The 57671-nt window shown below is 69.7% G+C and carries 42 protein-coding genes and 2 rRNA genes (1 of these 44 cut by a window edge); 19 read left to right on the forward strand and 25 right to left on the reverse strand.

Annotated features, from left to right (window positions below):
• The 5 genes from OG878_RS11645 to thyX all read right to left on the reverse strand — a co-directional run.
• Positions 1-2268 (reverse strand): 23S ribosomal RNA (locus tag OG878_RS11645) (it extends 854 nt beyond the left edge of the window).
• 303 nt (positions 2269-2571) lie between these two features.
• A 16S ribosomal RNA gene (locus OG878_RS11650) occupies positions 2572-4097 on the reverse strand.
• Together the 16S and 23S rRNA genes form the textbook arrangement of a ribosomal RNA operon.
• A 617-nt stretch (positions 4098-4714) precedes the next feature.
• Entirely contained in the window at positions 4715-6400 is a 1686-nt protein-coding gene (locus OG878_RS11655) for a ribonuclease J (protein ID WP_328886719.1), read from the reverse strand.
• Between the two features lie 129 nt (positions 6401-6529).
• The gene (gene dapA, locus OG878_RS11660; protein ID WP_328886720.1) at positions 6530-7429 is read right to left on the reverse strand and encodes a 4-hydroxy-tetrahydrodipicolinate synthase; all 900 of its coding nucleotides are present in this window, start codon (positions 7427-7429) and stop codon (positions 6530-6532) included.
• A gap of 152 nt (positions 7430-7581) precedes the next feature.
• Complete coding sequence (gene thyX, locus OG878_RS11665; protein WP_328886721.1) at positions 7582-8319, reverse strand: FAD-dependent thymidylate synthase; 738 nt, start codon at positions 8317-8319, stop codon at positions 7582-7584.
• A gap of 185 nt (positions 8320-8504) precedes the next feature.
• Here thyX and OG878_RS11670 point away from each other — a divergent pair, with 185 nt between their 5' ends.
• Both OG878_RS11670 and OG878_RS11675 read left to right on the forward strand, forming a co-directional pair.
• A complete protein-coding gene (locus OG878_RS11670; RefSeq protein WP_328886722.1) occupies positions 8505-8744 on the forward strand; it encodes a hypothetical protein in 240 nt (79 codons plus the stop codon).
• Positions 8745-8837: 93 nt separating this feature from the next.
• Positions 8838-9389 (forward strand): hypothetical protein, encoded by a 552-nt coding sequence (locus OG878_RS11675; protein WP_328886723.1) that lies wholly within the window; start codon positions 8838-8840, stop codon positions 9387-9389.
• A gap of 224 nt (positions 9390-9613) precedes the next feature.
• Here OG878_RS11675 and OG878_RS11680 read toward each other — a convergent pair whose 3' ends face one another.
• The 6 genes from OG878_RS11680 to eccD all read right to left on the reverse strand — a co-directional run bounded on the left by OG878_RS11680 (position 9614) and on the right by eccD (position 16799).
• Positions 9614-10108, reverse strand: a complete 495-nt coding sequence (locus OG878_RS11680; protein WP_328886724.1) for a tetratricopeptide repeat protein — start codon at positions 10106-10108, stop codon at positions 9614-9616.
• A gap of 14 nt (positions 10109-10122) precedes the next feature.
• The gene (gene dapB, locus OG878_RS11685; RefSeq protein WP_328886725.1) at positions 10123-10875 is read right to left on the reverse strand and encodes a 4-hydroxy-tetrahydrodipicolinate reductase; all 753 of its coding nucleotides are present in this window, start codon (positions 10873-10875) and stop codon (positions 10123-10125) included.
• 23 nt (positions 10876-10898) lie between these two features.
• A complete protein-coding gene (locus OG878_RS11690) occupies positions 10899-12278 on the reverse strand; it encodes a M16 family metallopeptidase (protein WP_328886726.1) in 1380 nt (459 codons plus the stop codon).
• Positions 12275-14488 (reverse strand): polyribonucleotide nucleotidyltransferase, encoded by a 2214-nt coding sequence (locus OG878_RS11695; RefSeq protein WP_328886727.1) that lies wholly within the window; start codon positions 14486-14488, stop codon positions 12275-12277. The genes OG878_RS11690 and OG878_RS11695 overlap by 4 nt, the downstream gene beginning before the upstream one ends.
• A 335-nt stretch (positions 14489-14823) precedes the next feature.
• On the reverse strand, positions 14824-15114 hold the full coding sequence (gene rpsO / locus OG878_RS11700; RefSeq protein WP_275537409.1) for a 30S ribosomal protein S15: 291 nt from the start codon (positions 15112-15114) through the stop codon (positions 14824-14826).
• A 203-nt stretch (positions 15115-15317) separates the two neighbouring features.
• Positions 15318-16799 carry a type VII secretion integral membrane protein EccD gene (gene eccD / locus OG878_RS11705; RefSeq protein WP_328886728.1) on the reverse strand — a complete coding sequence of 494 codons (1482 nt, stop codon included), beginning with the start codon at positions 16797-16799 and terminating at the stop codon, positions 15318-15320.
• 187 nt (positions 16800-16986) lie between these two features.
• Between eccD and eccCa the strand changes: the two genes are divergently transcribed.
• The gene (gene eccCa / locus OG878_RS11710; RefSeq protein WP_328886729.1) at positions 16987-20946 is read left to right on the forward strand and encodes a type VII secretion protein EccCa; all 3960 of its coding nucleotides are present in this window, start codon (positions 16987-16989) and stop codon (positions 20944-20946) included.
• Between the two features lie 96 nt (positions 20947-21042).
• On the forward strand, positions 21043-21276 hold the full coding sequence (locus tag OG878_RS11715; RefSeq protein ID WP_328886730.1) for a DUF397 domain-containing protein: 234 nt from the start codon (positions 21043-21045) through the stop codon (positions 21274-21276).
• 263 nt (positions 21277-21539) lie between these two features.
• Here OG878_RS11715 and OG878_RS11720 read toward each other — a convergent pair whose 3' ends face one another.
• The 4 genes from OG878_RS11720 to eccB all read right to left on the reverse strand — a co-directional run bounded on the left by OG878_RS11720 (position 21540) and on the right by eccB (position 25335).
• Positions 21540-21848 carry a WXG100 family type VII secretion target gene (locus OG878_RS11720; RefSeq protein ID WP_328886731.1) on the reverse strand — a complete coding sequence of 103 codons (309 nt, stop codon included), beginning with the start codon at positions 21846-21848 and terminating at the stop codon, positions 21540-21542.
• Between the two features lie 52 nt (positions 21849-21900).
• Entirely contained in the window at positions 21901-22251 is a 351-nt protein-coding gene (locus tag OG878_RS11725; protein WP_328886732.1) for a WXG100 family type VII secretion target, read from the reverse strand.
• A 260-nt stretch (positions 22252-22511) separates the two neighbouring features.
• Positions 22512-23738, reverse strand: coding sequence for a type VII secretion-associated serine protease mycosin (gene mycP, locus OG878_RS11730; RefSeq protein WP_328886733.1), 1227 nt, complete (start codon positions 23736-23738; stop codon positions 22512-22514).
• A gap of 46 nt (positions 23739-23784) precedes the next feature.
• Positions 23785-25335 carry a type VII secretion protein EccB gene (eccB, locus tag OG878_RS11735; RefSeq protein WP_328886734.1) on the reverse strand — a complete coding sequence of 517 codons (1551 nt, stop codon included), beginning with the start codon at positions 25333-25335 and terminating at the stop codon, positions 23785-23787.
• A gap of 226 nt (positions 25336-25561) precedes the next feature.
• On the opposite strand from eccB, the gene eccE reads away from it, so the two are divergent.
• The 8 genes from eccE (at position 25562) to OG878_RS11775 (ending at position 36838) form a co-directional block, all read left to right on the forward strand.
• Positions 25562-26923 carry a type VII secretion protein EccE gene (eccE, locus tag OG878_RS11740; RefSeq protein WP_328891211.1) on the forward strand — a complete coding sequence of 454 codons (1362 nt, stop codon included), beginning with the start codon at positions 25562-25564 and terminating at the stop codon, positions 26921-26923.
• Complete coding sequence (locus OG878_RS11745; protein ID WP_328886735.1) at positions 26923-27645, forward strand: hypothetical protein; 723 nt, start codon at positions 26923-26925, stop codon at positions 27643-27645. The genes eccE and OG878_RS11745 overlap by 1 nt, the downstream gene beginning before the upstream one ends.
• Before the next feature lie 334 nt (positions 27646-27979).
• Complete coding sequence (locus OG878_RS11750) at positions 27980-30640, forward strand: SCO5717 family growth-regulating ATPase (protein WP_328886736.1); 2661 nt, start codon at positions 27980-27982, stop codon at positions 30638-30640.
• A gap of 195 nt (positions 30641-30835) precedes the next feature.
• Complete coding sequence (locus tag OG878_RS11755; protein ID WP_328886737.1) at positions 30836-32713, forward strand: ABC transporter substrate-binding protein; 1878 nt, start codon at positions 30836-30838, stop codon at positions 32711-32713.
• A gap of 99 nt (positions 32714-32812) precedes the next feature.
• Positions 32813-33895 carry an ABC transporter permease gene (locus OG878_RS11760; RefSeq protein ID WP_328886738.1) on the forward strand — a complete coding sequence of 361 codons (1083 nt, stop codon included), beginning with the start codon at positions 32813-32815 and terminating at the stop codon, positions 33893-33895.
• The gene (locus tag OG878_RS11765; protein WP_328886739.1) at positions 33892-34821 is read left to right on the forward strand and encodes an ABC transporter permease; all 930 of its coding nucleotides are present in this window, start codon (positions 33892-33894) and stop codon (positions 34819-34821) included. The genes OG878_RS11760 and OG878_RS11765 overlap by 4 nt, the downstream gene beginning before the upstream one ends.
• Positions 34818-35846, forward strand: coding sequence for an ABC transporter ATP-binding protein (locus OG878_RS11770; RefSeq protein WP_328886740.1), 1029 nt, complete (start codon positions 34818-34820; stop codon positions 35844-35846). Before OG878_RS11765 ends, OG878_RS11770 begins: the two co-directional genes overlap by 4 nt.
• Positions 35843-36838: an ABC transporter ATP-binding protein gene (locus OG878_RS11775; protein ID WP_328886741.1), complete on the forward strand. Its 996-nt coding sequence runs from the start codon at positions 35843-35845 to the stop codon at positions 36836-36838. Before OG878_RS11770 ends, OG878_RS11775 begins: the two co-directional genes overlap by 4 nt.
• Positions 36839-36896: 58 nt before the next feature.
• Here OG878_RS11775 and OG878_RS11780 read toward each other — a convergent pair whose 3' ends face one another.
• A complete protein-coding gene (locus tag OG878_RS11780) occupies positions 36897-37553 on the reverse strand; it encodes a MarR family winged helix-turn-helix transcriptional regulator (protein ID WP_328886742.1) in 657 nt (218 codons plus the stop codon).
• A 169-nt stretch (positions 37554-37722) separates the two neighbouring features.
• Here OG878_RS11780 and OG878_RS11785 point away from each other — a divergent pair, with 169 nt between their 5' ends.
• The 4 genes from OG878_RS11785 to OG878_RS11800 all read left to right on the forward strand — a co-directional run bounded on the left by OG878_RS11785 (position 37723) and on the right by OG878_RS11800 (position 42910).
• Positions 37723-38544 (forward strand): FAD binding domain-containing protein, encoded by an 822-nt coding sequence (locus OG878_RS11785; protein WP_328886743.1) that lies wholly within the window; start codon positions 37723-37725, stop codon positions 38542-38544.
• Entirely contained in the window at positions 38541-39059 is a 519-nt protein-coding gene (locus OG878_RS11790) for a (2Fe-2S)-binding protein (protein ID WP_328886744.1), read from the forward strand. Before OG878_RS11785 ends, OG878_RS11790 begins: the two co-directional genes overlap by 4 nt.
• Entirely contained in the window at positions 39056-41356 is a 2301-nt protein-coding gene (locus tag OG878_RS11795) for a xanthine dehydrogenase family protein molybdopterin-binding subunit (protein ID WP_328886745.1), read from the forward strand. Before OG878_RS11790 ends, OG878_RS11795 begins: the two co-directional genes overlap by 4 nt.
• A gap of 189 nt (positions 41357-41545) precedes the next feature.
• Positions 41546-42910, forward strand: a complete 1365-nt coding sequence (locus OG878_RS11800; protein ID WP_328886746.1) for an MFS transporter — start codon at positions 41546-41548, stop codon at positions 42908-42910.
• Positions 42911-42982: 72 nt separating this feature from the next.
• On the opposite strand, the gene OG878_RS11805 is transcribed toward OG878_RS11800, so the two are convergent.
• The 9 genes from OG878_RS11805 to rimP form a co-directional block, all read right to left on the reverse strand.
• The gene (locus OG878_RS11805; RefSeq protein ID WP_328886747.1) at positions 42983-43936 is read right to left on the reverse strand and encodes a bifunctional riboflavin kinase/FAD synthetase; all 954 of its coding nucleotides are present in this window, start codon (positions 43934-43936) and stop codon (positions 42983-42985) included.
• Between the two features lie 43 nt (positions 43937-43979).
• Positions 43980-48017 carry a serine protease gene (locus tag OG878_RS11810; protein ID WP_328886748.1) on the reverse strand — a complete coding sequence of 1346 codons (4038 nt, stop codon included), beginning with the start codon at positions 48015-48017 and terminating at the stop codon, positions 43980-43982.
• Between the two features lie 215 nt (positions 48018-48232).
• A complete protein-coding gene (truB, locus tag OG878_RS11815) occupies positions 48233-49132 on the reverse strand; it encodes a tRNA pseudouridine(55) synthase TruB (RefSeq protein WP_328886749.1) in 900 nt (299 codons plus the stop codon).
• Positions 49129-49602, reverse strand: coding sequence for a 30S ribosome-binding factor RbfA (gene rbfA / locus OG878_RS11820; RefSeq protein ID WP_328886750.1), 474 nt, complete (start codon positions 49600-49602; stop codon positions 49129-49131). Before rbfA ends, truB begins: the two co-directional genes overlap by 4 nt.
• A 100-nt stretch (positions 49603-49702) precedes the next feature.
• On the reverse strand, positions 49703-49996 hold the full coding sequence (locus OG878_RS11825) for a DUF503 domain-containing protein (protein WP_328886751.1): 294 nt from the start codon (positions 49994-49996) through the stop codon (positions 49703-49705).
• A 137-nt stretch (positions 49997-50133) separates the two neighbouring features.
• A complete protein-coding gene (gene infB, locus OG878_RS11830; RefSeq protein WP_328886752.1) occupies positions 50134-53238 on the reverse strand; it encodes a translation initiation factor IF-2 in 3105 nt (1034 codons plus the stop codon).
• Positions 53239-53388: 150 nt separating this feature from the next.
• On the reverse strand, positions 53389-53667 hold the full coding sequence (locus tag OG878_RS11835) for a YlxR family protein (protein WP_328886753.1): 279 nt from the start codon (positions 53665-53667) through the stop codon (positions 53389-53391).
• 231 nt (positions 53668-53898) lie between these two features.
• A complete protein-coding gene (gene nusA / locus OG878_RS11840; protein ID WP_328886754.1) occupies positions 53899-54939 on the reverse strand; it encodes a transcription termination factor NusA in 1041 nt (346 codons plus the stop codon).
• 2 nt (positions 54940-54941) lie between these two features.
• The gene (gene rimP / locus OG878_RS11845; protein ID WP_328886755.1) at positions 54942-55439 is read right to left on the reverse strand and encodes a ribosome maturation factor RimP; all 498 of its coding nucleotides are present in this window, start codon (positions 55437-55439) and stop codon (positions 54942-54944) included.
• Positions 55440-55616: 177 nt separating this feature from the next.
• On the opposite strand from rimP, the gene OG878_RS11850 reads away from it, so the two are divergent.
• Genes OG878_RS11850 through OG878_RS11860 form a run of 3 tightly spaced genes read left to right on the forward strand, consistent with a single transcriptional unit; the run spans position 55617 to position 57576 of the window.
• Complete coding sequence (locus OG878_RS11850) at positions 55617-56135, forward strand: hypothetical protein (protein WP_328886756.1); 519 nt, start codon at positions 55617-55619, stop codon at positions 56133-56135.
• Complete coding sequence (locus OG878_RS11855; RefSeq protein WP_328886757.1) at positions 56132-56641, forward strand: ferritin-like domain-containing protein; 510 nt, start codon at positions 56132-56134, stop codon at positions 56639-56641. Before OG878_RS11850 ends, OG878_RS11855 begins: the two co-directional genes overlap by 4 nt.
• Before the next feature lie 29 nt (positions 56642-56670).
• Complete coding sequence (locus OG878_RS11860) at positions 56671-57576, forward strand: aminoglycoside phosphotransferase family protein (protein WP_328886758.1); 906 nt, start codon at positions 56671-56673, stop codon at positions 57574-57576.
• Positions 57577-57671 lie beyond the last annotated feature (95 nt).

Below are 57671 nucleotides of genomic sequence, written 5' to 3' on the forward strand. Positions count from 1 at the left end.
CGCGAAACGAGCATCTTTACTCGTAGTGCAATTTCACCGGGCCTATGGTTGAGACAGTCGAGAAGTCGTTACGCCATTCGTGCAGGTCGGAACTTACCCGACAAGGAATTTCGCTACCTTAGGATGGTTATAGTTACCACCGCCGTTTACTGGCGCTTAAGTTCTCAGCTTCGCCGACCCGAAAGTCAGCTAACCGGTCCCCTTAACGTTCCAGCACCGGGCAGGCGTCAGTCCGTATACATCGCCTTACGGCTTCGCACGGACCTGTGTTTTTAGTAAACAGTCGCTTCTCGCTGGTCTCTGCGGCCACCCCCAGCTCATGGAGTAAATCCAATCACCAGTGATGGCCCCCCTTCTCCCGAAGTTACGGGGGCATTTTGCCGAGTTCCTTAACCATAGTTCACCCGAACGCCTCGGTATTCTCTACCTGACCACCTGAGTCGGTTTAGGGTACGGGCCGCCATGAAACTCGCTAGAGGCTTTTCTCGACAGCATAGGATCATCCACTTCGCCACAATCGGCTCGGCATCAGGTCTCAGACTCATGTGTGACGGATTTACCTACCACACGCCCTACACCCTTACCCCGGGACTACCACCGCCCGGGCTGGACTACCTTCCTGCGTCACCCCATCGCTTACCTACTACCACCTTGGTTCAGCGGCTCCACCACTTTCCTTTCCCCGAAGGGTCCGGAACGGCTTCACGGCCTTAGCATTAATGGGCTCAGTATTGGGCGTTTCAAAGCGGGTACCGGAATATCAACCGGTTGTCCATCGACTACGCCTGTCGGCCTCGCCTTAGGTCCCGACTTACCCTGGGCAGATCAGCTTGACCCAGGAACCCTTAGTCAATCGGCGCACACGTTTCTCACGTGTGTATCGCTACTCATGCCTGCATTCTCACTCGTGAACCGTCCACAACTCGCTTCCGCGGCTGCTTCACCCGGCACACGACGCTCCCCTACCCATCCGTACTCCCGTTGGGGATATATGTACGAATGACACGACTTCGGCGGTACGCTTGAGCCCCGCTACATTGTCGGCGCGGAATCACTTGACCAGTGAGCTATTACGCACTCTTTCAAGGGTGGCTGCTTCTAAGCCAACCTCCTGGTTGTCTCTGCGACTCCACATCCTTTCCCACTTAGCGTACGCTTAGGGGCCTTAGTCGATGCTCTGGGCTGTTTCCCTCTCGACCATGGAGCTTATCCCCCACAGTCTCACTGCCGTGCTCTCACTTACCGGCATTCGGAGTTTGGCTAAGGTCAGTAACCCGGTAGGGCCCATCGCCTATCCAGTGCTCTACCTCCGGCAAGAAACACACGACGCTGCACCTAAATGCATTTCGGGGAGAACCAGCTATCACGGAGTTTGATTGGCCTTTCACCCCTAACCACAGGTCATCCCCCAGGTTTTCAACCCTGGTGGGTTCGGTCCTCCACGAAGTCTTACCTCCGCTTCAACCTGCCCATGGCTAGATCACTCCGCTTCGGGTCTTGAGCGTGCTACTAAAACGCCCTATTCGGACTCGCTTTCGCTACGGCTTCCCCACACGGGTTAACCTCGCAACACACCGCAAACTCGCAGGCTCATTCTTCAAAAGGCACGCAGTCACGACCCACATCCGAAGATGTGAGCGACGCTCCCACGGCTTGTAGGCACACGGTTTCAGGTACTATTTCACTCCGCTCCCGCGGTACTTTTCACCATTCCCTCACGGTACTATCCGCTATCGGTCACCAGGGAATATTTAGGCTTAGCGGGTGGTCCCGCCAGATTCACACGGGATTTCTCGGGCCCCGTGCTACTTGGGTGTCTCTCAAACGAGCCGTCAATGTTTCAGCTACGGGGGTCTTACCCTCTACGCCGGACCTTTCGCATGTCCTTCGCCTACATCAACGGTTTCTGACTCGTCTCACGGCCGGCAGACCGCAAAAGAGAGATCCCACAACCCCGCATGCGCAACCCCTGCCGGGTATCACACGCATACGGTTTGGCCTCATCCAGTTTCGCTCGCCACTACTCCCGGAATCACGGTTGTTTTCTCTTCCTGAGGGTACTGAGATGTTTCACTTCCCCTCGTTCCCTCCACACTGCCTATGTGTTCAGCAGCGGGTGACAGCCCATGACGACTGCCGGGTTTCCCCATTCGGACACCCCCGGATCAAAGCTCGGTTGACAGCTCCCCGGGGCCTATCGTGGCCTCCCACGTCCTTCATCGGTTCCTGGTGCCAAGGCATCCACCGTGCGCCCTTAAAAACTTGGCCACAGATGCTCGCGTCCACTGTGCAGTTCTCAAACAACGACCAGCCACCCATCACCCCACCCTTACAGGTGAGTTCACTGGGGCCGGCAACCGAAGGAACAGACTCAAACGAGCCCGTACCCTCAGATACCCAACAACGTGCCCGACACGACCCCTCACGATTCACGTTCCACGCCGAAGCAGTACTAGTGATCCCGAAGAACCGTGCCGAATAGTCAACGTTCCACCCATGAGCAACCACCGTCGAACATTTGCCGACGTAGTGGCCTCTGACCAAGCAAGCTTGGTAAGAAGTGCTCCTTAGAAAGGAGGTGATCCAGCCGCACCTTCCGGTACGGCTACCTTGTTACGACTTCGTCCCAATCGCCAGTCCCACCTTCGACAGCTCCCTCCCACAAGGGGTTGGGCCACCGGCTTCGGGTGTTACCGACTTTCGTGACGTGACGGGCGGTGTGTACAAGGCCCGGGAACGTATTCACCGCAGCAATGCTGATCTGCGATTACTAGCAACTCCGACTTCATGGGGTCGAGTTGCAGACCCCAATCCGAACTGAGACCGGCTTTTTGAGATTCGCTCCGCCTCGCGGCATCGCAGCTCATTGTACCGGCCATTGTAGCACGTGTGCAGCCCAAGACATAAGGGGCATGATGACTTGACGTCGTCCCCACCTTCCTCCGAGTTGACCCCGGCAGTCTCCTGTGAGTCCCCATCACCCCGAAGGGCATGCTGGCAACACAGAACAAGGGTTGCGCTCGTTGCGGGACTTAACCCAACATCTCACGACACGAGCTGACGACAGCCATGCACCACCTGTATACCGACCACAAGGGGGGCACCATCTCTGATGCTTTCCGGTATATGTCAAGCCTTGGTAAGGTTCTTCGCGTTGCGTCGAATTAAGCCACATGCTCCGCTGCTTGTGCGGGCCCCCGTCAATTCCTTTGAGTTTTAGCCTTGCGGCCGTACTCCCCAGGCGGGGAACTTAATGCGTTAGCTGCGGCACCGACGACGTGGAATGTCGCCAACACCTAGTTCCCAACGTTTACGGCGTGGACTACCAGGGTATCTAATCCTGTTCGCTCCCCACGCTTTCGCTCCTCAGCGTCAGTAATGGCCCAGAGATCCGCCTTCGCCACCGGTGTTCCTCCTGATATCTGCGCATTTCACCGCTACACCAGGAATTCCGATCTCCCCTACCACACTCTAGCCTGCCCGTATCGACTGCAGACCCGGGGTTAAGCCCCGGGCTTTCACAACCGACGCAACAAGCCGCCTACGAGCTCTTTACGCCCAATAATTCCGGACAACGCTTGCGCCCTACGTATTACCGCGGCTGCTGGCACGTAGTTAGCCGGCGCTTCTTCTGCAGGTACCGTCACTCTCGCTTCTTCCCTGCTGAAAGAGGTTTACAACCCGAAGGCCGTCATCCCTCACGCGGCGTCGCTGCATCAGGCTTTCGCCCATTGTGCAATATTCCCCACTGCTGCCTCCCGTAGGAGTCTGGGCCGTGTCTCAGTCCCAGTGTGGCCGGTCGCCCTCTCAGGCCGGCTACCCGTCGTCGCCTTGGTAGGCCATCACCCCACCAACAAGCTGATAGGCCGCGGGCTCATCCTTCACCGCCGGAGCTTTCAACCCCGTCCCATGCGGGACAGAGTGTTATCCGGTATTAGACCCCGTTTCCAGGGCTTGTCCCAGAGTGAAGGGCAGATTGCCCACGTGTTACTCACCCGTTCGCCACTAATCCACCCCGAAAGGCTTCATCGTTCGACTTGCATGTGTTAAGCACGCCGCCAGCGTTCGTCCTGAGCCAGGATCAAACTCTCCGTGAATGTTTTCCCGTAATCGGGACGACACACACGAGAGCGGAACAACCGGTCGGAATAAGACCGGTCGTTCACAGCGTCCTCGCTGTGTAAATTGCCCACCGGAACCACAAGGGCCCGGCAGGACTTTCAAAGGAACCACCAACCTGCCGAAACAGGCCGGGGTATCAACATATCTGGCGTTGACTTTTGGCACGCTGTTGAGTTCTCAAGGAACGGACGCTTCCTTCGTACTCACCCTCGCGGGCTTTCCTCCGGGCTTTTCCCTTCGGTCTTGCGTTTCCGACTCTATCAGACTCTTTCGTGTCCGATTCCCAGTCAGCGGGTTTCGCTTTCCAGGTTTCCGCTTTCGCGTTTCCCTTTCCGGCGGTTCCAACGTTACCAGACTCTTTTTCGCTTCCGTTTCCGGTTCGAATTTGATTCCGGCGGCCTTTGGAGTGGCCTTGCCTTTCGACGGACCGACTTTATCAGAAGTTCTGAGTCGGAATTTCCGTCCTGTACGGGGTGGCCTCGGCGCACACGTGTGCGCGGCGCTTCCCGGTCAGGCGGAGAGCTAAACGTACTGGAGCGGGGCGCCCCGATGCAAATCGAGGGCCCCGCTCCGGAGTTCACACCTGTCGGGGTCAGACCTCGACGACGACGGGAAGGATCATCGGACGCCGACGGTAGGTGTCGGAGACCCACTTGCCCACCGAGCGGCGGACCAGCTGCTGGAGCTGATGGGGCTCCACCACGCCGTCCTGTGCCGACTTGTTGAGCGCCTCCTCGATCTTCGGCACGACGGCGGTGAACGCCGCGTCGTCGATACCGGAGCCGCGGGCCTGGATGTAGGGACCACCCGTGATCTTGCCCGTGGAGCTGTCGACCACGATGAAGACCGAGATGATGCCCTCGTCACCGAGGATGCGACGGTCCTTGAGCGAGGTCTCGGTGACGTCTCCGACCGAGAGGCCGTCGACGTACACATAACCGGCCTGGACCTTGCCGACGATCTTGGCCTTGCCGTCGACGAGGTCGACGACGACGCCGTCCTCGGCGATGACGATGTGGTCCTTGGGTACACCCGTGAGCGCGCCCAGTTCGGCGTTGGCCCGGAGGTGGCGCCATTCGCCGTGGACCGGCATCAGGTTCTTCGGCTTGCAGATGTTGTAGAAGTACAGCAGCTCGCCGGCCGAGGCGTGGCCCGAGACGTGGACCTTGGCGTTGCCCTTGTGGACGACGTTGGCGCCCCAGCGGGTCAGGCCGTTGATCACGCGGTAGACCGCGTTCTCGTTGCCCGGGATCAGGGACGACGCGAGGATCACCGTGTCGCCCTGGACGATCCGGATCTGGTGGTCGCGGTTGGCCATGCGGGACAGTGCGGCCATCGGCTCGCCCTGGGAACCCGTGCACACCAGCACGACCTCGTCGTCCGGCAGGTCGTCGAGCGTCTTGACGTCGACGACCAGGCCCGCGGGAACCTTCAGATAGCCCAGGTCACGGGCGATGCCCATGTTGCGGACCATCGAGCGGCCGACGAAGGCGACGCGGCGGCCGTACTCGTGTGCCGCGTCGAGGATCTGCTGGATGCGGTGCACGTGGCTGGCGAAGCTCGCCACGATGATCCGCTTCTGGGCGTTCGCGAAGACCGTGCGCAGGACGTTGGAGATGTCCCGCTCGGGCGGCACGAAGCCGGGAACCTCGGCGTTCGTCGAGTCGGAGAGGAGAAGGTCGATGCCTTCCTCGCTCAACCGGGCGAACGCGTGCAGGTCGGTGAGACGGCCGTCCAGCGGAAGCTGGTCCATCTTGAAGTCACCGGTCGCGACGGCCATGCCCGCGGGTGTGCGGATGGCGACCGCGAGAGCGTCCGGGATGGAGTGGTTGACCGCGATGAATTCGCAGTCGAAGATGCCGATGCGCTCGCGCTGGCCCTCGGCGACTTCGAGCGTGTACGGACGGATGCGGTGCTCCTGGAGCTTCGCCTCGATGAGCGCGAGGGTCAGCTTGGAACCGATCAGCGGGATGTCCGGCTTCAGCCGCAGCAGGTACGGGACACCACCGATGTGGTCCTCGTGGCCGTGCGTCAGGACGATGCCCTCGACGTCGTCGAGACGGTCCCGGATCGTGGTGAAGTCCGGCAGGATCAGGTCGATGCCGGGCTGCTCCTCCTCGGGGAAGAGCACACCGCAGTCGACGATGAGCAGGCGGCCGCCATACTCGAAAACCGTCATGTTGCGGCCGATTTCACCGAGGCCACCGAGCGGGGTGACCCGGAGGCCGCCCTTCGGGAGCTTCGGCGGGGTGCCGAGTTCGGGGTGCGGATGACTCAAAAGACTCTCCTTACCACGCGCGCCACGTACCGCTGAGGCACGTGGCGCGCATGTCATTCGTGCACTTGCTGTTGTCTGTGTTCTCGCTGTTGCGAGCGTTCTTCGCGTATTCAGTTGTGAAGTCTGTGGTTACAGCTGTACCCCACCGGCGGCGAGATCGATCTTGAGCTGAGCCGTTTCCTGCGCGGTGAGTTCCACCAGAGGAAGGCGCAGCGGGCCCGCGGGCAGACCCTGGAGGGCCAGCGCCGCCTTGGTGGTGATCACGCCCTGGGTACGGAACATGCCGGTGAAGACCGGCAGGAGCTTCTGGTGGATCTCCGTGGCCTTCTGGACGTCGCCGCCGAGGTACGCCTCGATGAGGGCGCGCAGGTCGGGGGTGACGACATGGCCGACGACGGAGACGAAGCCGATGGCGCCGACCGAGAGCAGCGGCAGGTTGAGCATGTCGTCGCCGGAGTACCAGGCGAGACCGGACTGGGCGATGGCCCAGCTGGCGCGGCCCAGGTCGCCCTTGGCGTCCTTGTTGGCGACGATGCGCGGGTGCTCGGCGAGCCGGACCAGCGTCTCCGTGTCGATCGGCACGCCGCTGCGGCCGGGGATGTCGTAGAGCATGACCGGCAGACCGGTGGCGTCCGCGACGGCCGAGAAGTGGCGGAAGAGGCCCTCCTGCGGCGGCTTGTTGTAGTACGGCGTCACCGCGAGGAGGCCGTGGGCGCCGGCGCGCTCGGCAGCGCGGGCCAGTTCGGTGCTGTGGCGGGTGTCGTTGGTGCCGATGCCGGCGACGACATGGGCCCGGTCCCCTACCGCTTCCAGGACAGCCCGTACGACCTGGTCTTTCTCCGCGTCGCTGGTGGTCGGGGACTCGCCGGTGGTGCCGTTGACGATCAGGCCGTCATTGCCTGAGTCCACCAGATGGGAGGCGAGCCGCTGGGCACCATCGAGGTCGAGCGCACCGTCCGCCGTGAAGGGCGTGACCATGGCGGTGAGGACCCGCCCGAAGGGGATCTGCGGAGTGGAGATCGGAGCCATGGGTAACACGCTACTCGTTGCTCAGCGCGGGGTGCCCCCTCGGGGGGACAAGGGAGAGGAACCCGGCACTGCCTGCTCGGGGGTTCAAGCAGTGCCGGGTCCGTTTGATCAGCCTAGATGAACTTCACGAAACGTCGCAATACGGACACCGCTTACGGGGCTACGCGTCCATTCTTGTTGAAGGCTGCATGGGTGAGCGGCATGAGGCTCGCCCAGTGCTGCTCCATCTGTTCACCCACCATTTCGATCTCGCGCTGCGGGAAGGACGGCACCTTCGCCAGTTCGTGCTGGGTGCGCAGTCCGAGGAAGTGCATCATCGAGCGAGCGTTGCACGTGGCGTACATCGACGAGAACAGGCCGACCGGGAGCACCGCGCGGGCGACCTCGCGGGCGACTCCGGCGGCGAGCATCTCCTGGTACGCCTCGTACGCCTGGCGGTACGAGTCCTCCATCACACGGCCCGTGAGCTCCTGCTGGGCCTGGGTGCCCTCGACGAACTCGTACTTGCCGGGGCGACCCTGCTGGACGAGCTTGCGGGCCTCTCCGGGTACGTAGAAGACCGGCTCCAGCTCCCTGTAGCGGCCCGATTCCTCGTTGTACGACCAGCCGACGCGGTGGCGCATGAACTCGCGGAACACGAAGATCGGGGCGCTGATGAAGAACGTCATCGAGTTGTGCTCGAACGGGGATCCGTGACGGTCCCGCATCAGGAAGTTGATGAGCCCCTTGGAACGCTCCGGGTCCTTCGTGACCTCCTCCAGGGACTGCTCTCCGGCCGTGGAGACACGGGCGGCGAAGAGGACGTCGGAGTCGGCCGCGGAGTGCTTCACCAGCTCGACGGTCACATCGCTGCGGAAGCTCGGCTTTGCGGGTTCGGGGGTCTCGGTCACCGGCGGGGTCCTTCCAATTGCGTCGCTCGGGCGGCGCCCACTCTACGGGCCGCCACCGACAACGAGCCGCGGAAGGCCCGTCCGGGGATTTCTTCGGTCAATTCGGCGATTCGGGGCACCGAACGGGTCCGACGTGCGTCTGACTCCATGCAGCACCCGTAACAGAGTTCTAGGAGATCTTCCTCATGTTCCGCCGGCGTGAAGCCGTCCCGTTCTCCTTCGTGGCCGAGGCCGACCGATTCCGCAGTAACGTCACGCCGCCACCGCGGGAGCGCGCCACCGTCTCCCAGCTGGCCGCACGTTCCCTGGTGGGGCTGACGGTGGTCGCCGGTCTCGCCGGATCGCTGATCCTCGGCCTTCCCGCCCTAGCCCCGGACAGATCCCCTGCACACAGCCAGCAGACCGAGGCCGCGCACGCCCGCTGACTCGTACGGACCCCTGGGGTGGTAGCGACCGTGGCGTGCTCGGTAGCCTCACCGGGCACAGCAATCGAGCGTGCTTGTGAGTGAGGATCAGTCGTGCCCCTGCCCTTTCTGACGGCCGACCGCGCGTTTGACGCGAGCGCTGCGGACATCGCGCTGCCGTTCGACGACCACGACCGCTGGCGGCGCCCCTACCGCCCCGGGCCGTGGCGGGTCGCAGCGGCGGCCACCTTGTTGCTGCTCGCCTCGTTCGTGCTGATCGCCGGCATGATCATCGCGTTTGCCGGCGCGCTGTCCGGCGCCACCGCGTGTCTTGTGCTGGCCCTCGTGGTGATCGCCTGCGCGATGCGGTTGTTGCGGATGGGTGCCTGGGTCAGCCGGCACGGGGTTCGGCGGGTGGGGTTCTTCGTGACGAAGACCGTGCCGTGGAACCGGGTCGCCGCGGTCCGCACGGTGCAGCAGCCGGTGAAGTGGCTCGGGTTCCCGCGCACGGTGCAGGGCCAGGCCCTGATCGTCGTACGTCAGGGTGGCGAGGCCGTACCGCCGCTGCTCACCGACAGCAACGCGGACTTTCTGGGGCGCCGCGAGGCGTTCGACCGGGCCGCCGACACGGTGGAGGCCTGGGGGGACGAGTACCGGCGCCACTGAGGGCTGTCCGGTACACCCTGGCGGGCGCACGACGACAGCTGCGGCACCTCGCAACGTCGCCGGAACGCCCGAATACGCCCCGCACGAGGACGCCCCTCCGCCTTGCGATGCACCACATCCGACGCCGCGCACTGATCCACCAGGGATGACAGGACAGCCCTCAGGGCCGCCCGCGTCCGACGGCCGTGCCGGGCTCGGCCGCCTGACGGGATCGAACGAGGCCGTCAGTCGCCGGACGGGCTCGAGGTGACGGACGGGTCCGCGGGGACGGACCGGGCTGATCCGCTCCTGTGCAGGGCGATGGCGCGCTGCATGGCCTTGCGGGCGCGCGGGGTGTCCCGGGCGTCCTGGTAGGCGACGGCGAGCCGGAACCAGCAGCGCCAGTCGTCCGGCGAGTCCTCGGTCTCCTCGCGGCGCCGTGCGAAGACGGCGTCGGCGGAGTCGCGGTCGATACGGCCGGACGGTGTACGGACCAGCTCGTCGACCGGCAGCCCGCCCTCGGCGTCCAGCTCTGCGGCGAGGGCGTTGGCCCTGTGGACGAACTGGGTGTTCTTCCAGAGGAACCAGATACCGATCACCGGCAGGATCAGCACCGCGATCCCGAAGGTGACGGTGAGCAGCGTGCCGTGCTCGATGAGCAGCAGGCCACGGCTGCCGACCAGGACGAAGTAGAAGACCAGGACGGCGGCGGTGACAAGGTAAGTGATCTTTGCGCGCATGGCGGTGGGCTCAGTCAGTTCAGGTCGAGGAAGTGTTCCAGGCCGAAGGTGAGGCCCGGCGTGGTCACTACGCGGCGAGTGCCGAGCAGGATGCCCGGCATGAAGCTGCTGTGGTGCAGGGAGTCGTGGCGGATGGTGAGGGTCTCGCCCTCGCCGCCGAGCAGTACTTCCTGGTGGGCGAGGAGGCCACGGAGCCTGATCGCGTGCACCGGGACCCCGTCGACGTTCGCGCCGCGGGCGCCGTCGAGCGCCGTGGCCGTGGCGTCCGGCTGCGGGGCGCAGCCGGCCTTCTTGCGGGCCTCGGCGATCAGCTGGGCGGTGCGGGTGGCGGTGCCGGAGGGGGCGTCGACCTTGTTGGGGTGGTGCAGTTCGACGACCTCGACGGACTCGAAGTAGCGGGCGGCCTGCGCCGCGAACTTCATGGTGAGGACGGCGCCGATGGAGAAGTTCGGCGCGATGAGCACACCGGTCTCCGGGGAGCCGGAGAGCCAGGAGTTCAGCTGCGCGAGCCGTTCGTCGGTCCAGCCGGTGGTGCCGACGACCGCATTGATTCCGTGCCGGATACAGAAGTCGAGGTTCCCCATCACCGACGCGGGTGTGGTGAGCTCGACCGCCACCTGGGCGCCGGTCTCCGCGAGCGTCTCCAGCTTGTCGCCACGGCCGAGTGCGGCCACCAGTTCCATGTCGTCGGCGGCCTCGACGGCTCGTACCGCCTCGGCTCCGATACGGCCCTTGGCGCCGAGAACGGCCACGCGCAGCTTGCTCATTGCTCTGCTTCCTTACGGGTGGATTAGGAGACCGCTTCGTCGAGGCGGCCGGCCTGCTTGTCCGTGAGCGGGCCGATGACGGAGAGCGAGGGGCGCTGTCCGAGGACCTCGCCGGCCACCGCCCGGACGTCATCGGGGGTGACCTGCGCCATCCGGGCCAGCATGTCGTCGACCGACATCTGCTCACCCCAGCACAGCTCGCTCTTGCCGATGCGGTTCATCAGGGCGCCGGTGTCCTCCAGGCCGAGGACGGTGGAGCCGGAGAGCTGGCCGATGGCGCGGCCGATCTCCTCGTCGCTCAGTCCGTCGGACGCTACCCGGTCGAGCTCGTCGCGGCAGATCTTCAGGACGTCGTGCACCTGGCTGGGCCGGCAGCCCGCGTACACACCGAAAAGTCCGCAGTCGGCGAAGCCCGAGGTGTACGAGTAGACGCTGTAGGCCAGGCCGCGCTTCTCCCGTACCTCCTGGAAGAGGCGGGAGCTCATGCCGCCGCCGAGGGCGGTGTTGAGCACACCCAGCGCCCAGCGGCGGTCGTCGGTGCGGGCGAGGCCCGGTACGCCGAGGACGACGTGAGCCTGCTCGGTCCTGCGGTTCAGCACCTCGACCCGGCCCGCGGTACGCAGGGTGCGGGAGCCTTCGCGCGGTGCGACCGGGACGGCGTCCGTGCGGGACAGGGCGCCCGCGCGCTCGAAGGCCTTGCGGACCTGTCGTACGACCGTGGCGTGGTCGACGTTGCCGGCGGCGGCGACGACCAGGTGGGTGGGGTCGTAGTGCTTCTTGTAGAAGCGGGCGATCTGGCCGCGGTTCAACGCGTTGATCGTGTCGACGGTGCCGAGGACCGGACGGCCGAGGGGCGTGTCGCCGAGCATCGTGTGCGCGAACAGGTCGTGCACGCAGTCACCCGGGTCGTCCTCGGTCATCGCGATCTCTTCGAGGATGACGCCGCGCTCGGCGTCGACGTCCTCGGCGGCGATCAGCGAGCCGGTCAGCATGTCGCAGACGACGTCGATGGCCAGTGGCAGGTCGGTGTCGAGGACCCGCGCGTAGTAGCAGGTGTACTCCTTCGCCGTGAAGGCGTTCATCTCGCCGCCGACCGCGTCGATCGCGGACGAGATGTCGAGGGCGCTGCGCTTGGCCGTGCCCTTGAACAGGAGGTGTTCGAGGTAGTGCGTCGCGCCGTTCAGGCTGGGCGTCTCGTCGCGTGATCCGACGTTGGCCCAGATCCCGAAGGTGGCGGAGCGTACGGAGGGCAGCGTCTCGGTGACGATCCGGAGGCCGCCGGGGAGAACGGTGCGGCGGACGGTGCCGATGCCGTTCGTGCCCTTGAGAAGCGTTTGGGTACGGGCGACGGCCCGCGCCTCCGAGGAGGTGCGGGCCGTCGCCACGGAACTACGGGACGTCACTTGGCGGCGTCGTCCTTCTTCTCGTCCTCTTCGCCCTCGATCACGGGAATGAGGGAGAGCTTGCCGCGGGAGTCGATCTCGGCGATCTCGACCTGGACCTTGGAGCCGACCGCGAGCACGTCCTCGACGTTCTCCACGCGCTTGCCACCGGCGAGCTTGCGGATCTGCGAGATGTGCAGCAAGCCGTCCTTGCCCGGCATGAGGGAGACGAACGCACCGAAGGTGGTGGTCTTGACGACCGTACCCAGGTAGCGCTCGCCGACCTCCGGCATGGTCGGGTTGGCGATCGCGTTGATCGTGGCGCGGGCGGCCTCGGCCTGCGAGCCCTGCTGGGCACCGATGTAGATGGTGCCGTCGTCCTCGATCGTGATGTCGGCGCCGGTGTCCTCCTGGATCTGGTTGATCATCTTGCCCTTGGGGCCGATGACCTCACCGATCTTGTCCACCGGGATCTTGACGGTGATGATCCGCGGGGCGTTCGGGGACATCTCGTCCGGGACGTCGATGGCCTCGTTCATCACATCGAGGATGTGGAGGCGGGCGTCGCGGGCCTGCTTCAGCGCGGCGGCCAGAACCGATGCGGGGATGCCGTCGAGCTTGGTGTCGAGCTGGAGCGCGGTGACGAACTGCTTCGTACCGGCGACCTTGAAGTCCATGTCACCGAACGCGTCCTCGGCACCGAGGATGTCGGTCAGGGCGACGTAGTGGGTCTTGCCGTCGATCTCCTGGGAGATCAGGCCCATGGCGATACCGGCGACGGCGGCCTTGAGCGGCACACCGGCGTTCAGCAGCGACATGGTGGAGGCGCAGACCGAGCCCATGGACGTCGAGCCGTTGGAGCCCAGCGCCTCGGAGACCTGGCGGATCGCGTAGGGGAACTCCTCGCGCGACGGCAGCACCGGCACGATGGCGCGCTCGGCGAGCGCGCCGTGGCCGATCTCGCGGCGCTTGGGCGAGCCCACGCGGCCGGTCTCACCGACGGAGTACGGCGGGAAGTTGTAGTTGTGCATGTAGCGCTTGCGGGTCACCGGGGAGAGGGTGTCCAGCTGCTGCTCCATGCGGAGCATGTTGAGGGTGGTGACGCCCAGGATCTGGGTCTCGCCGCGCTCGAACAGCGCCGAGCCGTGCACACGCGGGATGGCCTCGACCTCGGCGGCGAGCGTACGGATGTCCGTGACGCCACGGCCGTCGATGCGGACCTTGTCCTTGATGACGCGCTCGCGGACCAGCTTCTTGGTCAGCGCGCGGTAGGCACCGGAGATCTCCTTCTCGCGGCCCTCGAACTGCGGGAGCAGCTTCTCGCCGGCGATCTCCTTGATGCGGTCCAGCTCGGCCTCGCGCTCCTGCTTGCCGGCGATGGTGAGCGCCTTGGCGAGCTCGGTGCTGACGGCGGCGGTGAGCGCCTCCAGGACGTCGTCCTGGTAGTCGAGGAAGACCGGGAACTCGCCGGTGGGCTTGGCAGCCTTGGCGGCGAGGTCCGACTGGGCCTTGCAGAGAGCCTTGATGAACGGCTTCGCGGCCTCGAGACCGGCGGCGACGACCTCTTCGGTCGGGGCCTCCGCGCCGTCCTTGACGAGCTGGATGGTCTTCTCGGTGGCCTCGGCCTCGACCATCATGATCGCGACGTCGCCGTCCTCCAGGACGCGACCGGCGACGACCATGTCGAAGACGGCGTCCTCGAGCTCGGTGTGCGTCGGGAAGGCGACCCACTGGCCCTTGATCAGGGCGACACGGGTCCCACCGATCGGGCCGGAGAAGGGCAGGCCGGCCAGCTGCGTGGAGCAGGAGGCGGCGTTGATCGCGATCACGTCGTAGAGGTGATCGGGGTTGAGCGCCATGATCGTCTCGACGATCTGGATCTCGTTGCGCAGGCCCTTCTTGAAGGAGGGGCGCAGCGGCCGGTCGATCAGACGGCAGGTGAGGATGGCATCCTCGGAGGGGCGGCCCTCGCGGCGGAAGAAGGAGCCGGGGATCTTGCCCGCGGCGTACTGCCGCTCCTCGACGTCGACCGTCAGAGGGAAGAAGTCGAGCTGGTCCTTCGGCTTCTTGGAAGCCGTGGTGGCCGACAGCACCATGGTGTCGTCGTCCAGGTACGCAACGGCGGAGCCGGCGGCCTGCTTGGCCAGGCGGCCCGTCTCGAAGCGGATGGTGCGGGTGCCGAAGGTTCCGTTGTCGATAACGGCCTCGGCGTAGTGGGTCTCGTTCTCCACTAGCGTTTTCTCCGATACATATCGTCTTCTCGCCCCCACGCCCGTGTGGCGGGGGACGGTGCGGAGAAGCGCTCCATCGGCGGGCCGGTCTTCGATCGAAGCACCCGGGATTGCTGCGTCCGGGGGCCACTACCGAGGACCGGCGGCGGGGAGCCTGCTTCTTCCGCTCGTCTGCGGGACGTTCCGGGACCAGGTTACTGAGATTCGGCTCAGCTTGGCATTCCGGTCGACCGGGCGAGCCGGTCACGTCCCGTGCATGCTGTTGCGCGTACACCTGTACGTACAACAAAGGGAGCGGCTCCCTCAGTCGTGGGAACCGCTCCCTTCACGGCGTCTTACTTGGCGCCGCCGGCCGCACCGCGGCGGATGCCGAGGCGGTCGACCAGGGCACGGAAGCGCTGGATGTCCTTCTTGGCCAGGTACTGCAGGAGGCGGCGACGCTGGCCGACCAGGATCAGCAGACCACGGCGGGAGTGGTGGTCGTGCTTGTGCGTCTTGAGGTGCTCCGTCAGGTCCGAGATGCGACGGGAGAGCATGGCCACCTGGACCTCGGGGGAACCGGTGTCACCCTCCTTGGTGGCGAACTCGGACATGATCTGCTTCTTCGTAGCGGCGTCGAGCGGCACGCGGTACTCCTCTTTGATGGTTCGATGCGTCCACGAGCGCCCCTGGTCTTGGTCTCAGGGGGTCTTCCGTTACTCGCGGGCGAAGGTCCGATGAGCGCAGCCCTCAGGATGATCCGGGGGCGCGTACACAAACGGCCGTCACACAGCGTACCAGGCGTTGCGGGGCGGGTTGCGCGGTGGGGCTGCCCTCCTGCGGGTACGGCTCAGCCGGTCAGGGATCTGGCCCTGGTGAAGACGTCCAGCACTGCCAGGCAGAGCGGGACCAGGGAAAGGAGGACGGCACTCTCCGCGAGGTCGAGGAGGCGGCCCCAGAACGGGGAGAGGCCCTTGCGGGGAATGATCAGGGCGATCGCCGTCAGCAGCGCGGCGCCCGCGGCCACGGCCGCGGAGAGCCAGACCGTGCGGATGTCCAGGGGGCCGCTGTCTCCGTACCGGGCCAGCTCGCCCACCAGGTCCGTCGGCGGGTGCAGGGAGAGGCCGAGGACCAGCAGAGCGATCGCGCCGATACCCGACACCAGGACGCAGGTCACCTGCGAGGTGTAGCGGAAGAGACGGGCGCGCAGCAGCATCGCGAGGCCGGCGGCGAGGGCGAGGAGCCGGCCCCAGACGTTGTCGGAGAAACCGAGGACGGCCGCGGAGCCGACGACGACGGCGGCGCAGCCCGCGACCAGGCCGAGCAGCATCTCGTGACCGCGGCGGGCCTGGGCGGCGATGCGGTCGGCGTCGACGGGGGCGCCTTCGGCCTCGGGGGTGGTGTCCGGGTCCGCGGAGCCGTCGTCGTAGCCGCCGGGGGCGGTGCGCGGTGATGCGTAACCGATGGGCAGCCGGGCGAAGCGGGCGGAGAGGCCGGGCAGGAACGCGACGAGTCCGAGGGCGGCCGGGGCGCAGACCGCGGCGGTCCCGGTGGCGGAGGCCTCGGTGAGGATCGCGGCGAAGGTGGCGAGGGTGCCGACGGTGGCGACGAAGGTCGCCGCGACGAACGGGGCGTCGCCGCTGGGGGTCAGGGCGACCAGGACGACGGACGCGACGAGGACGGCCACGCAGCCGAGCAGGAACTGCAGCCGGCCGGGGCCGTGACCGGCGTCGGGGCCGATGACGCCGGACCCCGCGATGAGTACCAGGGGCAGTGCGCCGAGACCGAGGGCGACGGCGGTGGCCCGGTCCGCGTAGACCCGGGCGCGTACCCCCGCGAACGCCGTGAGCAGCAGTCCGGCGGAGCCCGCGATGATGCCGGGCAGGCTGTGCATGTCGTGCCGGACGGGGTCGGCGAACCAGAGGACGAAGCCCATCAGCACGAGGAGCAGCACCCCGCCCAGCAGGCCTGCGCCACGCAGCAGTTCGTCGCTCCACAGGTGGCGGTCGCGCGTGACGGCCGAGGCGACGGCGTCCGACACGTCGTCGAATACGGCGGGCGGCAGCGACTGGGCGAACGGGCGCAGGCTGAGCAGTTCGCCGTCGAGCACCTGCTGGGCGGCGAGCGTGCGGGCGCCGTCGAGGACTGTGCCGTCGCGGCGTACGAGGTGGTAGCCGGTGGGGGTGCCGACCGCCTGGGTCTGGCCCGTGAGACGGAGGATCTCCGGATAGATGTCCGCGACCGCGATGTCCTCCGGCAGGGCGACGTCGATACGGCTGTCGGGCGCCACGACGGTGACGCGGCAGAAGCCCGTCGCTGCAGTCGTACTCACGTGTCTGGTCCCCCTGATTCGCGGTTGCGCACGGTGCGCGCGTCACCCTATCGGGAGGAACAACGGCCATCTGCACGTAGGATCACCGTCGCGCGGAGTGACATCCGCGCACAAAGGCAGCCACGGGGGGCTCCGGTACGGGTGCAACCGGCCTTCCGCCCGTCCGCACCGAGGGATTGATGTTCCGGTGAGCCAGATCGTCGTGAAACGACCTCCGCGTTCCCTGCCGCCCGAAGTGCCCGCGGACGCGTTGACGTTGGAGGCCCCTCCCGAACTGCCGCGCGGGCAGCAGGAGGGCATGCTGATGCAGATCCTCCCCGTGCTCGGCATGGGGTCGTCGGTGGTCTTCTTCTTCTCGCCGCAGGCCCCTCCGTTCATGCGCATCATGGGCGTTCTGATGCTGGTCTCGACCGTGGGCATGGTGGTCGCCCAGCTGGTCCGACACCGTCGCGGTACGCAGGGGCAAATGGCGGATGTGCGGCGGGACTACCTCAAATACCTGGCGCAGACGCGGCGTACCGTGCGCCGGACGGCGCGCGCCCAGCGGGACGTTCAGCTGTATCTGCAGCCCGCTCCCGAGCAGTTGTGGTCGCTGGTCGCCGAAGGCAGCCGGCTCTGGGAACGGCGGGTCGGGGACGAGGACTTCGGGCAGGTCCGGGTCGGGCTCGGGGCGCAGCAGCTGTCGACTCCGCTGGTCGCTCCGGACACCGCTCCGGTGGATGAGCTGGAGCCGATGTGCGCGGGGGCGATGCAGCAGTTCCTCGCGGTGCACGGGTCGTTGGACGGGCTGCCGATGGCCGTGTCGATGCGGGCGTTCTATCACGTGACGGTCTCCGGCCGTCCGGAGTCGGCGCAGGCGGCTGCGCGGGCGCTGGTCGCGCAGCTGGTGACGCTGCACTCGCCCGAGGATCTGGTGGTCGCCGTGGTGGCGGCGCCGGTTGCAGTGGCGCGCTGGGAGTGGACGAAGTGGCTTCCGCATGTGCAGGTGCCGGGGCAGGTCGACGGGGCGGGCACGAAGCGGCTGTTCGGCGACGATCTGGGTGAGCTGGAGCAGCTGCTGACGAGCCGGCTGGAGGGGCGGCCGCGGTTCGGGCGGGAGAGCCGGCCTTTGCTGGACCAGCCGCACATCGTGGTGGTTCTGGACGGCGGGATGGTGCCACCGGACTCGCTGTTCGCAGCGGCCGAGGGGCTGCAGGGGGTGACGATCGTCGAGGTCGTGCCCGGTGAGCTGGACGAGCCGCGCGGCGGTCTGTCCGTGGTGGTGCGGCCGGGGGTGCTGCGGCTGGAGTCGGGGGCCGGGCTGGCGTACGAGGGCGTGCCGGACGGGTTGTCGCTGCCTGCGGCCGAGGCACTGGCCCGGCAGCTCGCGCCGCTGCGCATGGGCGGGGGCGATGACGACGAACCGCTGCTCGCCAATCTGGACTTCACGGATCTGCTGAACCTCGGCGATGCCGGTGCGGTCGATGTGGCGCGCACCTGGCGGCCGCGGTCGGTCTCCGAGCGGCTGCGGGTGCCGATCGGGGTCGGCGAGGACGGTCAGCCGGTGATGCTGGACCTGAAGGAGGCCGCTCAGGAGGGCATGGGCCCGCACGGGCTGTGTGTCGGTGCGACGGGTTCCGGCAAGTCGGAGCTGCTGCGGACGCTGGTGCTGGGGCTCGCGGTCACGCATTCGTCGGAGACGCTCAACTTCGTACTGGCCGACTTCAAGGGCGGTGCGACGTTCGCCGGGATGTCGCACATGCCGCATGTGGCGGCGGTCATCACCAATCTGGCGGACGACCTGACACTGGTGGACCGCATGGGCGACGCGATCCGCGGTGAGCTGCAGCGCCGGCAGGAGCTGCTGCGGTCGGCCGGCAACTACGCCAACATCCATGACTACGAGAAGGCGCGGGCGGCGGGCGCGGCCCTGGAGCCGCTGGCCTCACTGGTCCTGGTCATCGACGAGTTCTCCGAGCTGCTGACCGCGAAGCCCGACTTCATCGACATGTTCATCCAGATCGGCCGCATCGGACGGTCGCTGGGGGTGCATCTGCTGCTCGCATCGCAGCGCCTGGAGGAGGGCAAGCTGCGCGGCCTCGACACCTACCTCTCGTACCGGATCGGTCTGCGGACCTTCTCGGCCGCCGAGTCGCGTACGGCGCTGGGGGTGCCCGACGCGTACCACCTGCCGTCGGTGCCGGGTTCCGGCTATCTCAAGTTCGGTACGGACGAGATGACCCGGTTCAAGGCGGCGTACGTCTCGGGGACGTACCGCACGGGCGGTCCCGATCTGTCGGTGGGGGCGCTGCCCGTCGAGCGGCGGCCCGCGGTGTTCAGCGCGCTGCCGGTGCCGGTGGTGTACGCGGCGCCGAACCCGGCGCACGTGGTCTCCGCGCGGGCGGGCGCGGAGGACGACGCACTCGCCGACACGGTGCTCGATGTGATCGTGCGGCGCCTCGAGGGGCAGGGGGTGCCCGCCCATCAGGTGTGGCTGCCGCCGCTGGACCGGGCCCCGGCACTGGACCAGTTGCTGCCGGGACTCGCGCCGACCGCGGACCGCGGGTTCACGGCGACGGAGTACACACGTCCGGGCGGGCTGACCGTTCCGCTCGGCCTCATCGACAAGCCGTTCGAGCAGCGGCGTGAGGTGCTGTACCGGGACTTCTCCGGTGCGGCGGGCCACATGATGGTGGTCGGTGGTCCGCAGTCCGGGAAGTCAACCCTGATGCGGACGCTCATCTCGTCGTTCGCGCTCACCCACACCCCGCACGAAGTGCAGTTCTACGGGCTCGACTTCGGCGGCGGCGGACTGGTCGCACTGGCGGATCTGCCGCATGTCGGCGGGATCGCGTCGCGGCTGGACCCGGAGCGGGTGCGGCGTACGGTCGCCGAGGTGGCGGGGGTGCTGAACCGGCGCGAGGAGTTCTTCCGGGCCCACTCCATCGACTCCGTCGCCACCTACCGGCGCAAGCGCGCCCTGGGTGAACTACCCGGCGAGCCGTGGGGCGACGTGTTCCTGGTCGTCGACGGCTGGGGCGGCTTCCGGGCCGAGTACGAGATGCTGGAGCAGGTCGTCACGGACATCGCCTCGCGCGGTCTGGGGTACGGCGTCCACGTGGTGATCACGGCCGCCCGGTACATGGAGGTGCGGGCCGCGCTCAAGGACCAGATCCTCGGGCGGCTCGAACTGCGGCTCGGCGACGTCATGGACTCGGAGTTCGACCGCAAGGTCGCGGTGAACGTGCCGCAGGGGGTGCCGGGCCGTGGTCAGGTGCCGGAGAAGCTGCACTTCATGGGGGCGCTGCCCCGTATCGACTCGTCCGCCGGCGCCGCTGACCTCTCCGACGGTACGGCGGCCTTCGTCGAGGCGGTGAGGTCCCACTGGGCGGGGCCTTCGGCTCCGGCCGTACGGCTGCTGCCGCGGAAACTGCCTGCCGAGCAGTTGCCGAAGGGCTTCGAGTTCCCGCAGCGCGGCATCGCGATCGGCATCGACGAGACGGATCTCGAGCCGGTGTTCGTCGACTTCGAAACGGATCCGTTTTTCCTGGTCTTCGGCGAGAGCGAATCCGGGAAGACGAACCTGCTGCGCCTGATCGCCAAACAGATCTCGGAACGCTACTCCCCCGACGAGGCGAAGCTCGTCGTAGGCGACTACCGGCGGGCTCTGCTGGGTGCGCTGCCGGAGAGTCATCTGCTGGAGTACGCGCCGATGGCGAGCTCGATGCAGATGCACATGGAGGCGCTGGCGGGCGTGTTCTCGCGGCGGCAGCCGCCGACGGACGTCACACCGCAGCAGCTGCGCGACCGCAGTTGGTGGACCGGGCCGCAGATCTTCATCATCGTCGACGACTACGACCTGGTGGCGACGAACGCGGGCAACCCGCTCGCCCCGCTCGCGGAGTACCTGCCGTTCGCCCGGGACACGGGTGTGCGTTTCATCATCGCGCGCAACTCGGCCGGGGCCTCACGGTCGATGTACGAGTCGTTCATGCAGCGCATCAAGGAACTGGGTGCGCAGGGCGTGGTGCTGTCCGGCGACCCGTCCGAGGGCGATCTGATCGGGTCGGTGCGGGGCCATGCGATGCCTCCCGGGCGCGGGTACTTCGCTTCGCGGCGACGGGGGAACCCGCTGGTGCAGATCGGGCGGCTGCCGGAGCATCACTGAGGGCCCGGTGTCAACTCCCGTCCTGGGGACGAGGGTGCGGGGATACTCTGCACGCGGGTGACGCACACGTTCCGCCGCAGGAGAGGTAGGCATCTGATGGGCACGCAGCAGGAGAAGGACGAGCTGTACGCACTCGACATCTCGGGGGCCGAGTGGCTGAGTGCGCCCGGTACGCAGGACGCCGAGGAGCGGGTCGAGATCGCGCATCTGCCGGGCGGGGCCGTGGCGATGCGGTCCTCGCTGGATCCGGAAACGGTGCTGCGGTACACGGAGGCGGAGTGGCGGGCGTTCGTACTCGGCGCACGGGACGGCGAGTTCGACCTCACCTGAGGGCTGTCGCGTCATCCCTGGTGGATCAGCGCGCGGCGTCAGATGTGGTGCATCGCAAGGCGGAGAAGCGTCCTCATACTGGGCGCATTCGGGCGTTCCGGCAACGCAGCGAGGTGCCGCAGCTGACGTCGTGCGCCCGCCAGGGATGACGGGACAGCCCTTGGGACGCTGCGCGGACGGCGGAAGGGGCACGCTCCGGCGAGCGTGCCCCTTCCGTGCGTGCGGCGCCGCTGTCCCGCGGTGTGCGACCTGCGGTCCTGTGTTCAGTAGGACTCGGTGAACAGTCGCGAGGCCTTGATGTCCGTGGCGCGGTAGTTGTCCTTGCCGGACTCGATGATCTTCGCGACGTGCTCCAGGCGGTCCCTCATGTGCTCGGCCTTGCCCTTGTACTTGTGCTGGAGGCTCATGTAATTGCCATGCGCCTCGCCGTCCCAGGTGTCGGTGACGACCTTCAGCGCACTGTCCATCTCCTGGAGGTCCTTGATGATGTTCTGCGAGACCACGCGGATCCGGTTCGCGATCTCCTGGACGCTCTCGTACCTGACCTTGGTGTTCGGGTCGTTCCCGGCCATCTGTCTGCTCCTCGGTGCTCAGCTCTGATACGGAAGGGGTGCTGCGGCGGCCTCAGATGCCGTTCAGCCCGGAGGTGTTGCCGGACGGCGCCGGTTCCTTCACGGCGTTGAAGGCCGCGCGGACCTCGTCGTCGTTGGCGTTGCTGAGGTTCTTGGTCTGGCCCACCGCGTTGAGGAGCACATGGAGGAGCCGGCGGATCTGGTCGTGGTCCTCGTTGATCATGATCTGTGCGGATGTGAATCCCGAGGCACCGACGCCCGTCCATCCCTCCGACACCGTCTGAAGGATGTTGGCCAGTTCCCTGGCCTGCTTGGACACCTGCTCCGAGGTCTCGACGATCTTGTTCTTCGCCTGGACGATCGGATCGTCGGCGAGTCCGAAACCGCCTGCGGGGTTGTTCATCCGGAGGTCCTATCTCTCGGTTCCCGGTCCTGTCCGCCCATCGCGGCCAGGCTTGCTGCCTGCCCCCTGCGCTCCGGTCGCGGAGTCGGGGACGGGCGGGGACGGGGACGGGCGCGGCGGTGTTCCCACGCTCCGGAATCGGATGCAACCACTTCTCGTTCCCCCGTCACACACGTGAAGTCCCGTCCCACCCTAGCCACTTCGACATCTCTCCCCAACTGCGCTTTGTGGGCGGTGATCCGCTTCACCGGTCCGTGCCCTCACCGCAAACCCCGTCGGCGCCGCAGGTCGCGGGCGACCGTCGCCGTACCGGCCACCACGGCGATCAGTACGGCCGCCAGGGCCAGCGCGTAGGTTGCGTACCGCTCGCTGCGCTGCTGGGCGGTCTCGGACAACGACAGATGCGCGGGCTCGGGGGCCTGGGCCCTGGGCGGGGCGGGGTCGGGGTGCGGAGCGTCCTGCGGGGTGTCGTCGCCGGAGAGCGCGCGGACCGGGTCGACGACGCCCCAGCCGACGAAGTCGTCGTGGCCGGTGACGGACCGTTCGGCGGTCTGCTCGATCCGGGCGACGATCTGGGGCGCGGTCCATTCCGGGTACTTGGCCCGCATCAGGGCGGCGACCCCGGAGACGTACGGTGCGGAGAAGCTGGTGCCGTTGTCGGTGCACTGGCCGTTGCCCGGGACCGTGGAGACGATGTCGACGCCCGGTGCGGCGACACCGACGAACGTACCGGCCTGGGAGAACGGGGCGCGTTCGTTGTTGCGGTCCGACGACGCGACGGCGAGGACGCCGTCGAAGGCGGCCGGATAGGTGTTCTTCAGCCTGCCGTCCGTGCCGTCGTTGCCCGCGGAGGCGACGACGACGATGTCCTTGGCGAGCGCCCTGGCCACCGCCCTGCCCAGCGTGGACTCCGGGGTCAGCGCCTTCGTCGTGTCCTGCGAGATGTTGATGACCCGGGCGCCCGCTGCGATCGCGTGGTCGATCGCCGCGGCCATCGTGGTGTCCTTGCCGCTGTTCTTCTCGTCGTTCTGGCGGATCGGGATGATCGTGGCCTCGGGAGCCAGGCCGACGAATCCGGTTCCCGTGCGGGGGCGGGCGGCGATGATGCCGGCGACCTTGGTGCCGTGCCCGACCTCGTCGACGGTGCCGTCGCTCCGGCCGCCCTCGAGGTAGTCGGCTCCCGCGGAGGCGTCGACGGCCTGCCTGAGCTGCGGGTTGGTGTTGTCGACTCCGGTGTCGATGACCGCGACGCGGACGCCCTTGCCCCTGGTGCCCTGCCACAGTTCGTCGAGCAGGACCCGCTGCAGCGACCAGGGACGGCCCTCGAACTGCTTCTTCATCGGGAAGGTGCATTCGCCGCTGCCGTCCAGCCCGGGGCCGCTGCGATCGGCGGGGCCCTGATCGGCGTGCGCGGCCTGGGGCGCCGCGAGCGCGGTCAGCGCCGCAGTGGCCGCCGCTGCCAGCAGAGCCGTCTTGCGGTACAACATCTGTTTCTCTCCCCCGAGTTCTACGAACCCTGCATGGGCGTCCTGGTCACGAGCCCTGGGGCTGGCGGGCGCTGTTGGTGTCGAGCCGAGGCCCCTTGGACAGGAACTCGGACCATTCGATCGGCACGAGAGCGGGCGTCACCTTCTCGTATCCCAGCCTGATCTGCGCCTGGCTGGGCTCGGGGCGGCCGTCCGTCCCGTTCTGCCCGCCGCCGGCGCCGATGTCGGAGTGCTGGGCGTCGCTGTCGCCGTTCGCCTGAACCGCGTACCGCAGTCCGGTGTCCGTCACCAGGAAGAGTGAGCCGTCGGGGCGCGTCTGCCGACCCCGGACCTGGGTGTAGAGGAGGCCGCTGCCGGGGGTGACGTACGTGCTGGTGCCGTCTGTGCCGACGGAGGCGGGGTACGCGGTGCCCGCCCACGTGCTCAGCGTCGTACGGCCCGTGCCGTCGACCTTGCGCAGCACACTGCAGACGGTGTCGCGATCGCCGGCCGCGCCGGTGGCGGTGTTCACCTGGCCGGTCCTGCGTACGGGCCAGTGCGCGGCCTGCCCCGTGAAGGGCGCGGGGTCGGGGACGAAGTCCTGGAGGCCGACGGCGCGCGCCTCGCTGTCCAGGTTGAGCTGCGCTGTCTGCGGGGAGTTGATCAGCAGCCAGGCGGTGAACTCGGATACCGGCTGCACCCTGCCGTCGAGGACCACGTAGTGCGTGGTGCCTTCGCCGTTCCTGGTCCGCAGGACCATGCCGACCCTGTTCTCCTCGGTGGACAGCTGCCCCTGGATGTGCGCGGCCGCGCTGACGGTGCCGGGGATCTGCGGGAAGCGGATCGGGTCGCCGTCGTGCAGGGTGGCCAGCCAGTCGTCGGTGACGGACTGCGGCTGCCGGCTGCCGACGAGGGCACTGGTGAGGTGGCCGTTGTCGGCGGCGGTCTCGTCGATGCGGTACTTCGTGCCGCTCGCGTCGACGAGGTAGCGGGCTCCGGTCTGGCCCTTGACGTAGAGGACCTGGCCGCCGGTGAGCCTTCTGCCGCCGTCGGTCAGCCTGTTGTCGCGTTCGGCGAAGAGGAAGGCCGCCTTCTGCACGGTGTTGCCCTTGCCACCGGGCTGTTCGCATACCGCCCACCGCTTGGCCGTGCCGGCGTCGTCCGCCTCGGGCAGCCGGTCGGGGGCGTACGGGATGCCGAGGACCGGTCCGCGCGGCGGCTTGCCCGCGTCGAGGATCTCGTCGGGGACCTGGATGACGCCGTACTGCTGCGGGGTGAGGAGCAGCCTGGCGGAGGCGAGGTTCAGCACGGGATGCAGCAGGGTCTTCTTCTTCCTGCCCGTGCCGGTGGTCAGCACCACATAGCGGGTGGTGGACTGCTTGCCGACGATCACCTTGGTGAACGGCTTGTCCCAGTCCTTGGGCGCGGTGGGCCTGAACATGCCGTAGGCACCGAAGCCGGCGAGGATCAGCGCCCCGGCCACCATGCTCGGGAGGACGGCGCGCAGCGGACGCGGGGCGCCCTCCTCGGTACCGGAGGGCGAGGGTTGGAGGAATGCCGCCACCGTGCGTTTCTTCGCAAAGGTGTACGCGTTGAGTTCATCCCGCCGTGATGCCATGAGTCTGTCTGTCTCCCGTGTCTCCCCGCGCGGCACAGGAGTTCGCGTCCCCGCCCCCCGTACCTGACCCCGGATGCCGGACCTCGGTGCCGGACCGGCCCCTACTATGCCTGCTGACCACGGGTGGCTGCGGGGCGGGTACGCTGATCCGGCCGCCGAAGTCCCCGGCGGAGCAGGGGTGATCGGGTCGAAACGGGGGCCTTATGAACGGGGGAATGCCGGAATGATGTCTTCCGCGACGCGGACACGTCCGGCCGGGAACGCACCGCCCTCCCCGGCTCCCCCACCCGGCGGACCGACCCCCTCCGCCGCCGCCTCCCGCGGCCCGGCCGGCGGCTCCTCCCGTCTCGGGGGGCAGGCCGCTCCGCGGCCGAACGGACGGCCGGGGCGCATCGGTTCGTTCCGATTGCAACAACTCGTGCTGATCGAGATCGCCGCTGCACTGCTTCTCGCGGCCTGGGTGACCGACCCGCTGCTGCTGGTGCCGGCCGGCGCGGTCGCGGCGTTGCTGGTGCTGCTCGCCGTCCTGCGCAGGCACCGCCGCTCGCTGCCGGAGTGGCTGGGCACCGTCGTCGCGCTGCGTGCGCGCACCCGGAGGGCCGCGTCGACGGTCCTGCCCACGGGTACGGAGCCGGGGATCGCGCCCGCCGTCGAATGCGATCCGGCGCTGCGCACGTACTCGTTCAGCGATCGCGACCGGTGGCCGGTCGGGATGATCGGCGACGGCACGTTCCTCACGGCCGTCCTGCAGATCGAGTCGGACGCGACGGCGCTGCGGCAGGACCGGTCCGCGCAGCCGCTGCCCCTGACGCTGGTACGGGACGTGCTCGATGTCGACGGCATCCGTCTCGAGTCGGCACAGATCGTGCAGCACACACAGCCCGCGCCCGCCCCGCACCTGCCCCCGCAGTCCGTCGCCGCCCGCAACTACGCGCCGCTGCAGGCCCGGACGGGATCGCCCGCCGTCCGGATCACCTGGATCGCACTCAAGCTGGACCCGGAGCTCTGCCCGGAGGCCGTGCAGGCGCGCGGGGGCGGGATCGCGGGGGCGCAGAAGTGTCTCGTACGCACGGCGGACCAGCTGGCCAGCAGACTCACCGGGGCCGGGTTCCGTGCGACGGTGCTGACCGAGCAGGAGCTGACGTCCGCGGTCGCGACCTCGGCCTGCGTCAGCCCGTCGGCCATGGAGCAGGCGGGCCGGGCCCTCACGCCGGTGCGGCGCACCGAGGAGACCGCACGGACCTGGCGCTGCGACGACCGGCGGCACACCACCTACCGGGTGGCGCGCTGGCCGCAGTTCGGCGCGGCGGGGAACGGTGGCGGGGCTTCGATGCCGCAGCTGGTCGCGCTGCTCACCTCGCTCCCGGCGCTCGCCACGACCTTCAGCCTGACGCTGGGGCTCGCCGACCGGCAGGAGGTCTCGATCGCCGGCCATGTCCGGATAACGGGACGCAGCGACGAGGAACTGCTTGCCGCGCGACACGAGTTGGAGCGCACCGCACGTGGTGTGCGGACATCGCTGGTGCGGCTCGACCGTGAGCAGTTGCCCGGTGTGCTCGCCACGCTGCCGCTGGGGGGTACCCGCTGATGTCCCTGACCACCAGCGCCCGCGCCCGGCTGGGCTTCGGGCTGATCGGACCGCGACACGGCCGGCACACGGTCTCCGTCGAGCAGCTCGCCTCGATGGCCCTGCCGGTCGGCGACGACGGCACGGTGATCGGTGTGGACGCCGCGGGACGGACCGCCGTGCTCGGTCTCAACCGGCCCACGCCGTACGACGTCACGCTCATCGGCGGACTGTGGACGGCTCAGGTGCTGGCCCTGCGAGCGGCCGCGACCGGCGCCCGGATCGTCGTGGAGACCGGCCGCGCCCACGCGTGGACGGCACTTGCGCAGGCGGCGGGAGGCGGCCAGCCGTGCATGTCGCTGCACGACGTGGGGCGGGTGCCACCGCAGGGTGCGTCGGCCGGAAGTCCGGTCGTCGTGGTGCGGGACTGCGGGATGCGGCCGCCACGCGGGCGCGTGGTGTCGGGGCCGTGGCAGTCGGTGGTGACGCTGTTGCCGTATCTGAGTCCGGCGGCGCCCGGGTTGATGAAGAAGGCGTCCCTGGTGGGGATCCAGCGGGTATCTCCTGACGAAGCCGCACAGATCGGGCGCATCATGCATCTGTCGGCGGCCGAGACGCAGTCGCTGTCGACGCTGTCGGACGGAGTTACGCTCTGGGGCACGGAACGGGACCGGCAGTTCGTGATGACACAGGCGACCGACGCGGAGAGCGGGCTGCTGGGGGCCGCGCGCCGGATGGACTGACCGCTCGCATGGGCGCGGTGGACCGGCCGCCGGCGAAGCGTGGGGATTGTTCAGATATTCATAGGCAGATGTGCACGTTTGACCACTTTACCCTTCACTCCCTGCCGCACTCGGTTCACTTGAGGGCGGTGCGTGACGTACGGGACAGCTCTTGCGATGCCCTGCGGCCTGCCGGAGGGGGGCCGATGGCGATTAGGGTGGGAGTGGGCGCAGCAGACGAACCTGCGGGCAGGCGGTGCGCGTCCGAAGGGGGAGAGCCGGGCGGTTCGGAATACGGGAACGGTCGCCCCCACCCAATACGGCACAAGGGTGCTCGACCACACCAGGAGGCAAAGTGAACGGCGATCGGGACGAAATCCGAGGGGGCTGGAGCAGGCCCGTCGACGAGTCGTCCGACGCGGAGCCCGCCGAGATGACGGGTGAGTTCACCATCGACTACACCCCGCCTGCCTGGTACACCCAGAACGCGTCGGGGGACTCGTCGGGCGGGGCCGGAACACACCTGGCGCCGCCTCCGCCGCCCAGCGGTGCGCCCATGTCCGTGCCCGGGCTGCCGGCCGGGGGCGGCTTCGAGCCCACCTGGACGCCGGCGCCGCCGGTGGAGCCGATGGCTGTTGCCTCCGCCGCCGACTCGTCTCCCTCCCCCGCGCAGGGGGAGGGCACGGCAAGCGGTGCGCCGGAGCCGTTCGGGGGCGGCGATCTGGAGAGCGGCGCGACCATGCGGTTCTCGCCGGCCGCGCTGAAGCGGGAGATCGCGGAGCGCGAGGCCGCGGTCGCGGAGGCTGCGGACGCGGTCGCGGCCGCTGCTGCCGGGGCGGCCGCGGACGGCGGCAGCGAAGCTTCCGGTTCCGCGCAGAGCGGTGCCACGGGCACGGACGAGACGGCCGGATCCGACGCCGTACAGCCCTCCGACGGGACGGCCGACGACGACGGCACGGATTCCGTCGGCGATGCGCCCACGGATTCCGTTGCGGACGAGGCTCCGGCCGGCGCGGACGAGCCTGCCGCCGCCGCGCCCTCGGACGCCGTGCCGGATACGGTGCCGCAGGACGCCCCGCTGCCGGCCGTGCCGGCCCCCTGGACCCCGGCGCCGCCCGCGCCGGGTGGACTGCCGCCGCTGCCGCCCGCCTTCCAGCCCGCCGCACCGCAGCCCCACGCGCCCCAGCCCCACGCGCCCCAGCCGGCGCCGCAGTGGCCGGCGACGGGCCCGACGCACGCGCCGGCTCCGGCGAACCAGACGCCCGGTGGTTACGGATTCCCGAACGCCGCGCAGCCACCTCAGGCACCCCAGTTCCCGCAGTCGCCTCAGCTGCCCGCGCAACAGGGCGCCCCTGCGCCGCAGAGCGGTTACGGATTCCCGCAGCAGCAGCCTGCACCCGCCCAGGGCGCACCGCTGCCTCCGCACGTCCCGCAGCAGCCCGCTCCCCCCGCGCCTTCGGTGCAGGCCCAGGGCGGCTACGGGTTCCCGCAGCCGCCCCAGCCGCCGCAGGCAGCGCAGTGGCCCGCACAGCAGGGCGGCCCGCAGGCAGCCCTGCCGCCGGTCCAGGGCGCGCCCCACCTGCCCGCGCCGGCCGGCCCTCAGCCCCCCGCCCACCAGCAACAGCCCCAGCCGCAGCCGGGAGCGCCCGTCGACCCGCGCACCGGCGCGGCCTGGCCCACGCCGGTCACCCATGACCAGCGCGAGCGTTCCGTACCGGGCGCGCCGCTGGGCTACACGGCGGCCGTGGAGCTGTCCTCCGACCGTCTGGTTCGGGGCAAGCAGAAGGCCAAGAGCAGCCGTACCCCGTCCGCCGCAGCCCGTTTCAAGCTCGGCGGCAAGAAGGAGGAGGTCGAGCGGCAGCGCAAGCTCGACCTGATCCGCACGCCCGTGCTGTCCTGCTACCGGATCGCGGTCATCAGCCTCAAGGGCGGTGTCGGCAAGACCACGACGACCACCGCGCTCGGCGCGACCCTGGCCACCGAGCGCCAGGACAAGATCCTCGCCATCGACGCCAACCCGGACGCCGGTACGCTCGGCCGCCGCGTGCGCCGCGAGACCGGGGCCACCATCCGTGACCTGGTCCAGGCGATCCCGTACCTCAACTCGTACATGGACATCCGCCGTTTCACCTCGCAGGCGCCCTCCGGTCTGGAGATCATCGCCAACGACGTGGATCCGGCGGTCTCGACGACGTTCAACGACGAGGACTACCGGCGCGCGATCGACGTTCTCGGCAAGCAGTACCCGATCATCCTCACCGACTCGGGTACCGGTCTGCTGTACAGCGCGATGCGCGGAGTGCTGGACCTCGCCGACCAGTTGATCATCATCTCGACGCCGTCGGTCGACGGCGCCTCCAGCGCCTCCACCACACTGGACTGGCTGTCGGCGCACGGGTATGCGGAGCTGGTGCAGCGCTCCCTCACCGTCATCTCCGGGGTCCGCGAGACCGGCAAGATGATCAAGGTCGATGACATCGTGCAGCACTTCGAGACGCGCTGCCGGGGCGTGATCGTCGTACCGTTCGACGAGCATCTGTCGGCCGGTGCCGAGGTCGACCTCGACATGATGCGTCCGAAGACGCGTGAGGCGTACTTCAACCTCTCCGCGATGGTCGCCGAGGACTTCGCGCGCGCCCAGCAGCAGCAGGGGCTGTGGACGTCCGACGGCAACAACCCGCCGCCGCAGTTCGCCCCGCCGATGCCCGGTCAGCAGATGCCGGGTCAGCAGATGCCGGGTCAGCAGCCGTACGTACCGCGGCAGCCCGGCCAGCCGTACCCGCCCCAGCAGCCGTATCCGCCGCACCCCGGCCCCGGCGTACAGCCGAACGGATGGCAGCAGTCCCTGCCCTCCCAGGCCCAGTCCGCCGCCAGCCCGGCCGGACCGCCCCCGCCGCAGCACGGCGGTCCGCCGGTTCAGGCCGGCCGCCAGGACCACCCCGAACTGCAGGGCCCCGTCCCGCCCGCGGGCTGGCAACAGCACCCTCCGCAGCCGCCGTCAGCGCCTCAGCAGTAAGGCACCAGAGGCCTGAACCAATGAGGGCCCGCACCGTCCCCACGGTGCGGGCCCTCATTGCATTCGCGCAGACCACACGCCGTTTGGGGCACCGTTGACGCGGCTCGGCACCGCTGGTAGACCTTCGCATCACCAGCTGGCGAACCCGAGATCAACCGCCTTCTCCGTGCGAGTCATGACGCGAGGTCCCTCCACATGGTCACAAGATTCCTGCCATCCTCCGCTCTGCCACGCCCACGTTTGCGTACCCTCCTGGCCTCCAGTGCGGCGGCCCTTGCGCTGGCAGCCGGATCGATCGTCCCGGGGATGCTCCCCGGCGCCGCCCCGCAGCAGGCGCAGGCCGCAGACGGCGGCAGCACGACGCTGACCGTCGCGGTCGCACAGAGCATCGACTCCCTCAGCCCGTTCCTCGCTCAGCGACTGCTCAGCACCAGCGTCCACCGGCTCATGTACGACTACCTCACCAACTACGACGCCAAGGACAACCACACGGTCCCCGGCCTCGCCACCAAGTGGGAGCCGTCCGCGGACAAGTTGACGTGGACGTACACCATCCGGCCCAACTCCACATGGTCGGACGGGCAGCAGGCCACCGCCGAGGACGCGGCATGGACCTTCAACAAGATGATGACCGACGAGGGCGCCGCCACGGCCAATGGCAGCTTCGTCGCGAACTTCAAGAAGGTGACGGCTCCCAGTCCGGACAAGCTGGTCATAGAGCTGAAACAGCCTCAGGCCACCATGGCCGCGCTCGATGTGCCGATCGTCCCGAAGCACGTCTGGGAGAAGGTCGGTGACTTCTCCAAGTTCAACAACGACACGAAGTTCCCGATCGTGGGCAACGGGCCGTTCGTCCTGACCGACTACAAGGTCGACCAGTACGTGAAGCTCAAGGCCAACAAGAAATTCTGGCGGGGCGCGTCGAAGTTCGACGAGCTCGTCTTCAAGACGTACAAGGACCAGGACGCCGCGGTCGCCGCCCTGCGCAAGGGCGAGGTCTCGTTCGTCGCGGGCTCCCCCGCGCTGACGCCCGCTCAGGCCACGTCCCTCAAGGGCGACAAGAACATCAAGGTCAACGAGGGTCCGGGCCGCCGCTTCCTCGCGCTGGCCACCAACCCGGGCGCGCAGACCAAGGACGGCAAGAAGTTCGGCGACGGCAGCAAGGCCCTGCTCGACCAGAAGGTCCGCCAGGCGCTCTTCCTGTCGATCGACCGCGCGACCATCATCGACAAGGTCTTCCGGGGCCACGCCGTCGAGGGTCAGGGCTACATTCCGCCGCGGTTCTCGGACTACTTCTGGCAGCCGTCGGACAGTCAGAAGCTGGCGTACGACCCCGACCGGGCGGCCGAGCTCCTCGACCAGGCGGGGTACACGCTCAAGGGTGACAGGCGCGTCGGCAAGGACGGCAAGCCGCTCGACCTGCGCATCCTGTGCCACGCCACGGACCCGAACGACAAGGCGATCGGCAAGTACCTCAAGGAGTGGTGGGGCAAACTCGGCATCGGCCTCAAGGTCGACTGCCGCGACGACGTCTCCGTGCCCTGGTACGCCGGTGAGTACGACCTCGCCTTCGATGGCTGGTCCGTGAACCCGGACCCGGACTTCGTGCTCGGCATCCACACGTGCGCCGCGCTGCCCGCCAAGGCCAAGGACAGCGCGGCCACGGACAACTTCATCTGCGACAAGACGTACGACGCGCTGTACAAGAAGCAGCTCGCCGAGTACGACCCCGCCAAACGGGCGGACATCGTCAAGCAGATGGAGTCGTGGATGTACGACTCCGGGTACATGAACATCCTCGCGTACCCGAACGCGGTCGAGGCGTACCGCACCGACCAGATCCAGTCGATCACTACGATGCCCGAGGCCGCCGGCAACATCTACGGGCAGGACGGGTACTGGAGCTGGTGGTCGGCCGTTCCGGTGGCCGACGGCAAGAACGGTTCGGCGAGCGACAGCGGCGGCAGCTCCACCGGTGTCGTCATCGGCATCGTCGTGGCGGTCGTGGTGGTCGCCGGTGGCGGGTTCTTCCTGGCGAGGCGCCGCCGCAGCACGGCGGAGGAGCGCGAATAATCACGCGAACGGGATGGGAGGGACCGGCAACGGTGCGTGGCACGCCATCGCGCCCCTTGCCGGGCCCTCCAGGTGCAGTACGAGCAACGAGAGTTCCTCATGACAGCTGACAGCACTCCGGTGCTCGCGCAGACTCCGGATGCGGACACCGACGGGCCTGCTCCGGCCGCGTCGGCAGCCGCCGACGGCACACGGGCACGCACCGCCAAGGTCTATCTCCAATACGTGGCGGCCAAGATCGCGGGAGCGGCCGTCTCGCTGTTCGCCGTTCTGGTCACCAGCTTCTTCCTCTTCCGGCTCATCCCCAGCGACCCCGTGAAGCAGATGACCGGCGGCCGCCCCGTCTCCGCCGAGCAGCTGGAGTCGCTCCGTCACCAGTTCGGCCTCGACCAGCCGCTCTGGAAGCAGTTCACCGGTTACGTGGGTGACGCGCTGACCGGGGACTTCGGTACCTCGTACCAGTTCCACGCCCCCGTCATCGACAAGATCACCGCGGCTCTGCCGGCGACGCTGCTGCTCACCGGCACGGCGTACGTCCTGTACACGGCGCTCGGCATCTGGCTGGGCACCCGTACCGCCTGGCGCAACGGCTCCCGCAGCGACCGCTTCAACACGGCGTTCGCGCTGACGCTCTACTCGGTGCCGTCGTTCTGGCTGGGTCTGCTCCTCATCATCGTCCTCTCGGTGGGCATCGGCCCGATCCCCGGCATGTTCCCGACGGGCGGTCTGGAGTCGGGCGGCGAGACGGGGCTCGCATACGTCCTCGATGTCGCCCATCACCTCGTCCTGCCGGTGATCACGCTCGTCGCGGTCGGATACGCGCAGACGCTCCTCGTGATGCGTTCCTCGCTCCTCGACGAGATGGGCAGCGACTATCTGACGACGGCCAGGGCCAAGGGCCTGCGCGACGACGTCGTGCGCCGCAAGCACGCGGTCCCGAACGCGATGCTCCCGACGTTCACGCTGATGTTCGTGAACCTGGGGCATGTCGTGGCGGGGCAGATCCTGGTCGAGACGGTGTTCTCCTGGCCGGGCCTCGGCGGTCTCTTCTACCAGGCACTGAGCGTGCCCGACCTCCCCCTCGTCCAGGGACTGTTCTTCGTCTTCGCCACCGCGGTGATCCTGGCGAACACTCTCGCCGATGTGCTGTATCCGCTGCTCGATCCCCGGGTGGGCCGATGACGACCGAACAACTGTCCGTGCAGAACGACGCGCCCAAGAGCCCGCGCGCACTCGCCCGGGCCCGCAAGCGCCAGTCCCTGGCCCGCTTCTGGCGGGAGTACCGCACGCACCGGGGCGGCCTGTGGGGGCTGGCCGGACTCGTCGTGATCGCACTGATCGCGGTGTTCGCGCCCACGCTCGTCGGCGACGACTCACAGAGCGTCACCGACGCGCCGGGGGGCGCCCTCGAATCGCCCAGCGGTGAATTCCCGCTCGGTACGGACCAGTTCGGGCGCAGCGTTCTTGCCCTCCTGGTCTGGGGGGCGCGCGTCTCCCTCACCGTGGGGCTGCTCGCCGCGTTCCTGTGCGTGGCGATCGGCACGGTCGTCGGAATCGTCGCGGGCCACTTCCCCGGCTGGTACTCGACGGTGCTGATGCGTGTCACCGACTGGTTCCTCGTGATGCCGACCCTGGTCCTCGCGATCGCGCTCGCCACGGTGATGGACCGCTCCATCTGGACGGTCATCCTCGCCATCGGCGTCACGACCTGGCCGACCACCGCCCGGCTCGTGCGCGCCCAGACACTCGCCGTGGAGTCCCGCCCGTACATCGAGCGCGCCCGCGCCCTGGGCGGCAGTCACGGGCACATCATGACCCGCCACGTCCTGCCGAACGTGATGCCGCTGGTGCTCGCGCAGACCACGCTCGCGATCTCCGGCGCGATCCTCACCGAGGCGACGCTCGCCTTCCTCGGCCTCGGCGACCCGACCATCACGTCCTGGGGCGGCATGCTCCAGGACGCGCGTGAGGCGGGCGCCGTGAGCGCGGGCGACTGGTGGTACCTGGCGCCGCCCGGCATCGCCATCGCCGTGGTCGCACTGTCCTTCACACTGTGCGGCCGAGCGATCGAGTCCGTCCTCAATCCCAAGCTGGGGGTGGCCCGTTGAGTACACCGAGCATCCGGAGAGCACCGCTTCTCGAGGTACGCGACCTCTCGGTGACGTACGCCGGCGGAGCCCGGGCGGTCCGCGGCGTGAACCTCACCGTCGAAGCCGGCCAGAAGGTGGGCATCGCCGGGGAGTCGGGGTGCGGCAAGTCGACGCTCGCACTCGCGCTGCTGCGGCTGCTGCCCGCCCGGACGAAGGTCACCGGCGAGATCCTGCTGAACGGCGAGGACGTCCTCACCATGAAGTGGGGGCAGGTCAGGGCCGTGCGCTGGGCGGGCGCCTCGATCGTGTTCCAGGGCGCGATGCACTCGCTCAACGCCGTGCACCGCATCGGGGACCAGATCGCCGAACCGATCCTGCTGCACAAGAAGGCGACACCGGCCGGCGCCAGGAAGAGGGCCGGTGAACTCCTGGAGCAGGTGGGACTGCCGGCCGCGCGCGCCAGCGCGTATCCGCACGAGCTCTCCGGCGGTCAGCGGCAGCGCGTGATGATCGCGATGGCGCTGGCCTGCGACCCGGGCCTGATCATCGCGGACGAGCCGACGACGGCCCTCGATGTGATGATCCAGGCGCAGATCCTGCGGCTCATCGGACAGCTGGTGTCCCACCAGGACCTCGGCCTCGTCATGATCAGCCATGACCTGGCGGTACTGTCGGACACCTGCGACCGGCTCGCCGTGATGTACGCGGGGCGGATCGTGGAGGAGGGCCCCGCCTCCGAGGTCTTCGCGAGCGCGCACCACCCGTACAGCAAGGCCCTGTCGGGCGCCTTCCCGCGGATCGGCGACCGGTCGTCCCGGTTCGCTCCACGCGGGCTGCCGGGTGACCCGCCGGACCCGTCGGCGCTGCCGGCCGGCTGCACGTTCCATCCGCGCTGCCCGGTGGCGCTGGACTCCTGCACCACGCAGGACCAGGAGCTGCGGGACGCCGGAACGGCGCGGCGGGCTGCCTGTGTGCTGGTGGGGCCGGGGGCGGCCGGCGCCCCGCTCCTGCCGGGCGCCGAGGAAGCGAGGAGCACATCATGACCACCACCACTCCCCTGCTCAGCGCCGAGGGACTGAAGGTCACCTTCCCCGGCCGGCGCGGCGCTGCGACGGCGCGCGCGGTGGACGGCGTCGACCTGGACATCCGGCCCGGTGAGATCGTCGCGCTGGTCGGCGAGTCCGGGTGCGGCAAGACGACACTGGCCCGCTCCCTGCTGGGGCTCGTCCCCCCGACGGCCGGGGCGGTCACGTTCGACGGCAAGCCGCTCGACTACGCGGGCCGCGCACTCAAGGCGTACCGCAAGCGTGTGCAGCTGGTGCTCCAGGACCCCAGCGGTTCGCTCAATCCGCGGCACACCGTGTACGACGCGGTGGCGGAGGGTCTGCGGATCCACGGGTACGCGGGGGACGAACGGGCCGCCGTGACGCAGGCCCTGTCGCGGGCGGGGCTGCGGCCCCCCGAGCGGTTCTTCCTGCGCTACCCGCACGAGCTGTCGGGCGGTCAGCGCCAGCGCATCGTGATCGCGGGCGCCCTCGTCCTGGAGCCCGAACTCATCGTGGCCGACGAGCCGGTGGCCTCGCTGGACGCGTCGGTGCGCGGCGAGATCCTGGCCCTGATGCTGCGGCTGCGGAACGAGCTGGGGCTGTCCGCGCTGGTGGTCACGCACGACCTCGGTCTGGCGTGGAACATCGCCGACCGGGTCGCCGTCATGTATCTCGGCCGGATCGTCGAGACGGGCGAGGTCGAGCAGGTCCTCACGGCTCCGCAGCATCCGTACACCCAGGCCCTGCTGTCGGTGCTGCCGGAGGCCGCGGGTGATCCGGTGATCCTCACGGGCGAACCGCCGGACCCGTCCAAGGTGCCGTCCGGCTGCCGGTTCCATGCGCGCTGCCAGATCCTCGCCTCGGGCGAGGCGGAGCGGGCGGGGGTGGCGGACGCGTGCCGCACGAAGGACCTGCCCGTGCTCGCTGGGGGCGGGAAGGCTCAGGTGGCGTGCCACTGGGCGAACGCGGTGGTTGGCTCGCAGCCCTGAGGCGCTGTCCGAGGCCGGCCGGGGTGTCTCCGGCCGGCCTCGGCCTGTGCATGGTGCCTCAGCGCTCAGATACCGAGTGCGGGGCGGTCTTCCGGCCCGGCCGGATGGCCGCCGCGGCCGCCCCGGGATCGGGCGGTGTCCGTTCCGCCGTCTCCAGGGAGCGCTCCAGCTTGCCGAGCAGCCGGCCCAGCTGACGCCGCTCGGCCCCGGTCAGCTCGGCCAGCATCCGCTCCTCGTTGGCGAAGTGCGCGACCGCGACCACTTCGGCGATCTCGATCCCCCGGTCGGTGAGCCGCGCGTGGACGACCCTGCGGTCGCCGGGATCGCGCTCCCGAGTCACCAGACCTGCCTTCTCCAGCCGGTCCAGACGCAGGGTGATACCGCCGGTGGTGACCAGGGATATGTCGGCGAGTTCACCGGCAGTGCACCGGTAGGGCGGCCCTGACCTGCGCAGAGCCGCGAGCACGTCGAAGGACGCCATGTTCAGGTCGAAGCAGTCGAAGAGGTCGGACAACAGTCCCTGGTAGCGCAGGAAACTGCGGTGGAGCCGCCCGAGCACCTCCATCGGGGAGGCGTCGAGAGCGGGCAGCTCCCGCTTCCACTGCTCGAGGATGAGGTCGACCGCGTCGGGACTGCCGGAAGCTCTACGAGTCATGTGCGGTGGGAGCACGGCGGCGGCGCCGGGATCCCGCGCCTCCTTCCGGGAGTCGAGCATGCGGTGCGACGGTGGCTGCCCACGATACAACCGGCGCCCGCCAGCGGACCCTTGTGGCGACTGTCCCCAGATGCTAGAAATCTCAGCATTAGCTATTTCAGTTGCTAGATAACTCTCCGTGGCGACACGGGTAACCCGCCGCTTCGCCGCTCCAGGAGGCACGGTCCGCATGCTCCTGCTCCCCACCGGGATGGTGGCGCCCACCCAGCGCACCCTCCCCGACTTCGCTCTGGAACGTCCCGTGACGGCGGCCGAGGCCGTGGCGGCGGGGGCGGCCCGCGGCGCGGTCTACGCCCAGGGCTGCAGCGATCTCTTCGCACAGTTCCGCGAGGGTCTCGACTGCCGGACCCTCGTGTCGCTGGAGCGCGTGGCCGAGCTCGACGCGGTCGAGTGGGACGGCTCGACACTGGAGATCGGCTCCGCGGTCGATCACCACGCCGGCGCGCACGACGCCCGGGTTCGGGCCGCCCTGCCGGGTCTGGCCGCGGGGTGGGGCAGCATCGCCACCGAGCGGATCCGGCGGCGGGCCACCCTCGGCGGGAATCTGATGGCGCGGCGGACCCGGTACGAGATGCCGGTGATGCTGGGCGCGCTCGGCGCGGAGCTGGACTTCCTGACGACCAACGGCACGGTCACGGTCCCGCCGGCCGCGCTGTGGGACCGGGCGGAGCCGCCGGGCGGGCTGCTGCGGGCGGTCAGGATCACGGACGTACGGCAGGTGTGGTTCGGGTACGAGCGCTCGATGCGCCCGCTGATGACGGTGGCCGCGGCGGTCCGCGCGGGCACCGTCACGATGACGGTGGGGTCCGAGTACACCCGCCCGTACACGGTCGGTGCCCCGCTGGGCACCGACCCGAAGGACCTCGCGGCCATGCTGCCCGAGGCCGTCGGCGACGCGGCAGGGAGCGCCCGTTACCGGCGCCATGTCGCCGCCGTACTGCTCGGCCGGCTGCTGGAGCGCCGCACCACAGGAGAGGGAATCCCCCGATGAACAGCGAAACGGGCAGCGGGCTCACCATCGACTTCGCCGTCGACGGCAGGGCGTGCACCGAGCGGATCGCACCCCGCACCGTCCTGCTCGATCTGCTCCGCGACCGCTATGGCATGACCGGCGTCAAGGCGTCCTGCGAGCGCGGCGTCTGCGGCGCCTGCACCACCCTGATCGACGGCACCCCCACCGCCTCCTGCAGCGTCTTCGCGTTCAGCGTCGACGGACGCACGGTGGAGACCGTCGCGGGACAGGCCGTGGACGGGAAACTGAGCCCGGTGCAGCGCGCCTTCGCCGAGTGCGGCGGGTTCCAGTGCGGCTACTGCACCCCCGGCATGATCATGCTCACCACGGCCCTGCTGCGAGAGGACCCGGAGCCGGACGACGAGACGATCCGTTCCTGGATCTCCTCCAACATCTGCCGCTGCACCGGCTATCAGATGATCATCGACTCGGTACGCAGGGCGGCCGAGCTGATCGCCGCCGAACCTGCCCGTGACACCGAGGATGCCCGATGACCACCTCCCGCATCGGCACCCGTGACCGCCGCACCGACGCGACCCTCAAGGTCACCGGCGCCGCGCAGTACACCGCCGACATCCGGCTCCCCGGCATGCTGCACGCCAAGGTGCTCCGCAGCCCGCACGCGCACGCCCGCCTGGTGTCGGTCGACGCCGCCAAGGCCCGCGCACTGCCGGGTGTGCACGCCGTACTCACCCGCGACGAGCTGGACGGACTCGACCCCACCTACGGCTACTTCATCAAGGACCAGCCGGTCGTCGCCCTGGACCGGGTGCGGTACGCGGGCGATGTGGTGGCGGCCGTGGCCGCCGACTCCGAGGCGGTGGCGCTGCACGCGCTGGAGCTGATCGAGGTGGTGTACGAGCCGCTGCCGGCCGTCCCCGGCATCGAGGCCGCTCTCGCTCCGGACGCCCCGGAGCTGTTCGAGCAGGCGCCGCCCGGCATCGTCCCGCCGTACGGAACGGGCGCCTCCGGCCGGCTCCGGCCGCGGCCCAACGTCTGTTACGAGTTCCGCTACGAGACCGGCCCCGACTCCGCCTGGGACGACTGCGACCACGTCTTCGAGGACTCCTTCGCCTTCTCCCGGATGAACCACTTCCATCTGGAGCCGTTCGTCACGGTCGCGGACGTGCGCGGCGAGGAGATCGAGATCTGGACCTCTACCCAGAACCCGTTCCCGCTGCGCAAGGAGCTGGCGCGGGTGCTGCGCACCCCGGAGAGCCGGATCCATGTCCATGTGCCGTATGTGGGCGGCGGGTTCGGCTCGAAGCACAACTGCAAGACCGAGCCGATCGCCATCCTGCTGTCCCGGGCGGCCCGCCGGCCTGTGCGCTACTGCCTGACGACCGAGGAAGGATTTCTCACGCTCAGCCAGCACGCCGCCGTCCTGAAGGTGCGGACGGGAGTGAAGGCGGACGGCACGTTCGTCGCGCGCGAGAGCGAGGTGCTGCTGGACGCCGGCGCGTACTCCGACGGCAGCCCACTGGTCGCGGAGAAGGCCTGCTACCGGATGCCGGGGCCGTACCGCTGGCAGCACATCCGCTCCTCCTGCTCGTGCGTGATGACGACGACCACACCGGCGGGGCCCTTCCGTGGCTTCGGGGCGACCCAGGCGACCTGGGCGTCCGAGAGCCAGGTCGACATGATCGCCGAGCGGCTCGGGATGGATCCGTACGAGCTGCGCATGAAGAACCTCAAGCGGCTCGGCGAGCCGTTCGTGCCGGGCGAGAGCGGGATCGACAGCGATCTCGCCGAGGGCCTGGACGCGGTCGCCGATGCGCTCGGCTACCACGGGCGCGAGCGGGTACCGAACCGCGGCATGGGTCTGGCCATCGGCTTCAAGGACGGCGGCGGGGTGAACAAGCCCGCACAGGCCCGGGTGAAGATCTCCGCCACCGGCTCGGTCTATGTCAGCTCCGGCACGGTCGAGATCGGCCAGGGCGCCTCCACCGCGCTCTGCCAGGTGGCCGCCGAGGTGCTCGGCACGGACCTCGACCGGGTGCGCTACGCACCGGTGGACACCGATGTCACCCCCTACGACCAGGGCACCAACGCCTCGTCCGGGATGACGGTGATGGGCACCGCGGTGCTCAGGGCGGCCCAGGACGCCAGGTCGAAGGTGCTCGCTTTCGCGGCCGGGCAGCTCGGCTGCGATCCGGCCGAACTGACCTTGCAGGACTGGACGGTGCGGCGCGGGGACGACGCACCGGTTCCGCTGCCGGGTCTGGTGGCGAGGGTCTTCGGCGGTACCGGGTACGAGTTCCACGGCGAGGGTTTCTTCAAGGCGCCGCTCTCCTCCGATGCCCCGCTGGAGTCCCCCTGTCTGTTCTGGGAGATCGGCTGGGCGGGCGCGGAGGTCGAGGTCGACCCGGACACCGGGAAGGTGACGGTCCTGCAGCTGGTGGCGAGCGGCGACGTAGGGCGGGCCGTCAACAAGCTGCTCTGCCGCGGCCAGGACGAGGGCGCCGCCGTGATGGGGCTGGCGCAGGCAATGTTCGAGGAGATGCGGTACGAGGACGGTGTGCTGATCAACGGTGAGGCACTGGAGTACCGGGTGCCGATGGCCGAGGACCTCCCCGCGCGCTTCGTGTCGATCACTCAGGAGCAGGGTCACGGGCCCGGCCCGTTCGGCGCCAAGGGGGCCGGCGAAGGGGCCATGGTCCCGGTCGCGGCGGCCGTCGCCAATGCGGTGCAGGACGCCACCGGCGCCCGGGTGACCACTCTGCCGCTCTCTCCCGAGCGGGTCTTCGACGCGCTGCAGGCACGGCCCCGGGAGCGCGCACAACCGCGCTGACCCGCACCGCCCACACCGGCCCATGGTTCGTCCGCCCTGGGCCGGTGAGCCATGCCCGGACGCACACATCATCAAAATGCCTGTTCAGACAGGGTTCACTTCGTTATGAAATCTAAGTGCTTAGTTATTGACCCCTAAGACACTTCTTCCTAAGGTCACCGCAACTCCTCTGTTCGCGGAAGGATCCCCATGTCAATCGTGGCCACCGGCCCCACCGTGAGCTCCATCTCGGCCAGGCTCGAACGCCTGCCGAGCTCCCGCTGGCACATCAAGGTCCGTACGCTGATCGGCACCGTCACGTTCTTCGAGGCGTTCGACCAGCTGCTGACCGCCTCCGCACTTCCCGTCCTGACCGAACAGTGGAAGCTGAGCACCGGCCAGGGCACGCTGATCGTCACCAGTGGTTCGGTCGGCATGCTGCTCGGTGCCCTCGTCGCAGGCTGGCTCGGCGACCGCATCGGCCGCGTCCGTACCGTCGCACTCGGCGTGGCCGTGACCGCACTGGCCAGCCTCGCCGTCGCCGTCTCGCCCGGCTTCGCCCTGTTCACCGCCTTCCGGTTCATCCAGGGACTCGGCATCGGCGGCGTCGTACCCGTTGCCGCCACGTACATCAACGAGATAGCGCGCGCCGACCACCGCGGCCGGTTCGTGCTGCTGTACGAGCTGATCTTCCCGGCCGGTCTCGCCTCGGCGACCCTCGTCGCCAGCTGGGTGGTACCCAGCTTCGGCTGGCGCGTGATGTTCCTGATCGGCGCCCTGCCGGTGCTGCTGGTGGTCGTACTGCGCCGTCAGGTCCCCGAGTCGCCCCGCTGGCTGCTCTCCCGCGGCCGGGTGGACGAGGCCGAACAGGTCATCGCCCGGATCGAGCAGGACGTCGAGAAGTCCATCGGCGCCCCGCTGCCGGCGGCCGGTCCCGCGACCGCCGTCGAGACGGCCCGCGGCGGCCTGCGCGACCTGTTCACCGGCCGCTATCTGCGGCGCACGGTCGTCGTCTCGGGGCTGTGGTTCGTCGCGTACTACGTCAACCACGGCATCGCGACCTGGCTGCCCTCGCTCTACACCAAGACGTTCGGCCTCGATCTGCGCACCGCGCTGAACTACTCGTTGCTGAGCAATGTGACCGGACTGATCGGCTGTCTCCTCGTCGCCCTGGTCATCGACCGGGTGGGACGCCGGGTCTCGCTCACCGTCGGGCTCGGCGGCGCGGCGGTCGCCCTGCTCTCCCTGGCCGTCTCCGGTGCCACCTCGGGCGGGCAGGTCGCGGTCTGGGCATCGGTCGCGACACTCTTCGTCTTCGCGACCAACGTCAGCCTGTATCTCTACACACCGGAGCTGTACCCGACCCGCAGCCGTGCGCGTGGGGCGTCGTTCGGCGGGGTGTGGAACAGGCTGGGTGTCATCCTCGGGCCGATCGTGGTCGGCGCGATCATCGGGTCGGGCGGCAGCCTGACGACGGTCTTCACCCAGCTGGGCTGCATCGCGGTGGTGGGAGCGGTGATCGCACTGTTCGCGGTTGAGACCAAGGGGAAGACGCTGGAGGAGCTCAACTCCTGAGTCGCACCCGCCTACGGCTCCGGCCGGGACCGCAGTACGCGGTCCCGGCCGGAGCCGTGGGCGGGAGAAGGATCAGCCGCGTTCGTACGCCGCCACCAGCTCGCTCGCCCGCTTCACATCGGCGGCCATCGCCACCAGCAGATCGTCGATCGAGTCGAACTTCTGCATCCCGCGGACGTACGCGAGGAAGTCGACGGAGACATGGAGCCCGTACAGATCAAGACCCACGCGGTCGATGGCGTACGCCTCCACCGTCCGCTCCGTGCCGTCGAACTGCGGGTTCGTGCCGACCGAGATCGCAGCGGGCATCGCCTCACCGCTCGCGTTCAGCCAGCCCGCGTACACGCCGTCGGCGGGGATCGCGGTGTGCGGCAGCGTCTCCACGTTCGCCGTCGGGAAGCCCAGATCGCGGCCGCGCTGTGCGCCTCGGACCACGATGCCCTCCACACGGTGCGGGCGGCCGAGGATCTCGGCGGCACCCGCCACATCGCCCTCGGCGACGAGCCGGCGGGTCAGGGTGGACGAGAACGGCTCGCCGCCGCCCGCCTCTCCGGTCACATACAGGTCGATGACCTCGACGCCGTAGTCGTAGGTCGCGCCGAACTCCCTGAGCAGCTGCACGTTCCCCGCGGCCCGGTGGCCGAACCGGAAATTGGGGCCCTCGATGACGACCTGCGCATGCAACTTGTCGACCAGCACCTTCACGATGAAGTCGGCCGGCGCCAGCTTCGAGAACTCGGTCGTGAACGGCAGGATCAGCAGCGCGTCCACACCCAGCTCGGCCATCAGCTCGGCACGCCGGTGGTGCGGGGCCAGCAGCGGCGGGTGGCTGCCGGGCCGCACGACCTCGCTGGGGTGCGGGTCGAAGGTCACGACGACCGACGGCACGCCCAGCTCACGCGCGCGCTCCACGGCCCTGCCGATGATCAGCTGGTGCCCGCGGTGCACCCCGTCGTAGGAGCCGATGGTGACGACGCTGCGTCCCCAGTCCTGGGGGATGTCCTCCAAGCCACGCCAGCGCTGCACTGTGACCGCTCCTCGCCCGAACCTGTGTACGTGGGTTTATCTCTTACGCAGGTCTAAGACTGCCATGCTCCCGACCCGCGGCCTGCATCGGCATCGTCATCGCGGTGCGCAGGGTCTCCACGGTCCGCTGCGCACTGGGGCCCACGACGGCCGCCCACTCCTGCGGGGCGTCGGCCAGCCACCCGGTCACCAGTTCCGCGAATCCGGGCACGTCACGGGCCAGTTCGACGAGCCTGCGGTCGAAGCGGGCAGCGCCTTCGGGGGTGCGGACCAGCAGCATCGCGGTGCGGTGGACCAGGGCCCGGGTGCGGACGGCCGCACGCCGGGCGGATCCGGTCGCCGCCGCGCACAGCAGTGCCTCGAGCACGATCGCGTCACGGTGGATGCCCTGCTCGAACTCCAGCAGCACCTCGAGGAGCTCGGCCCGCACCGGCCCGGAGGCCGGCGTGCCGGGCGCGGCGAGCACCCGGGCGAGGGCGCCGCGCACGGCTGCGGGGGCCGGACGGTCCCGCAGCAGACCGGTCACCAGAGGCAGCAGCAGGGCGCGGGCGGCAGGCCCGTGCTCCAGCCTGCGGTCGATGTACGCGGCAGTCTGCGGGCCGCCCTCCGGATGGCTGTCGACGTACGCCCGCACCAGACCGGCCGCATGCAGGGCCAGCGCCGGGGCGTCGATATCGGCGAGCGAGCGCAGCACCTCGCCCGCACCGTCCCCGGGCCGGGTGAGCGCCTCGCGGAAAGCGGCGATCACCGGCTCGCAATGGGTCGGCAGCGCGACGGCGAGCTCGGCCGCGGACAGATGCGGATCGCCCTGCACGAAGACCCGCAGGGCTTGTGGAAGAGAGCGGTCCCGGGTGTGCGGATCCCGTACGAGAAGGATCAGCGCGGCTCCGTGCAGGTCGAGGTCGGCGGGGTGGGCCAGCAGGGCGAGCGCGGAGCGGCGCAGCAGTTCGCGGTCGGCTTCGGCGGTGACGTGCGGTGCGGTGACGAGCCCGTACGAGGCCGCCGCGACGCGCCGGGCCCGCCGGTCGTCGTCGAGGGCCCAGCGTTCGACGGCCCGGCACAGCGCAGCCGGCTCGTCCTCGGCCAGCGCGGCGAGCAGTTCGTCGGCACGCGGGTGGACGGTCGCGACGAGGGCGTCCGTCAGGGCGTCGACGGCGAGGTCGCGGCGGGAGTGGAGGAGCGCCTGAGCCGCGGCGGCGACCGTCGGCCGCATCACCTCACCGTCCCCGGCGGGCAGCGGGCGCTCGTCCGTGAACCAGAGGCAGAGCAGGGGCTGTACGGTCCGGGGCCGCTCGGTGAGCCGCCGGGCGACCGCATCGAGGAACCGCTCCTCGCCGCTGCCGCCGTCCCCCTCGCGGCACGCGACGACGCGCCCCGGCCGAGGAGAGCGGCCGGCGTCCCTGCCGTCGCCCCGCGGCCGACCGTCGACAGGCACCAACCGTCGCAGCAGGTCGATCCGGTCCGCTTCCGGCAGCCGCAGCCGGCGCCAGAACCACGGCCCGAACTCGGCATACGCTCCGATTGGGCCCCCGGCCTCGGACCGTCGGACGATGCGCCCGGCCAGGAGCCGCAGCACCCCGAGGTGCGGCCCGGCGTCGGGGACGCGGAGCAGCGTCTGCACCAGGAGGTGAGCGGCCCACCACGAGGCATCCCCCGACGGACCGGTGTCCTCGGCCGCACCGGCCCGAGCGACGCACTCCGCCCGGCCGGGCAAGGCACCGCACTCCGCCCCACCGGGCCGAGCGACACACTCGGCCCCGTCGGGCGGAGCAGCACGCCCAGCGGCATCCGGCTGAGGAGTACGCCCAGCGGCACCTGCCCGGACAGCACGCCCGACCGCGCCGGGTGGGGCAGAGCCCTGGTGCGGAACGGCCTGAGCTGCGCCCTCGAGCGGCACCGCCAGGGCCGTCGTCGGCACGGCGCTCTGCCGACGGCCGGCGCCCGGGCCGCCCGTCCTCGTGGGCAGCCGGTCCATCGCCTCGATCAGATCGGCCAGCCGGTGGGACAGCGCGGCAGCGCCGTGCCTGCGGCCCAGGAGCAGGAGAGCCTGGATCACCGGGCCGATCCGATGGCGCGGTACGGGGAGCGTATGGGGACCACGAGCAGGCGGGGGCGCCGCTGCCGGAGCTGCCGCGGCTCCGCGTCCACGCTCCCGCGTCGGTGCCGGAGGCCGTGCGGATCCGGCTTCCCGCCCATGGCCCTGCGCACCCGTGCTCCACACCCCAGGGTGCCCCTGCCGCGGGCCGCGGGGCGCCGGAACGCGCGCCTGGGGTGCCCCGGCCGCACCGCCCGGTCCCTCCTCGTGCCACCGGTGCACCAGCGACCGCAGCGCCACGTCCAGATCCAGATGGGCGCCCTGCACCCAGTCCCCCAGCTCCTCGTGCGCGAAGCGGTATCCCGCGCCCGCCGGGACCAGCAGGCCCTCGGTGAGAACCGCCGACGCCCAGCCCGTGCGCCAGGGAAAGATCTCCTCGAACGCCGCCCGGTCCAGCTCCCCCTGGCCCGGCCCCAGACACCGCCGCGCCGCCTCGTGGACCTGCCCCGCCACCTGGGCGGCCAGCCGCCGCACCGCCGTGCCCCTGCGTGCCGGACGGGACGCCGCAGCGATCCGGACCGCGATCCGCAGGCACATCAGGTCCAGATGGGCACCGAAGACATGGTCCGTGTCGGGCCGCCCGGGAACGTCTCCGGGGAGTGCTGCGCGTACCTCGGCGAGCAGCCGCAGGGTGAGCGGATGCCGGTCGTGGCCGGGGGCCAGGGCGTCGGCCGGGATGGCGTACCGCTCCCGGGCCTGTTCGGCCTGGCTCGCGGTGAGGTCGTCGAGCCGGACGGCGGACGGCAGCCGCCGGGCGGGGCGGGCGGGGCGGTGCAGCGCTCCGGGCGGACAGAGCGCACCGGCCGTCTCCCAGTGCTCGGGCCGGCAGGCGACCACCATCCGTGCCCCGTTGCCACGCAGCCAGTCCACCGTTCCCGCGGTCCACCGTTCCAGCCGGTGGGCGAGCACGGGCGGCATCTCCTCGGGGCCGTCCAGCAGGACGAGCAGGGGGCTGCCGGAGTCGGCGGCGAGCCGGGCGACCCGTTCGGGGGTGGCCGTGGCCATGTCGCCGCCCGCCCCGGCCGCGGTGACGATCCGCCCGGCCCGGCCCAGCGTGCGGGCGATGGCGTCGGCGACCGAGGTGTCGTCGGCGAGCAGATCAGCTCCGCGGAGCCACAGGGTGAGGGCGGGTTCGCTGCCGCACGCCCGGCGGGCCGCGAGCGCGGCGAGTTCGGTGGTGCGGCCGGTGCCGGGTTCGCCGACGAGGCCGAGGACCACTGCGGGGCGCCGCCCGGCGGCCGTGAACGCCGTGATCTCCGGGGTGATGTCCGGCCGTTCGACCGGATCGGGCCGGGCGCCCGGACCGCCCGCGGACCCGATGGACATCGCGGCGAGCTGCAGGGCGCCCGCGAGGTTGAGGTCGCGCCCGTACCCGGGGACCGTCGTCGCGTTGCGCCGCAGCAACGCGCCCAGCGGGCCGTCGGCGCCGGCGAGCGGCACCGCGAATCCGGCGGCGGGGTGCTCGCCGCGCAGTGCCGTCCCGAGCACGGCGATGACCGCGCCGGTCTCCGGATCGAACACGGGTCCGCCGACCGCCGCGCCGCGCAGCCGCAGCGCATCGCTGCCGTCCGTGCCGAGCGCCAGTTCCATCGCGGCGCCGACCCGGTGGGAACGGCCGCCCGCGGTGTACGTCACCGGGGCCATGCCCAGCACCCGCGCCTCGCGCCAGCCGTGGGCGGCGAGGCGTACGTAGGTACCGGCACCGATCCGGTCCCGCAGGACGATCGGCAACGGTTCCACACCGAGCGCGTCGGGCCCCCCGGTGTGCACCAGGGCGAGGTCCAGCTCCGGGAGCGCGGTGACGGCGTCGCTCGCGACACGGCAACGGCGGTCCCCTGTCCCGTACAGGACAAGATGATCAGGACCGTCGACCGCTTCGTGGCTCGTGACGACCGTGCCGCGGTCGTCGGCGACGAACCCCGTCCCCCGTGGCCGGCCGGCCGGATCGCAGATACGCACCAGCGTCGACCGGTCCCCGCTTCCCATGGTCCGACGGTAGGTCGCCAGTGATCAACGTGACGTGCGTTCGGACCAAACGCGCCCCTGGTGCACCCCTGATTCACTCCGAGCGCCTGCTCTTTGGGGTGAATCAGTAGGTTCCGGTGGACAGACACCGGAGGGGGCTCGTGGAGCGGGCGGGGGGTTGCCCGCTCCACGAGGGAGGTCCGGCGGCGGTGCCGGCACGAACAGCCGCCGGGCCGTCAGCCGAAGACGGCGAGGCTCTTGGCCTTGCCCCTGTGCTCCTCGACCAGCACGAGGAAGGTCCCGTCGGGCCCGAAGACCGCGACCGGCCCCGCCGGATACGAGGGCATGTCCAGCCGCACCCCGTTCAGCAGCAGCTTGGCCCGCTTCTCGTCCACGTCCCAGCGCGGGAACGCCGCGGCGGCGGCCTCCGCGATCGGCATCACGGTCAGCGTCTCCTGATGCTGATCGAGCGTCCGCGCCGCATCGAGGCCGTAAGGACCGACGCGGGTACGCCGCAGTGCGGTCAGATGCCCGCCGACGCCCAGCCCGGCGCCGAGGTCGCGGGCGAGCGCGCGGATGTACGTACCGGAGGAGCAGACGACGGAGACGACCAGGTCGACGACCGGGGTCCCGTCCTCCGCGACCGCCTCGCGGACGTCGTAGACGTTGAAGGACGAGACCGTCACCGGACGGGCCGGGATCTCGAACTCCTCGCCGCCGCGCACGCGCGCGTACGACCGCTTGCCGTCGATCTTGATGGCGCTGACCTTGGACGGCACCTGCATGATCGCCCCGGTCAGCGCCGCGACACCGGCATCGATGCCCTCACGCGTGACGCCCGACGCATCGGTCGACGCGGTGATCTCGCCCTCCGCGTCATCCGTGACGGTGTCCTGGCCCAGCCGGATCGTGCCGAGGTACTCCTTCTCGGTCAGTGCGAGATGGCCGAGGAGCTTGGTGGCCTTCTCGACACCGAGTACGAGAACGCCGGTCGCCATCGGGTCCAGCGTGCCGGCATGGCCGACGCGGCGGGTGCGGGCGATGCCACGCATCTTGGCGACGACGTCGTGCGAAGTGAAGCCGGACGGCTTGTCGACGATGACAAGGCCGTCCGGCGTCTTGTTCTGCTGTGTCATGCGGAGGCTGAGCCCTCGTTCTCGTCGGACTCGTCGGACTCGTCGGTGTCGTCCTCCGGCTTGCGGTACGGGTCGGCGTCGCCCGCGTACTTCGCGCCGGTGGACACCTCGCGGACCTCCGCGTCCTTGGCCCGCGCCTTGTCGAGGAGGTCCTCGATGGTGCGGGCGTTGTCCGGCAGGGCGTCCGGGACGAAGGCCAGGGTCGGCGTGAACCGGACCCCGGTCTGCCGGCCGACCTCGGAACGGAGCACGCCCTTGGCGCTCTCCAGCGCGGCGGCGGAGGCCGCCCGCTCCTCGTCGTCGCCGTAGACCGTGTAGAAGACCGTGGCCTCCCGCAGGTCTCCGGTGACCCGGGCGTCCGTGATGGTCACGAATCCGAGCCGCGGATCCTTGATACGCCGGTCCAGGGTCTCCGCGACCACGACCTGGATGCGATCGGCCAGCTTGCGGGCCCGCGCGTTGTCGGTCACCGGTCCGTCACTCTTCCTTCTGGGTTGCTTGCGGTCCGACGCCGGCGGCATCCGGTGCTTGCGCGTCCGGCGCTGCCGCGTCGAGCAGTTCTGACGTTGTTCAGTCTTCGTCGGTGTGCAGCCGCCGTCGAACCGACAGCAGCTCCACCTCGGGCCGGGCGGCGACGAGCCGCTCGCACCGGTCCAGTACGTCCGTGAGGTGTCCGGTGTCCCCGGAGACCACGGCAAGGCCGATCTCTGCCCTGCGATGGAGATTCTGTCCGCCCGTCTCCGCCGCACTCACCGCGTATTTGCGCTGCAGCTCGGCGACGATCGGCCGGACGATGGAGCGTTTCTCCTTCAACGACCGTACGTCGCCGAGGAGCAGATCGAAGGACAGTGTCCCCACATACATGGATGTCCGGATGTCCCGCCGGTTCGGGTTCGCGCCCTGCCAGTGCTTGGCAGGGACACAAGAACCGTACACGGAACGGCCGGGGCCGATCGACGGAAATACGACCCGTCGACCGGCCCCGACTGTTGAGGTACGGGTCAGCCTCGCGGCTTCTCGCGCATCTCGTACGTCGCGATGACGTCGTCGATCTTGATGTCGTTGAAGTTTCCGAGGTTGATACCGCCCTCGAAGCCTTCACGGATCTCGGTGACGTCGTCCTTGAAGCGGCGCAGACCGGAGATGTTGAGGTTCTCCGCGATGACCTTGCCATCGCGCAGCAGGCGCGCCTTGGTGTTGCGCTTGACCTCGCCGGACCGGACCAGCACACCGGCGATGTTGCCCAGCTTGGACGAGCGGAAGATCTCGCGGATCTCCGCCGTACCGAGCTCGACCTCTTCGTACTCCGGCTTGAGCATGCCCTTGAGGGCCGCCTCGATCTCTTCGATCGCCTGGTAGATGACCGAGTAGTACCGGACGTCCACACCTTCGCGCTCGGCCATCTGCTGCGCACGCCCTGCGGCGCGCACGTTGAAGCCGATCACGATGGCGTCGGAGCCGGTCGCCAGGTCGATGTCCGACTCGGTGACCGCACCCACACCGCGGTGCAGGACCCGGATGTCGACCTCTTCACCGACGTCGAGCTGGAGCAGCGAGGACTCGAGAGCCTCCACCGAACCGGACGCGTCGCCCTTGATGATGAGGTTGAGTTCCTGGACCAGACCGGCCTTGAGCGCCTCGTCCAGGTTCTCCAGGGAGAACCGGACGCCCTTGCGGGCGAAGTTGGCGTTGCGCTCACGGGCGGCACGCTTCTCGGCGATCTGACGGGCCGTACGGTCCTCGTCGACCACCAGGAAGTTGTCGCCGGCGCCCGGGACGTTGGTGAGACCGAGGACGAGGACGGGGGTCGACGGACCCGCTTCCTCGACGTTCTCGCCCTTGTCGTCGAGCATCGCGCGGACTCGGCCGTACGCGTCGCCGACCACCATCGTGTCGCCGACCCGCAGGGTGCCTCGCTGGACCAGGACGGTCGCAACGGCACCACGGCCGCGGTCGAGGTGGGACTCGATCGCAATACCCTGCGCGTCCTGCTCCGGGTTGGCCCGCAGGTCGAGCGAGGCGTCGGCGGTGAGGACGACGGCCTCCAGAAGAGCCTCGATGTTGAGGCCCTGCTTGGCGGAGATGTCGACGAACATCGTGTCGCCGCCGTACTCCTCGGCCACCAGACCGAACTCGGTGAGCTGACCGCGCACCTTGGTCGGGTCGGCACCCTCGACGTCGATCTTGTTGACCGCGACCACGATCGGCACGTCGGCCGCCTTGGCGTGGTTCAGCGCCTCGATCGTCTGGGGCATCACACCGTCGTTCGCCGCCACCACGAGGATCGCGATGTCGGTGGACTTCGCACCACGGGCACGCATGGCGGTGAACGCCTCGTGACCCGGGGTGTCGATGAAGGTGATCCTGCGGTCCTCACCGTTGACCTCGGAGGAGACCTGGTACGCACCGATGTGCTGCGTGATGCCGCCGGCCTCGCCCGCAACGACGTTCGTCTTGCGGATCGCGTCCAGCAGTCGGGTCTTACCGTGGTCGACGTGACCCATGACGGTCACGACCGGCGGACGCGAGACCAGAGCCTCTTCGCCGCCCTCGTCCTCGCCGAACTCGATGTCGAAGGACTCGAGCAGCTCGCGGTCCTCCTCCTCCGGGCTGACGATCTCCAGGACGTAGTTCATCTCGTCGGCGAGCAGCTTCAGAGTGTCGTCGGAGACGGACTGCGTGGCGGTGACCATCTCGCCGAGGTTCATCATCACGGCGACGAGCGACGCCGGGTTGGCGTTGATCTTCTCCGCGAAGTCGGTGAGGGAGGCACCGCGCGACAGACGGACGGACTGTCCGTTGCCGCGAGGCAGCATGACGCCGCCCACCGACGGGGCCTGCATGGCCTCGTACTCCTGGCGCCTCTGGCGCTTCGACTTGCGGCCACGGCGCGCGGGACCGCCGGGACGGCCGAACGCACCCTGCGTGCCACCACGGCCGCCGGGGCCGCCGGGGCGTCCACCGAAGCCGGGACGACCGCCGAAGCCGCCGCCGCCACCACCGGGACGGCCTGCGCCGCCACCGCCACCGCCGCCACCGGGACGACCGGCGAAACCGCCGCCGCCGCCACCGGGACCGGCCGGACGGCCTGCGAAGCCGCCGCCACCGGGACGACCGGCACCGCCACCGGGACGGCCTGCGCCGCCACCGGGACCACGGCCACCGCCGGGGCCGCCACCGGGACGCGGACCGGCAGCGGGACGCTGCGGCATCATGCCCGGGTTCGGACGGTTACCACCGGGCGCACCGCCCGGACGCGGAGCCTGCGGACGAGGCATGCCGCCCGGGGTGGGACGGGCACCGCCCTGACCCTGCGGACGCGGGGCGCCACCGGGGCCGCCCTGCGGACGCGGGGCGCCCGGACGCTCCTGGCCGCCGCCGGGACGCGGGGCGCCGCCGGGACGGGGTGCCTGCGGACGGGCCATGCCCGTCGAGCCACCGGAGGTGAAGGGGTTGTTGCCCGGACGGGGACCCGCCGGACGTGCGCCGCCGGGGCGCGGGGCACCCTGGCCTGCGGGACGGGCCGGACGGTCGCCGCCACGGCCACCGTCGCGCTCGCCACCACGGCCGCCGTCACGCTGACCGCCGGCCGGAGCCGGACGGGCGGGACGCGGGCCGGGAGTGGCACCCGCGGGACGCGGGGCCTGCTGCGGCGCGGCCGGCTGGGCCGGCGCCGGAGCGGAGAACTCTGCCGCGGGCACCGGGGTGACCGGAGCGGGCTTCGGCGCGGGCTTCGGACCCGGACGCGGGCCCGCAGACGGCGCAGAAGGCGCGGCAGCGGAAGGAGTGCTGCCGGGGGCCTCGGCTGCGGCCGGCTTGGGGGCCGGGGCGCCGGGCTTCGGGGCAGCGGGACGTGCCGCAGCGGCCGGGGACGGCGCTGCGGGCTTTGCGGGCGCGGCCTTGCGGGGCGCGCCCGGCTTCGCAGCGGACTTGCCGGCGTTGCCGCCGGGCCCCTGCAGTGCGTCAGTCAACTTGCGTACAACCGGCGCCTCGATCGTCGAGGACGCCGAACGGACGAATTCACCGAGTTCTTGGAGCTTGGCCATGACGACCTTGCTCTCGACGCCGAACTCCTTGGCGAGTTCGTATACCCGGACCTTAGCCACTTCGCTCCTTTTAGGTCCGGGTTACCGCCGGACCGTCGCTACTTCATGGGCGTACTCATCGCGTACTCATCGAGTGCTCATCGCAATCTCGACCTACTTCCAACTCGCGAGGTACCTGACCGCACGGGGTCCCGTGCCGTTCTCGATTTCTTACGGTGTCACCCGCTCGACGTACCGCTGCAGTGCCGCGGAATCGAACGTCCCCTTGGCCTTGAAGGCCCGGGGGAATGCCCGGCGGCGAACCGCCAGGTCCAGACAGACAGTGACGGGGTGCACATATGCACCCCGGCCGGGCAGCGTACCGCGTGGATCAGGGACACATTCGTCCCCGTCCGCCACGATGCGCAGCAGCACGCTCTTGGCCGCTCGCTCCCGGCATCCCACACAGGTTCGCTCAGGGCAAGCGCGGGCGTGCGTCCGGCCAGACACGTTTAAGTCTACCTCCCCGCGCCGACCTCACCCCTTTGGGGCAAAAATCGAACGGATGTTGTCGTGATCTCGGCGGCGAATCGCCTTGATCTGCTCCCCGGGACCGGTGTCGCTCCCGGGCTCCGGACCGCTTCGGTCCCTTCCCGTCCGGATGGATCCACCAGCCGGACGGGGTACTCCACCGGCCGAGCCGGTCCGCTCCCGGACCGGCTCGGCCGATGCCGTACCGGATCAGCCCCGCTCGGACCGGTCGCGGGCGCGCTCGGCCCGCTCCCGGTCGGCGATGTCCCGCTCGGCGTCGGTCTCGGTGTCCGGGCGGATGTCGATGCGCCAGCCGGTGAGGCGGGCGGTGAGGCGGGCATTCTGCCCCTCCTTGCCGATGGCCAGCGAGAGCTGGTAGTCCGGGACGGTGACCCGGGCCGACCGTGCGCCGAGGTCCACGACCTCGACCTTGCTCACCCGAGCGGGCGACAGGGCGTTGGCGACCATCTCGGCCGGGTCGTCCGACCAGTCCACGATGTCGATCTTCTCGCCATGCAGCTCGGCCATGACATTGCGCACACGGCCGCCCATCGGGCCGATGCAGGCGCCCTTGGCGTTCAGGCCCGAACGCGTCGAACGGACCGCGATCTTGGTGCGGTGGCCGGCCTCACGGGCGATCGCGCAGATCTCGACGGAACCGTCGGCGATCTCCGGGACCTCCAGCGCGAAGAGCTTCTTGACCAGGCTGGGGTGCGTCCGGGACAGGGTCACGGACGGACCGCGGACACCCTTGGCGACTCGTACGACATACGTACGAAGCCGCAGACCGTGGGTGTACTCCTCGCCCGGCACCTGCTCCTGCACCGGCAGGATCGCCTCCAGCTTGCCGATGTCGACCAGGACGTTCTTCGGGTCCTTGCCCTGCTGGACGACGCCGGTGACGACGTCGCCCTCGTGGCCCGCGTACTCGCCGAACGTCCTGTCGTCCTCCGCGTCGCGCAGCCGCTGCAGGATGACCTGCTTGGCGGTGGTCGCGGCGATCCGGCCGAAGCCGGACGGGGTGTCGTCGAACTCCTTCGGCTGCTGGCCCTCTTCGAGGTCGGCCGGGTCCTCCTTCGCCCACACCGTCACATGGCCGCGCTCGTCCAGCTCCACACGCGCACGGCGGTAGCTCCCGTCGGTGCGGTGGTAGGCGATGAGGAGGGCCGACTCGATCGCCTCGACGAGCACGTCGAAGGGGATCTCCTTGTCCTGTGCCAAGCCCCTCAAGAGCTTCACATCGATGTCCACGGCTACGCCTCCTCTTCCTTCTTGTCCTTGCGGTTGAATTCGATCTCCACGCGCGCCTTGGCGATCTCGTCGAAGGCGACCCGGCGGGATGTGGGCTTGCGGCCCTTCACACCCGGCACCTCGAGGTCGAGCCCGTCGTCGTCGACCGCCATGATGCGGGCCACCAGCTCACCGCTCCCGTGCAGTTGCAGCCTGACGAGGCGGCCGGTGGCGCGAACGTAGTTGCGGTGCTCCGTCAGGGGACGGTCGGCACCGGGGGAGCTGACTTCGAGGACGTACTCGTCCTCGCCCATCGCGTCGGTCTCGTCGAGCTTCTCGGAGATCGCACGGCTCAGCTCGGCGCAGGCGTCCAGCTCGACGCCCTCGTCGGAATCCACGACGATGCGCAGCACACGGCGGCGGCCGGCCCGGGACACCTCGATCTCCTCGAGATCCAGCTCCTTGGCGCTGACGAGCGGTTCGAGCAGCCCGCGCAGCCTCTCGCTCTGGGTGGTGCTCATCCGGGTGACTCCTCGGCCGCGTGTGCTGTTGTGTGGTTCGTCGCGTGTCAGGTCAAAGGGTATCCGGTCCCGAGGGGTGTTGCCGTCCGCCGACCCCGCGCTCACGGGTACGCTCGCCTGCGGTGATCACTTCAGGACAGATCCGGTCAGGACAGATCGAGACCCGAAGGAGAACAGGTGCGGCGCACGGGGACGACGCGCAGGGGTGCGCTCACCGCGACCGGGGCGATCGCCCTGGGCGCGGCGCTGAGCGGCTGCGGTAACGGCGACGGCGCCGACGTTCCGGCGGGGGCCCCGGTGGCCGAGGCCCGGGCCGCGGCGGCGCAGGTGGAGAACACCCTGCGGACGACGGCCGCCCGGACGAGCCGGGGTCTGCTCGACCGGTACGAGCAGACCATCCAGGCGCACCCGTCGGCCGGGACCGGACTCGCACCGCTGCGGGACGCCGTACGGGCCCACACGACAGCGTTGTCGCAGGGCGGCGGAGAGGCTCTCGCCTCCACCCGCCCGGCCGCCACGGACGTGAGGACCGCCGTGCGGGAACTGGCCGCGGCCGAGCGCCGCACCGCCGACGCCCACACGGCGATGCTTCTGAAGGCACCCCCGGAACTGGCCCGGCTGCTGGCCTCGATCGCCGCGGCCGGTGCCGCCCATGCCTATCTGCTGACCGAGCTGGCCAAGGAGACCTCGTCATGAGTGCGCAGACGCTGCAGGCGGCGCAGGCCTCGCTGGCTGCCGAACATGCGGCGGTGTACGGGTACGGGGTGCTCGGCGGCCGGCTCGACGAGGACCGCCGGGCGGTGGCCACGGCAGCCTTCAACGCGCACCGTGCCCGGCGCGACGCGCTCGTGCGGACCGTGCGCAGCCTGGGCGGTGAGCCCGTCGCGGCGGATTCCGCGTACGCTCTGCCGTTCGCAGTACCGGACGCGGCGGCGGCGGTGAAGCTCGCCGCGCTGCTGGAGGACCGGATCGCGGGCGTCTACTCCGATCTCGTGCGGGCTTCCGGGGGGCCACTCAGGCGAGAGGCCGCCAACGCGCTGCGGGAGGCCGCGGTGCGTGCGGTCCGCTGGCGGGGCAGCGGCGTAGCCTTTCCCGGGCTTGCCGAGCGGTCCGCCGACGGGACCACCGGGACGGACCGGCCGACGGGGACCGACGCGACGGCAGGGACCCCCGCGAAGGCCGGGGCAGCTCCGACGCACTGAAGAAAGATCTGAAAGGGAACACGGCACGTATGGGTTTCGAACCGCCGCAGCGTCTGGTGCGAGCGCTCGGCGAGGTGTACGGGGAACCGGCCGCCGCCGACTGGCTGGCGCAGCTTCCCGCGATGACCGACGAGGCGCTGTCCGCCAACGGGCCGGAGCTGACCGTGGAGCGGGTGGCCGCCCCCGGTGGGCGCAGCAGCCTGGTGCTGCTGGTGCGGCGCCCCGACAGCACCCCGGCGGCTCTGAAGATCGCCCCGTCCGGGGCCGTGCCCGAGCTGGAGCAGGCGGCGCTGACGCACTGGAACGGCTGGGGTGCGGTGCAGCTGATCGGCTCCGGCGGCGGCGCGCTGCTGCTGGAGCGGCTGCACCCCGAGGTGTCGCTGCGCTCGCTGCCGGAGGCGAAGGCACTGCTGGAGGCGGCGGGGACGGTGCGGCGGCTGTGGGTCGAGCCGCCTGCCGGGCACTCCTTCGAGACGGTCGCCGAGCGGACCGGGCTCCGGGCGGAACCGATGCGGGCCGCCGCGAAGGCCGACCCGGTGCTGGAGCCGCTGGTCTCCGCGGCGCTGGCGGCGCGCGAGGAACTCGTCGCCGGCTCCCCCGAAGTCCTGCTGCTGCACGGCAACTTCCGCCAGAGCAAGGTACTGGCGGGCGAGCGGGCGCCCTGGCTGACCGTCGGACCGGAGCCGCTGGTCGGTGAGCGCGCCTATGACCTGGCGCGGCTGGTCCGTGACCGGGTGGAGGATCTGATCGCATCCCCGGGCGGCGCTGTGACGGCCCGTCGCCGGGTCAACAAGCTCGCGGACTCGCTGGATGTGGACCGGGAACGGCTCCACGGCTGGACGCTGTTCCGCGCGGTGGAGTCGGGCACCCGTGCGCTGGCGGCCGGCCGTCGCCAGGAGGGCGAACTGACCTTGGAGTTCGCGGGCTGGCTGTAGCCCTCACGGTGAACGGCGGTGCGGCACGGGGCCGACCGCCTCGATCCGCCCCTCATGAAACGGGCGAAGGCCCCCGCGCTGCAGAAACAGTGCGG

Origin of the sequence: Streptomyces sp. NBC_00316 (assembly GCF_036158715.1) — a bacterium.
Taxonomy (GTDB): domain Bacteria; phylum Actinomycetota; class Actinomycetes; order Streptomycetales; family Streptomycetaceae; genus Streptomyces.

Bases quoted from the DNA above. Each gene is read 5' to 3' on its own strand.
- dapA (WP_328886720.1), bottom strand. From the start codon at position 7,429: ATGGCTCCGATCTCCACTCCGCAGATCCCCTTCGGGCGGGTCCTCACC.
- OG878_RS11670 (WP_328886722.1), top strand. From the start codon at position 8,505: ATGTTCCGCCGGCGTGAAGCCGTCCCGTTCTCCTTCGTGGCCGAGGCC.
- OG878_RS11680 (WP_328886724.1), bottom strand. From the start codon at position 10,108: ATGCGCGCAAAGATCACTTACCTTGTCACCGCCGCCGTCCTGGTCTTC.
- dapB (WP_328886725.1), bottom strand. From the start codon at position 10,875: ATGAGCAAGCTGCGCGTGGCCGTTCTCGGCGCCAAGGGCCGTATCGGA.
- OG878_RS11715 (WP_328886730.1), top strand. From the start codon at position 21,043: ATGGGCACGCAGCAGGAGAAGGACGAGCTGTACGCACTCGACATCTCG.
- OG878_RS11720 (WP_328886731.1), bottom strand. From the start codon at position 21,848: ATGGCCGGGAACGACCCGAACACCAAGGTCAGGTACGAGAGCGTCCAG.
- OG878_RS11725 (WP_328886732.1), bottom strand. From the start codon at position 22,251: ATGAACAACCCCGCAGGCGGTTTCGGACTCGCCGACGATCCGATCGTC.
- mycP (WP_328886733.1), bottom strand. From the start codon at position 23,738: ATGTTGTACCGCAAGACGGCTCTGCTGGCAGCGGCGGCCACTGCGGCG.
- eccB (WP_328886734.1), bottom strand. From the start codon at position 25,335: ATGGCATCACGGCGGGATGAACTCAACGCGTACACCTTTGCGAAGAAA.
- eccE (WP_328891211.1), top strand. From the start codon at position 25,562: ATGTCTTCCGCGACGCGGACACGTCCGGCCGGGAACGCACCGCCCTCC.
- OG878_RS11745 (WP_328886735.1), top strand. From the start codon at position 26,923: ATGTCCCTGACCACCAGCGCCCGCGCCCGGCTGGGCTTCGGGCTGATC.
- OG878_RS11755 (WP_328886737.1), top strand. From the start codon at position 30,836: ATGGTCACAAGATTCCTGCCATCCTCCGCTCTGCCACGCCCACGTTTG.
- OG878_RS11760 (WP_328886738.1), top strand. From the start codon at position 32,813: ATGACAGCTGACAGCACTCCGGTGCTCGCGCAGACTCCGGATGCGGAC.
- OG878_RS11765 (WP_328886739.1), top strand. From the start codon at position 33,892: ATGACGACCGAACAACTGTCCGTGCAGAACGACGCGCCCAAGAGCCCG.
- OG878_RS11775 (WP_328886741.1), top strand. From the start codon at position 35,843: ATGACCACCACCACTCCCCTGCTCAGCGCCGAGGGACTGAAGGTCACC.
- OG878_RS11780 (WP_328886742.1), bottom strand. From the start codon at position 37,553: ATGCTCGACTCCCGGAAGGAGGCGCGGGATCCCGGCGCCGCCGCCGTG.
- OG878_RS11785 (WP_328886743.1), top strand. From the start codon at position 37,723: ATGCTCCTGCTCCCCACCGGGATGGTGGCGCCCACCCAGCGCACCCTC.
- OG878_RS11790 (WP_328886744.1), top strand. From the start codon at position 38,541: ATGAACAGCGAAACGGGCAGCGGGCTCACCATCGACTTCGCCGTCGAC.
- OG878_RS11795 (WP_328886745.1), top strand. From the start codon at position 39,056: ATGACCACCTCCCGCATCGGCACCCGTGACCGCCGCACCGACGCGACC.
- OG878_RS11800 (WP_328886746.1), top strand. From the start codon at position 41,546: ATGTCAATCGTGGCCACCGGCCCCACCGTGAGCTCCATCTCGGCCAGG.
- OG878_RS11810 (WP_328886748.1), bottom strand. From the start codon at position 48,017: ATGGGAAGCGGGGACCGGTCGACGCTGGTGCGTATCTGCGATCCGGCC.
- truB (WP_328886749.1), bottom strand. From the start codon at position 49,132: ATGACACAGCAGAACAAGACGCCGGACGGCCTTGTCATCGTCGACAAG.
- OG878_RS11825 (WP_328886751.1), bottom strand. From the start codon at position 49,996: ATGTATGTGGGGACACTGTCCTTCGATCTGCTCCTCGGCGACGTACGG.
- rimP (WP_328886755.1), bottom strand. From the start codon at position 55,439: ATGAGCACCACCCAGAGCGAGAGGCTGCGCGGGCTGCTCGAACCGCTC.
- OG878_RS11855 (WP_328886757.1), top strand. From the start codon at position 56,132: ATGAGTGCGCAGACGCTGCAGGCGGCGCAGGCCTCGCTGGCTGCCGAA.
- OG878_RS11860 (WP_328886758.1), top strand. From the start codon at position 56,671: ATGGGTTTCGAACCGCCGCAGCGTCTGGTGCGAGCGCTCGGCGAGGTG.